This is a genomic window from Caloramator australicus RC3 (assembly GCF_000297115.1).
GTDB lineage: Bacteria > Bacillota > Clostridia > Clostridiales > Caloramatoraceae > Caloramator > Caloramator australicus.
Genome location: NZ_CAKP01000113.1, coordinates 57,672 through 105,981, shown reverse-complemented (window position 1 = coordinate 105,981; position 48,310 = coordinate 57,672). Strand labels below are relative to the sequence as shown.

Genomic DNA, 48,310 nt, shown 5'->3' with positions numbered 1-48,310 from the left:
AAGAGCATGGCGAGAAAACCCAGTAGGGCCGTATTTAGAGGGGACCTTATCTGGTAATGGAGATAAATCAAGATTTTCAAAGAGGGTTGTATAAAAATTGATAAGTTTTTGAGAAGTAAAAAATTCAATAATGTTAAAAATTTCTTGACGTTGATACATAGAGATTTCCTCCTTTTTGTTGTTAAATTGAATGTTGTTATATTAATATAATTCGACAAAAAAGGAGGAAATCCTATGAAATATATTTGTGAGTGATAAAAAAATTTAGCCATAGCAGGCTAGTAATTTCAAGGCTTTAAAATTATGCTCAAGGCTATTTATTATAGAAAAAAAATAATAAAAATATAATAATGTTTCTGCTTATATTAAGTGTATTAATACTTACAATATGTAGTGTTACGTACTTTTATTTAGATACAAGATTTACTTCATATTTATATAATAATTTATACGGTGGTGATTTAGTAAGGCTTGAATTAGCAAAACAGACGTTTAAATTAGCTAAAGATTCATTGTTTCTGGGTTTAGGCCCAGGACAGACTATAATTAATATAGGTGTTAATCCACACAATATATTTTTAGAAATAATGGCAGAATATGGAGTGTTTTTTTTAATGGGTGTTCTATTAATATATATTAAGATATTAATGATGTATAACAGCATAAATGAACCATTTATTTCTTCGCTAATACTATCATTTTCAATCTCTTTTTTATTTCTTACTGTTAGCTCTAGTAGTCTAACACGCATATATCCTGTATGGATAGTATTTGGATTATTGTTTTCTATTGGAAATATATATTCATTTAAAAAAAAGGTTAATAATCAAAAGAAAAAATGAAGCGCATATACGTTAGAATTATATTATTATTAAATTTTGATTGTTGAGTTTTATGCTATTTTATACATTTAGCCTATATTATAAAATAAAAGTGCCAATATGTTTTGATATAGCAAAGAAGTGAATTAATATATCTCTATAATTGAGACTGTATTATCATTTGAAAGGGTTAATTTTTCAATTTATATTTATAATGTTATTACAGATTCTAACAAAAAATTATAAAAAACAGAATTAAATAATACATTTATATTGTTAAAATATAAAAGGAGGGATAATTTGAAGATTTTTGTAATACCATCATGGTATCCATCAAATACTAAACCTAATAATGGTTCATTTTTCAGAGAACAGGCACAGACTCTTTTGGAGCTAGCAAATGATGTTGTTTTATTAAACGGTACCTTTCGTTCTAGGGAAGCTTATTTTTCTTCTGAGAATTTTAAACTAATAAAGTATTTTGATGAAGGATTGTTAACCTATCAGTTTGTAATACCAAATTTCATGTTAAGTAGGAACGCTTGGATGGGTATTTCTATGGCTAAATGGAGTATTAATAAAGTGTTTCATTCTGCAGTAGAAGATCACGGTTATCCGGATATTATACATGCACATTCTTTTTATCCAGCAGGATATGTTGCATGTTTATTAGGGAAAAAAACAAAATACCTGTTGTTGTTACTGAACATAGTAGTAGAGTTTTAACCAAATCTTTGTCAAAGCAACATATAAAATATTTATATAAAACTGTAGATATGTCAGATGCTTTTTTATGTGTTTCTCAAAAGTTGCTTGAAAGTGTCGAAGAATTAACAAAAATAAGTGGTAAAATACTAGTTTTTCCTAATATGGTCTCAGATAAGTTTATTTTATGCAATGATAAAAAGAAAAATGAAATATTTACATTTTTGTCTGTAGGAAATTTAGTTAAAAGCAAACGCCATGATATAGTAATTGATGCATTTTGTAAAGCGTTTACCATAAATGACAGAGTTCAATTGAGAATTATAGGTGATGGTGAAGAAAGAAAATTTCTGGAAAATAAAGTAATGAAATTAAATAGAGGCAATCAGGTTATTTTATTGGGTCATTTGTCACGTGAAGATGTATCAAAAGAGATGCAAAGATCAGATGCATTTGTCCTAGCAAGTGAATTTGAAACATTTGGTATTGTATATATAGAAGCAATGGCTTCTGGTAATCCTGTAATAACTTTTAAAAATGGTGGAAGTAATAATTTAATTAATAAGGAAAATGGTATCCTTTTAGAAGAGAATACTGTTGAGGCTTTCTCACATGCTATGAGATACATGTTTGAAAATAGGGAAAAATATAACAGTTATAACATTTCCTATAGTTGTATATCCAAATATGGTAAGAAAGCTTATAAAGAGAAATTATATGAGATATATAATGGTGTGATTTTAAAAAAGCAAGTAAGTGGTAATTAAAAGTAAAAGTATAATGAATGTTACTTATAGTGATAATACTCATATGTACATGTAACTTAACAAAAATGGTATTTTATAAAAATTTGTTAAAAATCCTAAAAATGTGTACTAAACGAATCTATAAATAACAATAAAATGGTTAACAGTTAATATTGTAATTGAGGAATTTGCACAATAAAAAATTTTAAATTAACTAAATGTGGATTACTTTAAAATATATAAAATTACTTTAATTATTGTGGATAATGTTTTTTAGTGTTTACAGCAATTGTTTCTGTAATTATTGTTATACAATTTAATAATGCCAAAGATTTAACCTTATGAAATCCAGATATAATAGCTTGGTGTAAATGCTGAACCATAGAATTCTTTAAGCTGTTTTATTAAAGGTATTGCTGCAATGCTATCATTTTTACTTGCAGGAGTAATAATTACATTGAGCGGAAGCTCGCTTTTGCAATCAGCAAGTATATGAGTCTTCCAGCCAAACCATTTAACATCATTGCCATCAGTATCCTTTTTTTTCAAATGAGGGGAAATACCATTGTTCTCAATTTTAGACTTAGGCTTTGGACTTTCGAAGGAATCCAATTTTGTAGAATCTATTGCTACTTCGGTTCCATCGATGATACTCAATTTCTTAGCTTTTAAAACTAAGTCTTTAAATTCCTCTTGCAAGTAATCAGATGAGGAAATTTTATCAAGAAACCTACTAAAGGTTGATTCAGAAGGTGCTTTTTTTAATATCTAAACCACAGGAATATCTTAAAACAGGATCTGAATTAAGTCTTTCTACGAGACTATGTGGATTTATGTCAATATAGTAGACACAAAAACACGAATTTTTTATGCTAATTTTTTAGCCCTATTCTAGCATTGCTGAGGGATAATATACCCTATGCTGCTATGGATCCTCTTTCTGTTATACCATGATTCTATATATTCAAATATTGCCAGCTTTGCAGCATTAAAATCATAGTAGGTTACTAGATTAACTTCTTCTTTTTTAGGGCAGCATGAAAAGACTCAATACAGGCGTTGTCATAGGGATTTCCCTTGCAACTGAATGAGCGAATGAATTTAATTTCTGATATATATTATGCAAATTTAGAGCTTGTATACTGTGATCCTAAATCACTGTGCACTGTGTAATATGACCTGTTCACCTGGTTTCTGACATTCATAAGCGTTTTTTACAGCTCTAATTGCTAAATCAGTATCCATAACCTTATCAAAGGCGTAGCCTATGATTTTTCTATTATGAAGGTCCATCACAGAAGCAAGGTAACACCATCCATCACGCAGAGTATGGATATATGTAATATCGGTAACCCATTTTTCGTTGATTATAGTTGTGGAAAAATCTCTTTTTAAGATGTTTTCCCTTTCTTCTAACTTGGTTTTAGATGAGTGGGGCTTATACTTCTTACAAACTATTGACTTTATCCCCAAATCATTCATGAACCTTTGAACTCTCTTTAAACTTATGAATTCTCCCTGATTTATTAGTATTTTATAGATCTTAGGAGCTCCATAACGTTTTTTATTATCATTATATATTTTAAGAATTTCTTCTTTTAATCTTTTATTCTCAATACTTCTTTTATTTTCAACATGCATAACTTCTTATGAAGATAAAAGATGTAAACATATTTATCACTTATATATACTTCAACATGAAGAAAGAGAAGAAATAGATTTTTAAATGATAATGGAGTTGCTACAGGTATTTATTATCCAGTTCCGCTTCATTTACAAAATGTATATAAATATTTAGAATATAAAGAAGGAGATTTATCTGTTTCAGAAAGATTGTCAAAAAGAACTTTTGCAATTCCTTTATATCCTGAAATTAAATTAGAACAACAAGAATGTTTTGCTTATTTGATAAGAAAATTTGACAACAAATAAACTAAAATTTAACTATATTATTTAATTTAATATATGGGAGGTTCTATTTATGTATTACAAAAATTCTTTATTAGAAAAAATTAAAAATAAAACAGCTATAATCGGTGTTGTTGGTTTAGGTTATGTTGGGCTGCCCCTTGCAGTTGAAAAGGCAAAGGCAGGTTACAAGGTAATAGGTTTTGATATTCAGCAAAAAAGATGCGATATGGTAAACGAAGGACACAACTACATAGGGGACGTTGTTGATGAGGAGCTTGCTGATCTTGTTAAAAAGGGAATGATCTATGCAACTACAGATTATTCAAAAATTGCAGAGGTTGACTGCGTTGCAATATGCGTTCCAACACCACTTGATAAGTATAAGCAGCCGGATATAACATATGTTGTAAATTCAACAGAGAGCATAGCAAAGTATCTTCATAAGGGAATGCTTGTAGTTTTAGAGTCAACAACATATCCAGGAACAACAGAGGAAGTTGTAAAGCCAATACTTGAAAAGACAGGATTAAAGTGTGGAGAGGACTTTTATCTTGCCTTCTCACCAGAGAGGGTTGACCCAGGTAACAAGTTCTTCAAGACAAAGAATACTCCAAAGGTAGTAGGTGGGGTTACTAAGGACTGCACAGAGATTGCAGCAACTTTATATAGAAACGTTTTAGAAGGAGAAATATTTACAGTATCATCACCAGCGGTTGCAGAGATGGAAAAGATACTTGAAAATACGTTTAGAAATATAAACGTAGCCCTTGTAAACGAAATGGCCATTCTTTGCGAAAGAATGGGAATAGACGTATGGGAAGTTATAGAAGCAGCAAAGACAAAGCCATACGGATTTATGGCATTCTATCCAGGACCAGGTCTTGGTGGTCACTGCATTCCAATAGACCCATTCTATTTAACATGGAAGGCAAGGGAATATGATTATCATACAAGACTAATTGAAATAGCAGGGGAAATAAACGACTACATGCCAGAGTTTGTTGTGGAAAAGGCATCACACATATTAAACGACTTTAAAAAGCCACTTAACGGTTCAAAGGTTTTACTTTTAGGTGCAGCGTATAAGAAGGATATAGATGATTTAAGAGAATCACCAGTATTAAAGGTTATTGAACATCTTGAAAAGAGAAATGCTAAAGTTTCATACAACGATCCATATATACCAGAGTTTACACACAACGGAAAGCATTATGTGTCAGTTGAACTTACAGAAGAAACTTTAAAGGATGCGGATATAGTAATAATAACAACAGACCATTCAAAGTATGATTATGATTTTATAGTAAAAAATGCAAAGGTTGTATTCGACACAAGAAATGCAACTAAAGAAGTTTTAGAAAACCGAGACAAGATAATAAAGTTATAAGGTGATAAAATGAATAAGAAATTGCTAAAAGGTTCGATAATTATAATTATTTTCACTATTCTAAGCAAACTTCTAGGGTTTCTTCGTGAAACCCTTCTTGCTTTTAGGTTTGGTGCATCTTATGATACGGATATATATACCTTTGCAATAGGGCTTGTTATGCTTATTTTTGGAAGCATTGGAAGTGGAATTGGAACAACTTTTATTCCAATTCTTACGGAGTTTATTGAAAAGAAAAGTAAAGAGGATAGGGTAAGGTTTGTTAACAATGTTATAAATATCGTTGGAATAATAGTAATTGGGTTTATTTTATTTGGAATCATTTTTTCAAAATATATTGTAATGCTATTTGCACCTGGGTTTAGAGGAGATTTGGTTGTTTTCAATAGGGCTGTTGCTGTATCAAAGATGATGTTTATTTCGATGATCTTTATTGCAATGCAAAGTATTTTTACAGGGATATTGCAGTCTCACAAGGAGTTTACAGCTCCTGCCTTTGTTGGAGTTTTGATGAATGTTGTTATAATTTCATATTTAGCCCTTTTGGCAGGTAAGTTTGGCATTTTGGGCTTAACTTTGGCAACTATATTGGCAAACTTTGTTCAGTTTGTATTTTTGGTTCCGAAGTTTAAAGGATTAGGATATAGGTATGAGTTTTATTTCAATTTTAAAGATGAAAACATATTAAGAATGGTTAAGCTTATGGTTCCTGTAATTATTGGAACATCGGTGTCTCAGGTTAATTTTTTAGTTGACAGAATGCTTGCAACAACTGTTGGAGAAGGTTCAATTGCAGTTTTGAATTTTGCAAATAAGCTTAATATGTTTGTTTATGGTATTTTTGCCGTTGCAATAACAACGGTTATATACCCAACCCTTTCTACATATTCTGCCCAAGAGAATTTAAAGGCATATAAGGATGCGCTAATTAAGGGGATAAACGTAATTTTACTTATTATGCTTCCTGCAACAATGTGGATGATGGTTTTAAGGCAGCCTATTGTTGATATTGTATTTAAAAGGGGAGCCTTTGATAATAATGCTGCCTATTTAACATCCCTTGCACTTCTATTCTATTCCCCAGGTATGATTTTTGTAGGCGTTAGGGATGTTATAGGAAGGGCCTTTTATTCCATTAAGGATACAAAAACTCCTATGATAAATGGTGTTGTAGGGGTTGTTTTGAATATAATTTTAAATATCGTTTTAGTTAAAATAATGGGGGTTTCAGGACTTGCCCTTGCAACATCGATTTCTGTAATTGTTGTTACATTGCTTTTAATAAGAAGTTTGAATAGGAAAATTGAGGATATAGGGATGAAAAAGCTTATAAGTTCCTTTAATAAGATGCTTTTATCTTCTCTTGTTATGGGGGCAGTTGTGTTTGTTTTAAATAAATTTTTGCAGCTTAAGTTTGGGACAGGCTTTAAGGGAGATGTGATTTCGGTATTTGGCTGTGCCTTTGTTGGGGCTTTGGTTTACTTTGGAATGATTCATATTTTTAAGCTTGAGGAATATGTGTATTTTGTAAATATTGTAAAGAAAAAGCTAAAAAAAGCTGCTTGATTTAATTATTGTTATTTAGGAGGACCAATATGCCAAATTTTCTTATTGATTGGGTTGATTTTTCGAAAGAACAAAGGAAAAGGGTTTTGGATGTTATCAATCTTTTAACTGAGCCTGGTGCTGTTGATGAACTTGGAGTTGGTGTTATTAGGGATGCCTTTTCAGATATATTTTTCCCAGGAACATCAACTATCCAAACAAGGGCTAAATATTTTTTGATTACAGGTTATATTTTAAAGGAAATAGAAAAATTAAATAGGATGACGCCTGAAAAATTTATTGAAAAACTTCATGATGAGGAGTTAAGTTTGATTGATGTTTTAAAAAGGAGTGGGGAAACAGGGGTTATAGGACAAGAGTCGGGAAAAAGGCTAAAAAGAAAGCCATCGGATATATATTGGAATGGTATTAAGACATATGGCATATTTACTGACAAAAAAATGTCTATATATGATTATGCTAAAGTTATATGCAGGTTAAATGAAAGGAAGGAAAAAACCAAGTCATTAGGGAAAAAGAAAAATGAAGATGATGAGGATGCAGATGATAAAGATGCTGAACTTACAGATGGCTATATTAAGTTTTGGAATTTGCCGTATTTTCCAGATAATTGGAGGGAAAATATTTTGATAAATTTAACTAAAGAGGAAGCAGAATTTTTAAAGGAAGCGATAATAAAAAGCTGCAGTGGAACTATGCTTGCCTATATATTAAAAAATGAAATAAAGGGAATTCTAGATATTAAAAGTTTCGATGAATTAGAGGGTATAATTAATTTGTTCCCGGATGATATAAAAAAAGACTTTTTTATGGCAAGAGATTTTGCAAATTTTATATATGGTGCCCATATTAGGTATAACGTAATCCTTTCAAATGGTGAGGATGAACGAGTTGATGATGAATGGGAAATATGGAAAGGAAATATTAAAAAATTTGCTGAAATAGATATAAATAGCGTTATTGCAAGGTGTAATGTTAAAAACAGAAGACTTGTTAATTTTCTTTATAATTTAAAAGATGCAATGCTTAATGAAGATATAGAAAAATTAGATAAGATTATAATTGAAAGGGAAAAGGATCTTAAAGGTCCAAAGAGGGCAAAACTTTTAAACAAGGAAAATTTTATTTATAAAGGATGGGTTGGCATTGATAAATTGCAGTATAGATTTCCAAATGCAAGGAGAATTATAGAAGATATATTTAATGGATTGGGTGGGGAAGATGTTTAAATTAACTTCAGATAGAATAGATTACAGCAGTATTTTATCAGCACCATTTGGGTATAGATTGGATTTTTGCGTAGGAACCACATATTCGCTGGAACTTGATGCTCTGATTGGGACTTCAATTAGCCTTGGATTATCAGAGGACATTGATGGTTATATAAAGGACAACCCAATTTATATGTTTGAGGCTCTTAGTAAAACAGCGGATAAAACAGCTGTTTTTTGTCAGGGGGGACAAATAAAGGCTCCTTTTAAAAGTAATACTTTATATATTTTGCTTGAAAAAATGGTTGCGGAAATAAATATGAAAAACAATAAATCCTTTCATCCTAAAACTTGGTTTATAAAATACACAAATGATAAAGATTCAATATATCGCTTTATTGTTTTAAGCAGAAATTTAACCTTTGACAATAGCTGGGATGTAGCAGTATGCCTTGAGGGAAGGATACAGGATAAAACGATAAAGGAAAAGAATAAGCCTATAAGGGATTTTTTATTAAGCCTAATTAATTTAGAAAATGGTGGTTTAAATATAAGCAAAAAAGAAAAATAAAAAGCTTAGCTGATGAGATTATGCAGGTTAACTTTGAAGTGGACAATAAACTTTTTAAGGATTTTTATTTTCATCCAATAGGAATAGAGGATTATTCGATTGAAGGTATAGATGCATTTAATAAAAGTTTTGATGAGATATTAGTTATATCACCTTTTTTAAGTGAAACGGTAATAAGGCAATTAAATGATTTGGCAAAAAGTAAAAATAATGTTTTGATTACACGAAAATCAGAACTTTCAAAACTAAAAATTAATTCTGCTTCTAATTTTGAAGTATATGCATTAAAGGATATTGTAATAGATGGAGAAAATGCTACAGTGGATTTAGAGAATAATAGGCAAGATATTCATTCGAAAATATATTTGATTGAAAAGGGAAATAAAAGTGAACTTATACTTGGTTCTCTTAATGCTTCTCACAGTGCATTTTATGGGAATATTGAGTTTGTTTTAAGATTAATTTCGAGCAAAAAAAATATAGATATAGCTAAGATAAAAAAAGAAATATTCGGCGAAAGTGAAAAAGAAAATCCCTTTGAAAGGGTTGAACTTGTTGATTTTAAAGAAAATGATTTTTCTTATAACAATCTTGAAAGGGTTATAAAAGAAATATGCAGATCGAAAGTAAGAGGTAAGGTTAAGGCTATAAAAGATAAATATTCTGTTGAAATAGAATTTGAAGGTGATTTTACTTTTGATAATTTAACAGTGACTATTTCACCCTTACTTAAAAATGTAGAAAAGATCATTTCAAAAAATATAGTTTTTGATAATTTAAATCTTCTTGAGCTTTCTGAGTTTTATTTAATTAAAGCTTTAGATGGTGAAGATGAAATAAGAAGGGTTATAAAAATATCATTAGAGGGTCTGCCTGAAAATAGAGAACGAGCTGTGGCCAATAATATAATAAGAGATAGGAATGTATTTGTTCAGTATGTAAACTTTTTATTAGGTGAAGACTATCTTTTATCGGCAGTAGAAAATGAAAACACATCTAATAGAGGATTTTCTCATAATAGCTCAGTTGCTTTGTCTGGGTTATATGAAAAGATGTTAAAGGCAGCGGTTTACTCTAAAGAAAAGTTTGAGGATATAAAACGATTAGTCGGGTTGATAACAGATAAAAATATAATACCAGAGGAATTTTACGAAATATTTAGTTTATTTGAGAAGGTGGTAAATAAATGAATTTGAGCTGCATTGAAGAAGAAGTTTTAAATAGCCTTAAGGATTTTCAAAGGGCTACAGTTGAGCATGTTTTTTCCCTCTTTATTAATGGACAAAATAGAGTTTTGGTTGCCGATGAGGTTGGCCTTGGTAAGACATTGATTGCAAAGGGAACTATTGCAAAACTTGCAAGGCATTATAAAGAAAAGTATAAAAAAGATATTTTTAAAGTAGTATATGTCTGCTCTAATTTAAATATAGCAAATCAAAATATAAGGAAATTGAAGGTTACAGATAATGATTATATAGATAATATATCTGATACAAGAATATCAATGCAGCATTTAAAGGTATTTGAGCAGGAAATAGAGCTTAAAAACAACGGAAACTATATTCAACTAATTCCAATAACGCCTTCAACATCATTTAATCTAATAAACGGTGGTTATGGCAATGCAGATGAGAGGGCTCTGATCTTTGTAATTCTTAAGGAAATGGGAATATTTAATGATTATTTAAAGGAATTAAATATTATCCTTACTGATACTGCAACATCAAGCTTTAATAACAAATTGTTAAAATACGAAGAAAGGGTAAAAAGGTGTAACGAAAAGACAAATGGTAAATATTTAAAAACGATCATTGAAAAAATTAAAAGCTATAGCAACTTTAAAGAAATATATGATGAAACAGTTAAAGTATGTTTAGATTTAAGAAATAATAAAATAGGTAAAAAAACAGTAATTTATAGGCTGATATCAAAATTAAGAATAATGTTTGCAAGTATTAGCCTTGATTTTTTAAATCCGGATTTAATAATAATGGATGAATTTCAGCGATTTAAATTTTTGATTAGTGAAGATAGTTCTACAGAAATCGGCCTTTTGGTCAGCAAATTTTTAAAGGGTAAAGAGGAAAAGGTGCTTCTTTTATCTGCAACTCCATATAAACTTTTTTCTACTATGGAGGAAATAAGCGAAATTAAACTTGATGAACATTATGTGGAATTTTTTGAAGTAATTAATTTTTTGTTTAATGATGAAATAAAACTTAAAGAATTTAAGGAAATTTGGAAGGATTATTCAATAAAGTTAAGGGAGTTAAATTTCGATTTTATATCCGTTATTGAGGCAAAAAATAACGCTGAAGATGCTCTATATAGGGCAGTCTGTAGAACAGAAAGAATATCTGCAATTGAAGAAGGGGACTTCGTTGATGATAGGGAAGCTAAAGAGACATTAAAAATCAGCGAAAAGGATATATTATCATATATAGAAGCTGAAAGTTTGATTAAGGAAATTGGTTTAAAATTTAGCGTTCCAGTTGATTATGTAAAATCATCGCCTTATATAATGTCCTTTATGAGGGAATATAAGCTTAAGGAATACATAGAAAAATATTTTAAAGATAATCCTCAGGATATACATCTTGCTGAAAAGAAATTATTGTGGATTGACGAGGATGCTGTAAGAAGATATGAAAAAATTGATATAACAAATTCTAGGCTTCAAAAACTTTTAGATGAAGCTTTTAAGAATAATTCACAGCTTCTTCTGTGGGTTCCACCTTCAAAGCCTTATTACGAATTTAAAGGATTCTTTAAAGGCAACGAAAATTTTTCAAAGATATTAGTTTTTTCATCATGGGAAATGGTCCCAAGAATGATAGCTTCATTAGTATCGTATGAATGTGAAAGAAGGACTATAGGGAAGCTTTTAGAAGTTTCTTCAAATAAGCAAAATGCAGATTATTTTGCGCCAAACAATAAAAGATTTCCTTATCCAAGATTGAGATTTAGCTTGCTTTTAGAAAGTCCCCAGGCTATGAGTTTATTCTGCCTTTTATATCCTTCTAAAACGCTAGCTAATCTATATGATCCAATAAAGTATCTTAACGAAAAAAAGACTTTGTCGGAAATTGAAAAGGATTTAAAAGAAAAAATAAATAAATTATTATCAAAACTAAAAATATACCAAGAAACCACCAGCAGAGAGGACGACAGATGGTATTATTTAACCCCACTGCTCTTAGATGATGGTGTTTATGTTGAAAATTGGTTTGATGCTTTAAATGGGGTAATAAAGGAGCTTGTGGATGATGAAAAAGGGGCAAAGGGATTTAAAGCCCATATTCAAAAATTAAAAGAATATTATGATTTAAAGTCTAAATTAAAATTAGGAAAAATGCCAAAGGATTTAGATGATGTGCTTGTTAATATGGCAATATCTTCACCAGCAGTTTGTTCATACAGGACATATGAAGGCAACAGTTTATATGCTACAAAATTTGCAAAGGCTGTTATGGACATGTTTAATAAACCAGAAGCTATAGCTGCAGTTGATTTATCCTTTAATGATGATGGCTTGAAAAAGGAAAAACAAAAAAATATTTTTGCAAGGTTATTAGAAAGAATAGGAGTTGAGAGTGAAGATAGGGCCTATTGGAAAAATGTTTTGCTTTACTGTAAACATGGTAACTTTCAAGCGCTATTGGATGAATATAAACATATGATAATTGACTTATACTCTATAAAAGATTCAAAAGATAAGATTAAAATCATAGGCGATACTATGATTGAAACAGTAAAAACTCATACTGCAAGTTATAAAGTTGATACCCTGAAAAGTTTTAAAGGAAGAATAAAAGGTGAAAAAACAGAGGATATTCAGATGCGCTCCCATTATGCAGTATCCTACCATAAAAGCGATGAGACCACTTCTGATACAAATAGAAAGGAAAGCATAAGAAAGGCATTTAATTCCCCATTTAGGCCCTTTGTTTTAGCAACTACATCTATTGGACAAGAGGGTTTGGACTTTCATTTATATTGCAGAAAAATAATGCATTGGAACCTTCCTTTAAATCCTATAGATTTAGAGCAGAGGGAGGGCAGGATAAATAGATATAAGTGCCTTGCGATAAGGCAGAATTTAGTTAAGAGGTATGGGGATAGAATTACTTTTAAAAATGATGTTTGGGATGAGATTTTTGATTATGCAACAAAAGAGCTTAAGAAGGATGAATCAGACTTAGTGCCATATTGGTGCATACCAGACAATCAAGAAATAAAGATTGAAAGATTTGTTCCTGCCTATCCGCTTAGTAAAGATGTTGAAAGGTATGAAAGGATAATTAAAATATTATCTCTTTATAGGTTAACTTTAGGACAGACAAGGCAAGAGGAGCTTTTAGAACACATTTTTGAAAAATATTGCGATGTAAAGGAATTAAAGAAGCTGTTTATAAATTTAAGTCCGTATTATAAGAATATTAAAAAATGAAATTTAAAGTAATAAATATATCAATACTTTAATAATAATGGTATAATATATATTAGAAGGTGGATTATGTATTAGAAAGGAGGATAACGATGGCGACATCATCTTTTAATAAAAACTTTATTCTAGACAGTGAAAAAGCTGTGGAATCCTTTACTAGGATAATATTAGAAAAACCACAACAACTTAAAATAGATAGAAGCTTAACATCACCTGAGAGACAAAAGGAAGGTGAAAACAAATTAAAACGAATGTTATCTCGCTAAAGAGTTTACTTGAATTAGCAGGTATAGAAAAAACGCAAGAGTTATTGACCAATTTTAAATGTAATATAGATTCAGATATTGAATTGTTTTTGAAGAATAGGGCTATAATGTTTGAAAAATTAGGCAAAAGTAGAACTTTTTTAATTTATAATGAAGATAAAGCAGAAATTGAATTTCAAATATTAGCATATTATACTTTGGCTTTACAAGTTTTAAAAGTAGATGAAAAGTTTTCAAATCGTAAAATAAAAGAATTTGATGGATTAAGTGCCAAAATACACGGAGAAAGGATCTTAGAATTTCCAGCAATATTAATAGGACAGCTAGGGAAAAATGATTTGTATAAAGATATTATTAAAGGCGATGAAATAATGAATTACTGTTTAAATACAATTTTAGATGGACAAATGTGCTTAGGTGGACGTCTGATAATGCTTGAGTGTAAAGATGTTCCATATTTAATTAAGTTCTATGAAAGTTATGGTTTTAGAAAAATTGAAAGAGATTATAAAGATAATGAATTATTGCAATTTGTAAAAATTCTAAATGAAAAGGACTTGGTTAATATTGAAAGTGCCGATTAACAAAGGCACTTTTTTAGTTGTAAAAATAAAAGTATTCGTATAAAATAGAAAATAATGCCGTTTTAAGGAGGGGTTTTTGATGGAATATATGGATATGTATAAAAAGTGGCTTGAGTTTGATGAGGATACGAGAAAAGAGCTTGAGGGACTTGATGAAAAGGAAATAATGGAAAGATTTTATAAAGAACTCGAATTTGGAACAGGAGGACTTAGGGGAATAATAGGTGCTGGGACTAATAGGATGAATGTTTACACTGTAAGAAAGGCAACACAGGGACTTGCAAATTATATAAAAAAGCAAGGAATTGAAAATCCTTCTGTTGCAATTGCATATGATTCAAGGCTTTATAGCGATAGATTTGCAAAGGAAGCTGCCCTTATATTAAATGCAAATGGAATAAAGACATATATGTATAAGGAATTAAGGCCAACGCCAATGCTCTCCTTTGCAGTTAGAAATTTAAAATCTACTGCAGGGATAGTTATAACCGCATCTCACAATCCAAAGCAGTATAATGGATACAAGGTTTATTGGTCAGATGGAGGGCAGGTTACAGAGGAACATGCAGAAGGTATCCTAAAGGAGATAACTTCAATTGATTATAGCGATATTAAGACTATGGAATTTGATAAGGCGGTTGATTTAGGCCTTTTTAACTACATAGATGATGAAGTGGAAAAGGATTATGTTGAGCTTGTAAAGGGACTTACTGTTAATTGGGATGTTGTTGAAAGGGTTAAAGATACTTTAAAGGTTATATATACACCACTTCACGGAACAGGAAACAAGCCTGTAAGAAGGGTTTTAGAAGAGATTGGGTATAAAAATGTTTATGTTGTAAAGGAGCAGGAAAATCCAGATCCAAACTTTTCAACGGTAAAGTATCCAAACCCAGAGGAGCATGAGGTTTTCACAAGGGCAATTGAAATGGCAAAGGAACTTGAGGCGGATTTGATTATAGGAACAGACCCAGATTGCGACAGAGTTGGGGTTGTTGTTAAAAACAAAGAGGGAGAGTATGTCGTTTTAACTGGAAACCAAACAGGTGCCCTTTTAACCCATTATATTTTAGAAAACCTTAAGGCAACAGGAAAGATGCCTGAAAATGGAGTGGTTATAAAAACAATTGTTACAACGGAAATGGCAAGAAAGATTGCAGAAAGCTTTGATGTTGAGATTATGGATGTTTTAACAGGGTTTAAATACATAGGGGAAAAGATTAAGGAATTTGAGGAAAAGAAGGATAGAAAATTTATATTTGGCTTTGAGGAGAGCTATGGATACCTTGCAGGGGATTTTGTAAGGGATAAGGATGGAGTTATAGCCTCAATGCTAATATGCGAGATGGCAGGATTCTACAAGCTAAAGGGAATGAGCCTTTATGAGGGATTAATGTCCTTATACGAAAAATATGGCTACTTTGTTGAGGATTTAAAATCGGTAACATTAGAAGGAATAGAAGGAAGTCAAAGGATTAAGGAAATAATGGAGATGCTAAGAATGGAGCCGCCAAGGGATATAGCAGGAATAAAGGTTAAGGAAGTTAAAGATTACCTAAAGGGAATCGGGGATTTACCAAAGTCAAACGTTGTTCAGATAATCCTTGAGGATGAGAGCATAATCACCGCAAGGCCATCAGGAACAGAGCCAAAGATTAAGTTCTATTTTGCGGTAAAGGGAAAGGATAATGCTGAAGCAAAGGATAAGGTAAAAAGGATTAAGGATGAGTTTTTAAAACATGTTAAATTATGATTAAGTGAATAAAATTATTTGAATATTGACTAAAGTTTTGTTATAATTTTAATTAAAAAGGAAGGGGGTAATATAATGAAAAGGGCAAAAAAGATAGCTGCATTTGTATTAACAGTTGCATTTCTAGTTGCATCATTTAATGTAGTTTCCTTTGCCGCAAAGGTTAAATATCCAAAGGTCAGCCTTGTAACTGAAGTTAAATCAAGCTACAATGTATTTGAATCTATCCCTGTTACTGTAAAAACAAATTATTCAGGAGATGTTCAATACAGAGCATACATAGTTGATGAAGCAACAAAGAAAATCTATGATATTTTCAGTGCAAACAAAGATGGATATTATAGAGCTGTTAAAGGTGATAAGGATTTTAATTTTAACGCAAAGATTGCAAAGCCAGGAAAGTATCATATAACTGTAATGGTTAAAAGAAATGGAGTAAAGGTTAATTATGATACTTATGTTAAAACAAAAACGTTCGTTGTAAAGGATGTTAAGTTTGCATTAAAGAGCATAAGCGTTAAATTAAATGGAAGCCAAGTTGTAAATGCGTCTTTAAGTGGAAACACATTTAGCTTTGATTTAACAGGAATGGAAGATAGCGATAGCTTAACTGATATTTTAATAGTTGCAAATAAAAATGCTGTTGTAAATATAGGTGGAAAAGTATTCCCATTAAGCGGAAATGTTTCAAGAAATATAACTCCAAAGATGCTTGGTGTTGACAAGAACCCACCAGAAGGAGTAACACTTGCATCAATGAGAGAAAAGGCTGACAGAAATGGATATTTAAAGGGAAGCATAAGCCTTGTTTCAGGAAAAGAAAAGTTAACTTATAACATTGTTGTAAAGGTTAAATAAGAGTCATCTTTTGATGACTCTTATATTTTAAGGAGGCAATATGAAAAGGATAGTTTATTTTCTGCTTTTAATATTTTTATTTTCTAATACTATTTATGCCAAAAGTAGCATAAGTTTAACTTTCTTGAAAAAGCCAAAGAGCGAGTATTATATCAATGAGCCTATATATATTTCTGTTAAACCAAATAAAATAACAGGGAATGTGGAATATAGGTTTGTTTTATATGATTTAACAACAAAAAAGAGCACAAGCTATTTTTCTAAAAGGGTAAGCTATAGGAATGCTTATAATTTTAAATTTAATATTAAAAATGAAGGAAAATATTACATAATTGTCTATGTTAAAAGGGCTGGGGCTAAAAATTATTTAGCCTCTCTAAAGAGCAGTGTTTTTACTGTTAAAAAGAAAGTTGAGCTAAAGTCGGTAGGCTTAAGTTTAGGAAACGGTGAGGAAAGAATAGGAGATTATAAAAATGATACATTTTATTTTGACCTGTCGGATTTATCTGATGGGGATTCGGTTGTAAGCTTTGATTTTGTGTTAAACGATGATGGATTTATAGTTTTTAACGATTCATATACCTTCGGTGCAAAGGCAAATGTTAAAAGAAGTATAAGGGTGCCAACGGATTTTGGATTTGAGGATGAAGGTGTTGAGGGAGTAACTTTAAAGACATTAAGAGATGCTGGTGAAGAAAGAAGTTTTAATTTTAGTGTTAAGAATAAATATGATTTAAGGGAATATAAAATCAATATAAGGTTTAAGTAATTTGAAGAAGGGGATAAAATGGCGAAGAAAATAGGATTTATTTTTGCTTTTATATTAATTTTTATAGGAATTTTATTTGGTCTTTCAACGGCAAAGTATAATCTTCCTGAGGCTAAAGCTTCAGATGAGCTTATTAAAGAGCTAAAGAGTAAGGCTATAAATGGTGGAGTAGTTTGTGTTGATAGTCAAAAGTTAAATGGAGCTATAAAATATTTAAATGTAGATGAGAAAAGCTTTAATGGAGCTTCAATCAAGGGGATTTGGATGGATATTTCAAAGGATGGTTTAATCGTTATTATACCAGTTAAGTATAAATCTTTAGAGGCCTATGTTTATGCAGACAATAAAATTTATGTAGAGGGCGACAAATTAATTCTTGAGCCTAAAAGTATAAAGATTGGGAAATTGCCCCTTCCTGTTTCATTGGTATTAAGAAAAGTCCCAAAGCTTGATGAGAATATAAGGATAAATGGAAATAGGGTTGAGATTGATAAAAAGATTATACCCTTTGATGTTGAAAAGTTAGAAATAAAGGATGGTGCGCTGGTCCTTTCTTTTAAGAAAAAGGTTTTGGAGCTTTTTGAAAAGAAGGATGTAGTGCTTGAAAAAAAGGATATAGTTGTTAAGAACAAGACTGTAACAAAAACTGTTAAAAGGTTTTCGAAGGAAGTTGAGGATTCTTTAAAGAGCGTTAGCCAAAGCCTAAACAGGGTATATGGAAATCTTAAGACGCCTGAAGAAAAGGCCATCGTTTCAACTATTCAGTCAACATTAAATAACTTATTGAAGGATCCCGATTATCCTTATAAAAAGTATGCTGAAAGCGTAAAGGCAAAGTATAAAAAGCTTCCGGATGAGTCAAAATCGAGAATAAAGTCAGCTTTGTTTTCTAATTTGGATCTTGGGGAAGTTATGAAGCTTGTATCTGTATTTGGAATGTAACCACTGCATTTTGCGGTGGTTTTTTGTTGTTTTATGGATAAAAATAGAATATAATGGATGTAAGGGGGTGAGGGGATGAAAAGGATTTTGTCTATTTTTTTGATAATTTCAATGCTTTTGTCCCCAATTAGTGCTTTTGCTAAATATCAGGAGGTCTATTTTCAGGATATTAAGATTGGGCTTGAGAGTATGGCAAGAAATGCTCTTTCTGTGTCTTTAAACGGAGATTATTTGGTAGATGGGGCTTTTTTTCCTTCTGGTTCTATTTTAAACCTATCTATTTCCAACGGATTAGTATCATTTAACGGAAAAACATATCAGGAGCTTTCTTTAGTTCCAGTAGGAGAGGGTTCTTGGATTCGGATAATCTCTGGAACAAAATCAGCAAAGTATCTTGGAAGGATGAGTTTTAAGGCTGTAAATAATTTAATTTTGCCAATCAATATTTTAAATATAGAGGATTATTTAAAGGGGGTTGTTCCAAGGGAGATGAGCGATTCATTCCCTTTAGAGGCCTTAAAAGCACAGGCGGTTGCTGCAAGGTGTTATGCACTTTCTAACATTGGAAAACATAGAATTGATGGGTATGATCTTTGTGATACTGTGCATTGTCAGGTTTATGGAGGATACGATGAAACAAAGGCAAACTCCATAAGGGCGGTAGAAGAAACAAAGGGAATAATTATGACCTACGGAGGAAGGATAATCTCGGCATATTTTTCGGCAAGCAACGGAGGTTGGACTGAGGCATCGGGAAATCCTTGGACAAGCCAATTGCCTTATTTGATTGCAAAGGAAGATACATTTGATACCTACATCTGGCCGGAAAATCCTGTGGTTTTAACTGTTATTGATATCGATTCAAGGTTAAAGGCAAAGAATATATTAGGCCCAAATGACAGATTTTTAAGAATAGATTTAAACTCGATTGTGAGAAACAATAGCGGAAGAATCGCAAGGATGGATGTTGTTTATTTAGACCAAAATGGATTAGAGGTCATAAAAACCTTAACAAAGGAGCAGCCAAGGACGGCATTTAGCTTTAGAAGTGCCCTTTATGATGTTACTTATGATGCAGCAACTGATACTTATACATTTATAGGAAAGGGCTATGGTCACGGCGTTGGAATGAGCCAAATCGGGGCAAGAAATAGAGCCCTTGCGGGGCAAAGGTTTGATGAAATTTTAAAGTTCTATTATGACGGTGCTCAGATTGAGTCTTTGAATTCTAAACTTATTTTACTTAACACGAATAAAGATAAATTTTTGATTGGGGAAGAAATAACGGCAAATCCTATTATTGAAAGTTCAAGCATAGACAATTTACTTTTTAAGTATGAGCTCTATAAGGGAGATACTCTTTTAATTGGGGGAGAATATTCTAAGAATATCGATTTTAAATATCAGCTTCAAGAAGAAGGGGAATACACATTAAAAGCATATATTAGAAATGTTTATTCATCTAAGGATTATGACGATTACAGGGAAGTTAAGTTTAATGTTTACAGGTCCATTAGCGGAGTAAACGTTATTTTAGACAAGAATACTGTTTATGAGAAAAAGCCTGTTAATATAAGCGTATTGACGGAGGGTGGAAGCGATAGGATAGCTTATAAGATAGAGGTTTATAAGGATGAGAACTTAGTTTATGGGCAGGATTTTAATTATGTAAATAGTATTGCCTTTGTTCCTCAGGAGATTGGGGAGTATGTTGTTAAGGCAGAGGTAAAGGATGAGCTGCAGCCTGAAAATGTGTTAAGTTATGAGTTAAAGTTTAATGTGGTTAAAGAGCCGGTATCAAGGGGAAGCTCCTTTAAATTAAAAAAGGGAATGAAGGATATAAGGATTAAAACTTTGCAAGGGGCATTGAATACACTTTTGTATAATATAGGAACACCAACGGGATATTTTGGGGATAAGACATACAATGCAGTTGTAGACTATCAAAAGAAAAAGGGACTAAAAGCGACTGGAATTGTAGATGAGAATTTATACAACATGATTTTAAAGGATGCAAAGACTTTTAATGCACTTAAGTTAACTTATAAGAGGGTATTGAGGTTAAATGTAAAGGGTGATGATGTAAAAAGGCTACAAAATGCGTTAAATAAGTTAGGTTATAATGTTCAAGTGAACGGGATTTTTGATGCTAAGACAGTATCTGTGGTTAAAAAGCTGCAGAAGGATAATAGAATGGTTATCGATGGGGTTGTAGGAAAGGCTGTGGTTAATAAGATCAATATCCTTCTTGCTGAAAAAATAAAGAGGGAAAAAGATGTTCCTAATGATAATAATGAAGGTGTTTCAAGAGGGAATTTATCTGAACAACAAGTTAACATTAGTAGAGTGCTAAAGAAGGGGATGGAAGGAAATGATGTTAAAGCCCTGCAAAGCGCCCTATTAAGATTAGGGTATCTGCAGCAGAGTGCAGTTACGGGATACTTTGGAAGTATTACCGAAACAGCTGTTAAAAGTTTTCAAAGGGATAAGGGGCTTTATGCAGATGGAATTGCAGGAAAAGCAACATTAGAAAAATTAGGATTTAAGTTTTAGGCAAGTAGGTTCTACTTGCCTTTTTGTGTAAATATATGTAAATTGCTATAAAAGCTGATTTGTGGTAAAATTTTAGTGGAGGTGCAGATGGTGGAGGAAAAGGTTTTAAAGCTTCTTGAGAATCTAACAGAAGGTGTCAATGGTTTAAGGGAGGATTTAAGGGAGACTAATAGAAAGTTAGACAGACTTGAGGAAAGAATGGATAAATTAGAATCTAGAATGGATAAATTAGAGAGTGAAGTGGGACTTATTAAAGAACAGGTAAAGGAAAACACAGAGATTTTAAGGGCTGTTGAACATGCAAGTGAAGTTCACAAGGCTGAGATAGATAAGCTTACATACGATGTTGCTGAAATGGCAGCTGATGTAAAGGCAATAAGAAAGGATTTTAGTTTAGTTGAGGAGATTACTGCAAAGAATTGGTATGAAATTATACAGATAAAGAAGAATATAAAAATGTAACGCCGCCTAAGTTTAGGGCGGTTTTTTAAAATCTTAAATCTTAAGTGCCTGGCACCTAAATTTAATAAAAAATTTAAAATTTAAGAAGGGTAAGAGGGGCAAAAACATTTTACTATTATTTGCAAATGGAGTATAATTATAAATGATTGTGTTAAAATTTTTCTAAAGATTGGGGAATATGATATGAAACGCAGGATAAAGGTGGCACTTTTAGTTTTAAGCGACATAATTTTTATAAACGCTGCGATTTTTTTAGGATACTTTTTTAGATTTTCCTGGAGGATACCTCCGGCATATCTTGAAAGATACAAAGAATCCTTTATTCCAATTTCAATATTGATGGTTATATCCTTTTACATATTTAAGCTGTATACAAGCATATGGAGATATGCAAGTATAGAGGAGCTCTTGTCGGTTATCGTTGCGGTATCGGTAGGAAGTGCTGTTTCTTTTATATATGGTGTTGTGATGAGAAATAGGCTTCCCCTTAGCGTTTATTTTGTTATGTGGGCCTTTACGATAATGGCAAGTGGAGGCCTTAGATTCCTAAGAAGGGTTATAATGCACTTTGAGGGGATGCAGGCCCTTTCAGGCAAAAAAGGAAAGAGAATTTTAATATTTGGCGCTGGGGATGCAGGGGCTATCGTTGCAAAGGAGATGAAAAAGCATCCGGAGCTTGGATACATTCCGGTTGCCTTTGTGGATGATGATAAGTCTAAAAAGGGAAAATACATTCAAGGAATTCCTATAGTTGGCGATAGAAATGACCTTGGGGATGTAGTAGAGGAGATGGCAATAGATGAGATTTTAATTGCCATTCCTTCGGCCGATAAGGAGGAGAGGGCAGAGATTATAAGGCTATGCAGCCAGACGGGATGCAAGCTAAAGACTTTGCCGGGGATATATGAGCTAATCGGCGGTAAGGTTACCATAAGCCAGATAAGAGACGTTGAAATAGAGGACCTTTTAGGAAGGGAGCCGGTGGAGCTCAATATCGACGAGATTGCCGACTATTTAAAGGATAAAGTTGTTTTGGTAACCGGCGGAGGAGGCTCAATTGGGTCAGAGCTATGTAGGCAGATTGCAAGGTTTAATCCTAAGAAACTTCTTATATTGGACATTTACGAAAACGGAGCCTACAACCTTTCGATGGAATTAAAATCTCAATATAAGGACCTTGACCAGGAGGTTATAATAGCTTCAATAAGGGAAAGGGAAAGATTAAGGGAGATATTTAAAAAATACAGGCCAAACGTTGTTTTCCATGCAGCAGCCCATAAGCACGTTCCTTTAATGGAGGCTAATCCTAAGGAGGCTATAAAAAACAATATATTAGGAACACTAAATGTAGTAAGGTGTGCTGATGAATTTGGCGTTGAAAAGTTTGTTTTAATCTCGACGGATAAGGCGGTTAATCCAACAAATATAATGGGGGCAACCAAAAGATTTGCCGAGATGATAATACAAGCCTATGATAAGGTAAGTAAAACCGAATACGTTGCTGTAAGATTTGGAAATGTGTTAGGCAGCAGCGGAAGTGTAATCCCTCTTTTTAAGGAGCAGATTAAAAAGGGAGGTCCGGTTACGGTAACCCATCCCGAGATAAACAGATACTTTATGACCATACCTGAGGCTGCACAGCTTGTAATTCAAGCAGGCGCAATGGCAGAGGGTGGAGAGATTTTTGTCCTTGATATGGGAAAACCTGTTAAAATTGTGGATCTTGCAAGGCAGTTAATAAGGCTCTCGGGATTCGAGCCGGATAAGGATATAAAGATTGAATTTACCGGGTTAAGACCTGGAGAAAAGCTCTATGAGGAGCTTTTGATGAATGAAGAGGGGCTTAAAAAGACAAAGCATAAGAAGATTTTTATCGGAAAGCCTGGGGAGTTTGATGTTGATAAGATCAATTCTATGATAGAGAGCCTTATTGATGCTTTAGATGATGAAGATGAAAAGATATTTAAACTTATGGAGGAATTTGTTCCAACATATAAAAGAAAGCAAGATTAAGCTTGGGAGGTTTAATTATGAACATTCAGCTTTTGGATCTTTTGGCACAGTATGAGACTATCAAAGATGAGATTAAAGAGGCTGTAATATCAACTATAGAGTCAGGACACTATATCTTAGGATCGCAGGTTAAAAAGCTTGAAGAGGATATTGCAAAATACTGCGGCGTAAAACATGGTATTGGTGTTGCTAATGGAACAGATGCCCTTTTATTAACACTTAAGGCCTTTGGGATAGGAGAAGGAGACGAGGTTATAACATCACCCTTTACCTTTTTTGCATCGGCAGAGACGATATCCCAGGCAGGGGCAAAGCCAGTCTTTGTTGATATAGACCCTGATACATACTGCATTGATGTAGATAGGATTGAGGAAAAAATCACTGAGAGGACAAAGGCCATAATCCCTGTCCACATCTTTGGCCAGATGGTGGATATGGATAGGATAATGGAGATTGCTAAAAAGCATAATCTTATAGTTATAGAGGATGCTTGCCAGGCAATTGGTGCTGAGTATAAGGGAAAAAAGGCGGGTTCAATAGGCCATGCAGCTTGTTTTTCCTTCTTCCCAACTAAAAATTTAGGCGGATACGGCGATGGAGGAATGGTTGTTACAAATGATGATGCTGTTGCTGAAAGGATTAGAATGCTAAGGTTCCACGGAAGCAAGGTAAAATATTATCATGAGATCTTAGGATATAACAGCAGACTCGATGAGCTTCAGGCGGCCATTTTAAATGTTAAGTTTAAGTATTTAGATGAATGGAACAGAAAAAGGGCAGAAAAGGCAGAAATTTATAACGAGCTTTTAAAGGACACAAGCTGTAAACTACCAGTTGCAAGGGATTATAATAAACATATATATCATTTATATATAATTCAACATGAAAAGAGGGATGAGCTAATAAAATACCTTAAGGACAATGGGGTAGCAACAGGAATATACTACCCGGTTCCACTGCATCTACAAAACGTATACAAGGACCTTGGATACAAGGAAGGGGACCTTCCAAATGCAGAATATGCAAGCAAAAGGACCTTTGCAATTCCACTATATCCAGAACTTACTTTAGAGCAGCAAAAATATGTTGCAGAAAAAATTAAGGAGTTCGAAAACTTAAAATAAGGTGCCAGGCACCAAAAGTTAAGTTGTAATGAGGATAATTTTAAGATAAAATTTAATTGTTAATGTTTTAACTATAAAAACGATACTTCAATGGAACTATATGGAAATGTCAAAATGTCAAAAAGTCAAGTGCCAGGCACTTAAGAAAAAGGAGGAAAATGTATGTCAACTAAAGAAATGCTCTTAGAAAAGATACAAAATAAAACAGCGGTAATTGGGGTTGTGGGCCTTGGTTATGTTGGGCTTCCCCTTGCAGTTGAAAAGGCAAAGGCAGGCTATAAGGTAATAGGCTTTGACATTCAGCAAAAAAGATGCGATATGGTAAACGAAGGACACAACTACATAGGGGACGTTGTTGATGAGGAACTTGCTGATCTTGTTAAAAAGGGAATGATCTATGCAACTACAGATTATTCAAGAATTGCAGAGGTTGACTGCGTTGCGATATGCGTTCCAACACCACTTGATAAGTATAAGCAGCCGGATATAACATATGTTGTTAATTCAACAGAGAGCATAGCAAAGTATCTTCATAAGGGAATGCTTGTAGTTTTAGAGTCAACAACATATCCAGGAACAACAGAGGAAGTTGTAAAGCCAATACTTGAAAAGACAGGATTAAAGTGCGGAGAGGATTTTTATCTTGCCTTCTCACCAGAGAGGGTTGACCCAGGTAACAAGTTCTTCAAGACAAAGAATACTCCAAAGGTAGTAGGTGGGGTTACTAAGGACTGCACAGAGATTGCAGCAACTTTATATAGAAACGTTTTAGAAGGAGAAATATTTACAGTATCATCACCAGCGGTAGCAGAGATGGAAAAGATACTTGAAAATACGTTTAGAAATATAAACGTAGCCCTTGTAAACGAAATGGCCATCCTTTGCGAAAGAATGGGAATAGACGTATGGGAAGTTATAGAAGCAGCAAAGACAAAGCCATATGGATTTATGGCATTCTATCCAGGGCCAGGTCTTGGTGGCCACTGCATTCCAATAGACCCATTCTATTTAACATGGAAGGCAAGGGAATATGATTATCATACAAGACTAATTGAAATAGCAGGGGAAATAAACGACTACATGCCAGAGTTTGTTGTGGAAAAGGCATCACATATATTAAACGACTTTAAAAAGCCACTTAATGGTTCAAAGGTTTTACTTTTAGGTGCAGCGTATAAGAAGGATATAGATGATTTAAGAGAATCACCAACTTTAAAGGTAATTGAACATCTTGAAAAGAGAAATGCTAAAGTTTCATACAACGATCCATATATACCAGAGTTTACACACAACGGAAAGCATTATGTGTCAGTTGAACTTACAGAAGAAACTTTAAAGGATGCGGATATAGTAATAATAACAACAGACCATTCAAAGTATGATTATGATTTTATAGTAAAAAATGCAAAGGTTGTATTCGACACAAGAAATGCAACTAAAGAAGTTTTAGAAAACCGAGACAAGATAATCAAGCTTTAATCCTTTAGGCACTTTTGCTTTTGCAAAAGTGCCTTTGTAAAAGGGACGGTTCATTACTTTTATAAACTTTAGGGGAAATAAAAGTATGGACTTAAAAATTCGAGACGATAATCAGGTTTAAATAAAAAATAAGTCCCAATAATAGAAAAAAGGGATAATGAGATTATTGGTTTTAAAAGCAAGTTACATTAAAATAGTGTGAAATAATTTTGCTAAGATGGCTAAAAATTTTATATGGAAAAATTTGAAAATGTCAAAAAGTCAAAAAGTCAAGAGGCAGGCACTCAAGGAGGTAATTTTATGAAGTTAAAGTTTGCGATAATTGGATGTGGAAGAATTTCATATAAGCATGTTGAGGCGATTGTAAATAATCATGATGAGGCAGAGCTTGTTGCAACCTGCGATGTTGATATAGAAAAGGCAAGGGCAAAGGCAAATGAATATATCAATAAAATAGAAGGTGCAAAGGTAAATGTTTACGCTGATTATAAAGAGATGATTGAAAAGGAAGATATAGATGTTGTAACTATTGCTACAGAAAGCGGATATCACCCAGAAATTGCAATTTACTGTATGGAAAAGGGAAAGCACGTTATAGTTGAAAAACCAATGGCCCTTTCAACAAAGGATGCAGATAAGATGATTGAAACTGCAAAGAGAAAAGGCGTTAAACTCTGCGTATGCCACCAAAACAGATTTAATAAGCCAATCCAAATGCTAAGAAGGGCCCTTGAGGAAGGAAGATTTGGAAAGCTAATCAACGGAATGGCAAGCATTAGATGGAATAGAAATATGAACTACTACAAGCAGGCACCCTGGAGGGGAACTTGGGAGCTCGATGGTGGAACATTGATGAATCAGTGCATACATGACATCGACCTTCTTCAATGGATGATGGGAGGAGAGATCGATTCCGTTTATGCCCAAACAGGGAACTTTATAAGGGATATCGAAGCGGAAGATTTTGGCGCTATTATAATTAGATTCAAAAACGGTGCAATTGGAATTGTGGAAGGAAGCGCTTGTGTATATCCAAAGAATTTAGAGGAGACATTAAGCATATTTGGTGAAAATGGCTCAGTTGTTATTGGAGGCCTTGCAGTAAATAGGATTGAAACTTGGAGATTTGCAGATGGTAAGGATTCAGAGGAAGAAATACTTAAGATGCAGGAAGGGGATCCTGATACAGTTTACGGATACGGGCACACACCTTTATTTAAGGACATGATAGATGCTATAAAGAGTAATAGGGAGCCACTTGTTAACGGCGAAGAAGGTAGAAAGGGAATGGAAATAATACTTGCAGCGTATAAGTCACAAAAAACAGGAATGCCTGTAAAATTCCCAATTGGAGATTTTTCAACCCTTGATATGAAGGATGCGGATATTAAAATTAAATAAATATCTATACGAAATTGATACTATAAAATAAGTTTAATTTATGTAAAACATATATGCATTTAATTAGTAGGGCATAAGGTAACGAAGGTGGGATGGATGAAGCGATTTTTTGAAAGAGTATATGCAGATTTTTTAAAAGAACCTAGATTTAAGGAATATGAGGATATAATTAGATTAGCTATTGAAAAGGGATACATCGTAACTTCTGTTATTGATTATTATAGAAATTATATGAATAAAGATGAAAAGGTATTAATTTTAAGACATGATATCGATGTTGACAAAAAAGGTGCAAGGATTTTCTTTGAAATAGAAAAAAGGTATAATGTTAAAGCATCATATTATTTTAGATTAAGCACTATTGATTATTCTTTAATGGACGACATAGTTAAATATAGCAGCGAAGTTGGATATCACTACGAAGAGCTTGCAACATATTGTAAAAGAATAAAATAAAAAGTAAACTTAGCATAATTGAAAAGGATTTGGAAAATATTTATGACGAATTTGTAAGTAACTTGAATACGTATTTTAAAGGCTATGACATAAAATCCATAGCAAGTCATGGAGATTTTTATAATAAGCATATAGGAGTTCCAAATCATTATTTGTTTGAAAAATATAGCTATGAAGACTTAGGAATAACAGTGGAAACATATAAAAAAGAGCTATTAGAAAGTTTGGATGCCTATGTTTCAGATGCAAGGTTAAAGCCCTTTTGGAGGGATGGATATTCAGTGGTTGATGCTATCAAAGAAAATAAGAAAAAGATACTGTTTTTAAGTCATCCTGCTAATTGGAATGGATTTACATTTGAAAATTTTAAAGAAAATATTAAAAGATTGTATGAAAGTTTTTATATGATTTAGCATTAGTAATGCTCAATTATTACTAAGGAGGATTTGTATGAATTATATTTCGGAGAGCGCAAAGCTTGGGGAAAATGTATCTGTTGGAAGGTTTAGCGTTATTGAAGATGATGTAGTTATAGGAAACAATTGCATAATCGGCAACAACGTTGTTATTCATAAAGGAACTGTTATCGGGGATAATGTAAGGATCGATGATAATACTGTTATAGGTAAAAAGCCAATGAGGGCGGTAAACAGCATATTTAAAGATGAAAAGGAGCTTCCGCCTGCAAAAATTTCAAGCGGATGTTTAATCGGTGCAGGGGTTGTTATTTACTGCGGCTGTGAAATAGGAGAAAACACATTGGTTGCAGACCTTGCAACAATTAGGGAAAATGTAACGATTGGTAGTAAAACGATTATAGGACGCGGCGTTGCAGTTGAAAATTTCTGCAAGGTTGGCTCCAACTGTAAACTTGAGACAAATGCCTATATTACAGCCTATTCAGAGCTTGAGGACTACGTATTTGTTGCACCAGGCGTTGTAACCTCTAACGATAATTTTGCAGCAAGGTCAAAGGAAAGATTTAAACATTTTAAGGGAGTTACAATAAAAAAAGGTGGAAGAATCGGTGCACAGGCAACTATATTGCCCGGGAAAACCATTTATGAGGATGGATTTGTGGCAGCAGGTGCAGTTGTTACAAAGGATGTAGAATCTGGAAAGATCGTTGCAGGAAATCCAGCAAAATACTTCAAGGATGTTCCAGAGGATCAGCTTTTAAAGAATCAATTTTAAGGAGGATTATATGAAAATACTAACGGTAATCGGAGCAAGGCCCCAGTTTATAAAGGCTGCTCCAGTATCAAGGGAGATTAGAAAACATTTTAAGGAAATAATAGTCCATACAGGACAACATTATGATGAAAATATGTCGAATATATTTTTTGAAGAGCTTAATATCCCAAAACCGGACTATAACCTTAATGTTGGATCGGGAAAACATGGAGAGCAGACGGGGAATATGCTAATAAAAATAGAAGAAGTAATTTTAAAAGAAAAACCTGATGCTGTATTAGTTTACGGCGATACAAATTCAACTTTGGCAGGTGCCCTTGCAGCAAGTAAGCTTCTTATCCCTGTTATTCACGTTGAAGCAGGATTAAGAAGCTTTAACAAGGCAATGCCAGAGGAGCAAAATAGGGTTTTAACAGATCACATTTCGGATTTATTGTTTTGCCCAACGGAAACAGCAGTAAAGAATTTAAAAAGTGAAGGAATTGAAAAGGGAGTTTACAACGTTGGGGATGTAATGTTCGACAGCATCCTTTATAACATTGAAATTGCAAAGAAAAAATCTAACATTTTAGAAAGATTAGGGCTTAAGGAAAAGGAATATATCCTTGTTACAATCCACAGGGCTGAAAATACAAATTATAAAGAAAAACTTATAAATATATTCAATGCCTTAAAGGATTCTAATGAAAAAATAGTTCTTCCCCTTCACCCAAGAACAAGAAAATTTATAAATGATTATGGCATAGAAGTTGGACAAAATATAGAGATTATAGAGCCCGTTGGTTACCTTGACATGATTATGCTTGAATTGTCTGCTAAAAAGATATTAACCGATAGCGGCGGAGTCCAAAAGGAAAGCTATTTCTTAGACGTTCCATGTATTACCATGAGGGAGGAGACCGAGTGGATTGAAACGGTTGAAGATGGATGGAATGTCCTTGTTGGAAGCGATTATGAGGCCATTTTAAATGCTATTAGATTCTTTATGCCAAAGGGTGAAAAACACGATTATTTTGGTAATGGGCATTCAAGCGAAAGAATTGTGGAAATCATAAACAGGACATTGCAAAAATAAATGCTGGACTGAGGTGTTGGTTTAATGAAAAGAATCTGGATAATGAACCACTACGCTGTTCCACCAACAATTGGCGGCGGGACAAGGCACTTTGATTTTGCAGAGGAACTTGTAAAAAGGGGATATGACGTTACAGTTATCGCCTCCAGCTTTGATTTAAAAACAAGAACTGAAAGGTTGAATGAAGGGGAAAAATATAGAATAGAAAATATTAATGGAGTTAAATTCCTTTGGATAAGAACTTTTCCATATAAAACAAACGATTATAAAAGATTTATCAATATGATTTCCTTTGCAATAAATTCATATAAACTTTTGAAAAAATTTGAAGGGCCGGATGTAATCATAGCATCATCCGTCCATCCCTTTACATGTATTGCAGGATACTACCTAGCAAGAAAATTTAATGCAAGGTATATAGCAGAGATTAGGGACCTTTGGCCGGAAACTTTAATCGACATGGGGGCTATGAGAAAGAATAGCCTTCCTGCAAAGGTATTTTATGCAATTGAAAAGTTTATTTATGATAGAGCAGAAAAGATAATAGTCCTTTTGCCCGGCGCAGGAGATTATATAAAATCTGTTGGAAACTATAAAGATAAGATAGTTTATATTCCAAATGGAGTATTAGTAAAAAGGTTTGATGATGTGTTAAATAAGGATATGAGTCAGGATGTTAAGAATATTTTAAAGGAGCATGAGGGTAAAATAAAGGCGGTTTACCTTGGAGCTATGGGACCTGCAAACGCCCTTCATGTAATCCTTGAGGCTGCAAATATAATTAAAGAGAAGGGGATAAACAATATAGATATCCTGCTAATTGGCGATGGCCCTGAGAAGGAAAGGCTAATTAAACTCAAAGAAGATATGCAGCTTGATAATGTTTATATATACGATCCAATCAAAAAGGTTGATGTTCCGCATATTCTTAAAAATATAGATATATGCTTATTTAACCTTAAAGACCTTGATGTTTTTAAATATGGAATTAGCCCTAACAAGATGTTCGATTATCTTTGCAGTGGAAATCCTATTTTATTCTCCTGCAGGGCAACAAACGATTTAGTTAAAGAATCCGGTGCAGGAATTTCAATAAACCCTGAATCGCCGGTTGAATTTGCAAATGCACTTGTTACACTTTCAAGAATGACAGAGGACGAAAGAAGGGCCCTTGGTGAAAAGGGAAGAAGATACGTCGAGGAAAACCACGATATATCAAAACTTGTTGATAGACTTGAGAGTTTGTTTTAAGGATGTGAGAGGATGAAGAAGTTACAGCTTTTTATAAAAAGGCTATTTGACTTTCTTTTAAGTCTAATCCTTCTTATTGTTTTATCCCCTCTGTTTTTAATAATCGCAATTCTTATTAAACTTGATTCAGAGGGAGAGGTATTCTTTAAGCAGGAAAGAGCAGGACTTAACGGAAAGCCATTTATGATATATAAATTTAGAACAATGGTTAAAAACGCTGAAAAGATTGGTGATGGCTATTATACAGGTGAAAATGACCCAAGAATTACAAGGATAGGAAGATTTTTAAGAAAAACAAGCCTTGATGAGCTTCCACAGCTTATAAACATTTTGAAGGGCGAGATGAGCATAATAGGTCCAAGGCCAACCCTTATGTATCAAGTTGAAAAATACGACGATTTTCAAAGAAAAAGGCTTTTAATGAAGCCTGGAGTTACAGGCCTTGCACAGGTTTACGGAAGAAACTCCCTATCCTGGCCTGAAAGGATAAAGTATGATGTTTATTATGTGGAAAACTGGAACCTTTGGATGGATATAAAGATTTTCTTTAAAACCTTTTTAGTGGTTTTAAAGGGTGAAGGTGTTTACGCTGAAAAGGAAAAGTTTATAATAAAAGATAAGGATGAGCTGTAGGTGATGGTATGGATGTTATAATAGTAGGTGCAGGAGGCCATGCAAGGGTTATCCTTGATATTCTCCTTGCGATGAAAAATATTAACAATATAAACATATTAGGCTTTATTGATGATAACAAAGAGGGAGAAATATTGGGCTATAAAATTTTAGGAAAGCTTGATGATATTAAAGCCCTAAAGGAGATTTATCCTAATTTAAAGGCTGTTCCTGCAATTGGCGATAATAAAATTAGAAAAAATATAGTTCAAAAACTCGATTCTTTTGGAGTAGAGCTTTTTACTGCAGTTCATCCAAGCGCTGTTATAGGAGGAAATGTTAAAATAGGCGAAGGAACTGTTGTAATGCCCATGGCGGTTATAAACAACAGTGCTAAAATTGGAAGGGCTGCCATTATAAATTCATCGGCAGTTGTTGAACACGATAACGTAATAGGGGATTTTGCCCATATATCCCCTGGAGCTCACCTTGCTGGCACGGTAAGGGTGGGGGATTTTACCCATGTAGGAACTGGCGCTAATGTTATTCCTGGGGTAAAGATTGGCAAAAACGTTACTATTGGAGCTGGGGCGACGGTTATTAAGGACATTGAAGACAATGCCGTTGCTGTTGGCGTGCCAGCTAAAGTTATAAAGTTTAAGGAGGATTTAGAATGAAAGTTCCATTGGCAAAACCGGATATCACCCAAAGGGAAATAGATGCCGTTGTGGAGGTTATGAAATCCGGCATTTTAAGCATAGGACCTAAAATAGAGGAATTTGAAAAAAAAGTTGCTGAATATGTGGGCGTAAAATATGCTGTTGCAGTAAACAGCGGAACAAGTGCCCTAAACCTTATCGTAAAGGCCCTTGGAATAGGAAAGGACGATGAGGTTATAACAACTCCCTTTAGCTTTGTTGCCTCTGTAAACTGCTTTTTAATGGAGGGGGCAAAGCCTGTATTTGTTGACATAGACCCTAAAACATTAAACATGAACATAGATGAAGTTGAAAAGCATATTACTCCAAAAACAAAGGCGATACTTGCAGTTGACGTTTTTGGTCAGCCTATAAATATGAAAAGACTAAGAGAAATTGCAGATAAACATAACCTTCATCTTATCGAGGATAGCTGCGAAGCACTAGGCTCAGTTTATGATGGCGTAAAGGCAGGAAAGCTTGCTGATGCAGCAGCCTTTGCCTTTTATCCAAACAAGCAGATTACAACCGGCGAAGGTGGAATAATTGTAACTGATAATAAAGAAATAGCAGAGCTTGCCCAAAGCTTAAGAAGTCAAGGCAGAGCCATAACCGGCTTTTGGCTTCATCACGAAAGATTAGGATATAACTATAGGATGAGCGAGCTAAATGCTGCATTAGGTTCTATTCAGATGGATAGGCTTGATGAAATAATTCAAAAGAGGCTAAAAGTAGCTAAAAGATATGATGAAATTTTAGGCAAAATCGAGGGCGTTGAAGTTCCATATATAGATCCAAAGGTTGATGTCATGAGCTACTTTGTTTATGTTGTTAAACTTTCTAAGGATGTTGACAGGGACAAGGTAATGGCATATCTTAAGGAAAATGGAGTAGGCTGTAGACCATACTTTACGCCAATTCATGTTCAGCCTTATATGGTTGAGATGTTTGGATACAAAGAAGAAGATTTTCCGGTAACTTCAGATGCAGGAAGAAGATGCGTTGCACTTCCATTCTACAATGATTTATCCGATGAAGAGGCAAATTATGTTGCAGAAAAACTTGAGGAAGCTGTTAAACTATTCAAAAGATAATGGAGGTTGTGATGGGAAGAGTTAATCTTGCAAAGGCTGCAGGGGTGGTAATTTTTATTACCATCCTTAGCAAAGTTTTTGGCTTTTTTAGGACCATCCTTATTGCAAGTAGTTTCGGAACTACTATTGAGAGCGATGCATATGTGGTGTCCCTTACGATTCCCCTTATTATTTATTCAGTAATAGGGGCTGCTGTAAACACTACGTTTATTCCCCTTTTGAGCAGAAACTTAACTCAAAAGGGAAAGGATGAGATGATAAGATTTGCAAATAACGTAATGAACATATTGTTTTTATTTTCAGTTGCCTTTTTCCTTTTAGGCTTTGTTTTATCGCCTCAGATAGTTAGAATTATTGCCCATGGATTTTACGGCGAAAAATATAATCTTACAATAAAGCTAACAAGAATAAGTATGTTCAATATATTAGCCCTTAGTATGACGGCGGCCTTTATGTCAATTCTTCAGACGCTTAATGAATTTAAAGCTCCTGCAATGGTGGGAATTGCCCTTGACCTTCCTATTATAATTTATTTAATCTTAGGAGCAAAGTTTGGAATAGTAGGGCTTTCAATTGCAACGCTTTTAGGATACACATTGCAATTTGTAATTCAAATTCCTTATCTTATAAAACATGGATATAAGTATAGCTTTAATATAGATTTTAAGGACCCGCAGGTTAAGGAAATGCTTTATTTGATTATGCCAATACTTATTGGGACAACGGTTAATCAAATAAACTCAATTGTTGATAAAACCATGGCATCCAGCCTTCCAACAGGCAATATTTCCGCCTACAATTTTGCAATAAACGTAAACAGTATGCTATATGGAGTATTTGTTGCATCTATTGTTATGGTAATATATCCTGCAATATCAAGGGAAGGTGCCAACAGGGCCTATGATAATATGAAAATTTTTATCCACAAGGGAATTGTAAGCATTCTTCTTATAATGGTTCCTGCTGCGGTAGGCCTATTTGTTCTTAAGGTTGATATTTTGACTTTATTTTTCAAAAGGGGTATGTTCAACGACAATTCCTTAAAGCTTACCGTCTATGCCCTTTCCTTTTTACTTTTAGGCCTTCCCTTTTATGGGGTAAGGGATGTATTTAATAGGGCATTTTATGGAATAAACGATACAAAAACTCCAATGCTAAATGGAATAGTTGGAGTGCTTTTAAATATAACTTTAAATTTAATTTTAGTGAGATTCCTTGGAATAGGTGGACTTGCTTTTGCAACATCCATCTCTGCTATAACAACAAGTATTCTACTTGGAATTGCTTTAAGCAAAAGAATTGGTGGAGTTGGAGGAAAGAGGATTTTTAAATCCTTTTCTAAAATAACTCTAGCAGCCATTATAATGGGCCTTTGTGTTTTGGCAGTGGATTCCCTTTTAAAGCTTTATCTTAAGGGATTTATTGGAATGGTTATAAATCTAATTCTATCTGTAATAACAGGAATTTTAGTTTATTTTATTGCCCTTAAAATATTAAAATTAGAAGAGCTTGATGATGCTTTAAAATTGGTTTTAAGAAAAAAATAGTTTGGTGGTGCAGTATGAGGATTTGCATGTTAACGTCCAGCCATAATGTATTTGATAATAGGATTTATTATAAGGAGATTTTGTCCCTTAAAAAGGTTTACGATGAAATATATTTGGTTGCCCCTGGGGATAAGGATTTTGTTACTGAGGATGGAATTATTGTAAGATGTTTTAAAAAAAGAAGGGCTTGGTATGACAGAATAAGGCCTATGAGGGATATGTATAAGATAGCTGCAGAGATAAATGCTGATGTTTACCATGCCCATGAGCCGGATTCCTTTCAAGTGGCGGTTAAACTTAAGAGAAATTTAAATAAAAAGATAATATATGATTCCCACGAATATTATCCTGAAGCCTTTGCTGAACACTTTAAAGGCCTTTATGATGTTGCAAAGAAATTCATTTATATATATGAGAAAAATCTTGCTAAAAGGGCGGATTATATCGTAACTGTTAACGACATTTTAGTTGATAAGTTCAAAAAATGGAATAAAAACGTTGAGCTTATTACAAACTATCCTGTTTTAGAGGGGGAACCAAAAAAGACTTTTAGCGAAAAGCCTATATTCGTCTATGCTGGAGGGCTCTCTGAGGATAGGGGTATTTTAAAGACTTTGGAGGCAATAAAGATAATTAAAGGCGATGCAAAATTCGTTTTTATTGGAAACTTTAGAGACAAAGAAACTGAAGATAAGATAATGAATTTTGCAAAGGAAAATTTAAAGGATAAAGATATAGAGTGGACTGGAAGGATAGGCCATAAGGAGGTTTTAGAATATTTAAATAGGGCCTTTGCTGGGTTTGTCCTTTTGCAGCCAAAGAATTGGAGGTATGTAAATTCTGAACCTATTAAGCTATTTGAATACATGATGTCTAAAACTGCGGTTATTGCAAGCGACTTTCCTATGATGAGAAATATAGTCGAAGGAGAAAACTGCGGCCTTTTGGTGGATCCTACTGATCCTGAAAAGGTTGCAGAGGCTATAGATTACCTTATTGAAAACAAGGAATCGGCTTATAAAATGGGTGAGAATGGATTTAGGGCAGTTTTTGAAAGGTATAATTGGGATGTTAATGAGAAAAAGCTTTTAAATATTTATAAGAAGTTAGAAGGTGATAAAATTGTTTAAGGAAAGGATAGATAACCTTTTTAAGAGTAGGATATTTAATGCCTTACTAATAATTTATGCCTTAATTTTTATAGTCAACGCTTCAATTACTATCATGTATCCAGAAAGGTTCCGTGCAAAGGCAAATTATGAAAATAAGATTGCAAAAAATGATGTTGCTGCTGATGACGGGTTAAACCCCATTATTTTTAAGGACAAAAATCTTGAAAGGACGATAAGATCCTACATCGGTAAAGGTGAAGGAGAAGTTTATGTTAAGGATGTTGCTGGGATTACGGAGCTGGATTTGAGGTTTCAGGGAATAGAATCCGTTGAGGATTTTAAATATTTTACTAGCTTAAAGAAATTAAATATTTCAAACAATAAAATTACGAATTTTAGGGGTTTTGAAAATTTAAAGGCTCTTGAGGAAATGAAGGCTTTTAACAACAATGTTCAAGATGTATCTGCCCTTGCTAATGTTAAATCATTAAAGTATTTGGATCTTGCCAACAATCAGATAAAAGATGCAAAGCCTTTAACTAATCTTATAAATTTAGAGGTTTTAAATCTATCTGCAAACAGAATAGAAAAAATAGATGGTTTTGAGAATCTTAAGAATTTAAAGGAGCTGGATTTGTCCCAAAACAGGATAAAGGATTTTACTCCAATAAGGGGGCTTAATATTAAACTTTTGTTTGACTGGGGGAACATATGATGTTTGAAAGGTTGATGGAGAGGAAAAGATTTATAATAAGCCTTGGAATATATTTTGTTCTTTTGTGCTATAGCTATTATTTTTACTTTTATATTTTTCAGGATTATACATACCAAGTAGGGTATGCACTTAATCTTAACTTTTTTAAGCTTATAGAAGCTATAATCTTTACGATATTACTTGGTCTTGTGTATTTTTATTATGATATTAATAAAAGCATATATTTAACCTACAGCTTTATTTTATACAATTTATTATTTGTTCCCTTATCGGTATTTTATTGGATGTCTGATAATGCAAGGCCTTATTTTTACATGGTTGTTATTTCTTTTTTAATTCTTGAGGGGATATTCCTATTTTACAGGGGATTTGCAAAAAGGGAAAGAAGATATCGTTCTAATGACCTTTATGTTTATCTTTTGGCTTTAACTTTATTTTTGTTTTTCGCAATAAATATTTATGCTTATATTAAGTATGGACATTCTTTATATTATCTTTTAAATTTAGAGAAGGTTTATGATATTAGATTTAAGGCAAGGGCTGTGATTCCAACCTACTTAAAATATATTCTTCAATGGTCAGCGCTTGTTGTTATTCCAACAAGCATCGCATATTTTGCAAAGATAAGAAGGTATTACCTTATTGTTATTCCTTTAATAGTTCAGGCATTAATCTTTACCATAAACGGTTCTAAGTTTTATCTTTTTTCACTGATTATAAACCTTTTTGTATTTTTAATTTATTCAGAAAAACTTATGTATTACATGCTTCCGGCATTGAATCTTTTTATAACTTCAGTTTTGCTTTTAAAGAATAATTTCATAATGTCGGTTGGTATAAGACGAGCCTTTTTCGTTCCGCAATCCTTAAGTTTTGTTTATTATGACTTTTTTACAAAGCATCCAAAACTTTATTTATCCAGCAGCATTTTAAAAAGATTTATTAAAAATATCTACAAAATCGACAGCCCATTTATTATAGGAAGATATGTATATCATGAACCTCAAATGTCTGCAAATGTAAACTATATTGCAAATGCCTATTCCCATATAGGGTTTGTTGGGATAATAATATTTACAATCCTTTTAGCATTAGTTTTACTTGGCTTTGAATATTTTAGCGAAAACAATAGAAATAGAAAATATATAGTTTTGATTTCCTTTAGTTCCTTTTTAGCTCTTGTTAATTCGTCACTTTTAACTACTTTAAAAACCCATGGGCTATTGATCGCACTTTTTATGAGCATTCTATTTTTGAAAAGCTTTAGGGAATAGAAGGTGTTAAGTATGTTTAAGCGGCTTTTTAATATATCTATATATGTATTTGTTATTTTAGTTCCAATTTTACCTTTAAAGATTAAATTAGGATTTTTGCCCCTTTCTGCGGATTTTATAATAGCATCTATTTTGATTTTCTTTGGTCTTTGCTACCTTTTATTTGAAGGTGGATTAAAGGAACTTTATAATTTAAAGGACAAGGGGCTTAGAAAATTAAACTTATTTATTGGTTTATTTGTTTTTTTAAATATAATTTCCTTTTTTATAGCTCCAAATAAAGGTGCTGCAATTAGTGAAAGCTTAAGATTTTTTGAGTATGTTTTTCTATTTTATTTTATAGTTCTTTTAGCTGATAAAAGGACTATAAAAAGGGCATTTATGTTGTTTTTTGCCTCGATGGTTGTAGCAGCCCTTTATGGGGTTATCCAGTTCATATTTGGATTATCACCTTATACGGTAAACAGGAATATTAGGCTAAATTCTACCTTTGTAAATCCAAACTATTGGGGAGCGGCAGTAAATATTGTTATATTTTACCCGATAGTTGACATGATAAAGGAAAGGAAAATAAAGATTTATAATGTTTTATTCTTAGCTTTATTCATATTTAACCTTCTGTTTAGCTTAAATAGAAGTTCTTGGCTTGCGTTTTTATTAGGTTTATTTGTAATACTTTTGATTGAAAACAAAAAATTTATAGCAATATTGCCTGCATTTATACTTCCGTTAATTGCCCACCCATTTACAAGAAAAAGGTTTATAACCCTTTTATCTATAGAAAAAATTACAAAGGATGCAAGGTTTAAACTATGGAAAACGGCCTATTTAATGTTTAAGGAGCACTTTGTTTTAGGCGTTGGCCATGGCAATTATAGGTATTTTTATGATGATTATATAAAAAGGTTTCCCGAGCTCTTTGTAAGGAAGGACCTTTGGAGTCCCCACAATTCTTTTTTAAAGATGTTTGCTGAGATGGGGATTTTTGGCGGGCTTAATTTTATGTTCATATATATAATGCTTTTTTATTTGGTTATTGTGGTTTATAATAAAACAAGGGAGTATAAGGTTATTGCCCTGAGTCTTATAGGCTTTTGGGTATCGTATCTTTTCCAAAACAATTTCAACAATCTGATGTTTATACCACAGTTAAATGTTTTTGCATGGCTTTTAACGGCTCTTTTATATAAGGCCTATGTTTTAGAAGCTGAGGAGGAATTTTAATGGATAATATAAAGGAAAGCTTAAGAAATGTTGCAGTTTTTGGACAAGGGTTTGTGGGACTTCCCCTTTCATTAAGTTTTGCAATGAGGGGATGCAATGTTTATGGAGTTGATGTTGTAGAAAACCTTGTTAAGGATATAAATAAAGGAATTACCCATCATAAGGAGGCCTTTGAGGGAAGGACTATTCAGGAGATCTTAAAGGAGCAGCTTGAAGAGAAAAGATACAGGGCAACGACCGATGGGGTTTTGGCTTTAAAGGAGTGCAATAACATCGTTGTTACCGTTGGGATACCGATAATAAACGGGCAGCACGATTTAACAGACCTTGTGGAATGCACAAGGCTTATAGGTAAAAATTTAAAAAGGGAAGATTTAGTGGTTATACGAAGCACTGTAATTCCGGGGACGACAGAGGAGATTTTACTTCCTATCCTTGAAGAAGAATCAGGAATGAAGGCAGGGATAGATTTTTATCTTGCCTATTCATCGGAAAGGATTGCGGAGGGTAAAGCCTTTGAAGAATTTGCATATATGCCAACGGTTGTTGCAGGTGTTAACGAAGAAAGTGCCAAAAGGGCAAAGGAGCTTTTAGAGATAGTTTGCAAGACGGATGTTTTAATTGCAAGCTCTATTAAAGTTGTTGAAACTGCAAAGGTTTTTGAAAATGTTCAAAGGGATGTAAATATTGCCATGGTGCAGGAGTTTGCAAGGTTTACAGAGGCCCTTGGAATCAATATATTTGAGGTTATAAAGGTTGCCAATACCCATAAAAGGGTAAATCTTTTAGTTCCAGGCCCAGGTGTTGGAGGATACTGCATTCCTAATGCATATCACTATTTAGAACCGAAGGCTAAGGAGCTTGGAGTTAACTTAGATATTTTGAAACTTTCAAGGGAGAAGAATGCAAAGCTTCCTGAGATAATGGTAAATATCATGGAAAAGCTTTTAAGGGGTGCTGGAAAGACAATAGAGGGGGCCAAAATAGGAGTCTTAGGTATTGCTATGAAGGATTATTCTAACGATGATAGAATAAGCCCTCCAATTGAGATAATTAAAATATTAAGAAAAAAGGGAGCGAAGGTCCTAGCCTATGATCCTGCTGTTGTTACGGAGTATCCCTTTAAGGTAAATAGCCTTGAGGAAGCTATAAAGGATGCAGAGGGCATAATGGTCCTTGCAAAACAGAAGGAGTTTGAGGATATAAAGATTGACGATATCATAGGAAGCCTTCAAAAGGGAGCTGTAATTTTTGATACAAAGAATTTGTTTGAGGGATTTAAAGATGTATTAAGAGATGCGGGGATTATATATAAAACTATTTAAGGACGGCTTGGGCCGTCCTTAAAATTTATTTGCTTAGTTGTTTTATATATGGTATAAATAATTTGTAGAATACTCATCTGATGAGGAGAGGTTTTATGAAGGTTTTACATATTATAAGCGGTGGTGAAGTTGGGGGCTCTAAACGGCATCTTTTAAGCCTTGCCGCAAATGCTAAATCCTTTAAAAATATAATAATCTGTCTTATGGATGGTGCCCTTTATAGGGAAGGACTAGAAATGGGACTTGACATTCGCCTTATCGAACAAAGGGGCAGGTTTGACCTTAGTATCCTTGATGAGATTAAAAAGGTTGCAGTTAAGGAAGAGGTTGATTTAATAAATTGTCACGGTGGAAGGGCAAACTTTTTAGGGATGTTTCTAAAAAAGATTATTAAAAAGCCCTTTGTAACTACTATTCACAGTGACTACCTTATGGACTATGAGGGAAATCCCTTTAAGACTCTCATATTTTCAAGGATTAATGCCTATGCCCTAAAGAGCTTTGATTACTATATTGCAGTTTCCAAGGATTTTAAGAAGATGTTAGTAGAAAGAGGATATGAAGAAGAAAAAATATTTGTAGTATATAACGGAATTGACTTTGACGAGGTCTATAATTTTGACTATGATGAAATAATAGAAAAATACGACCTTCCAAGGAACAAAAAGTTTGTAACTATGGTTGCAAGGCTTCATCCAATTAAGGGCCATAAGTTTTTCTTTGATGCGGCAAAAAAGGTTTTAAAGGAATGTCCTGATGCTATGTTTTTAATAGTAGGAGATGGACCAATTAGAGATCAGCTTGAGCGATATGTTGAAGAATATGATATTGCTGATAGTGTGGTATTTTTAGGTTTTCAAAGACCTGATGAGTTTTTATACATATCTAGGTTTACCTGCTTAACATCAAGGAGTGAAAGTTTTCCACTTAGCATATTAGAGTCGGCAAAATATAAAAAAACGGTTGTGTCTACTATGGTAGGAGGAATTTCTGACCTTGTTGAGGATGGAAACAACGGTTATTTAGTGGAATATGGGGATGTTGAGGATCTAACAGAAAAAATGTTAAATCTTTTAAGGGATGATTTAAAATGCATAGAATTTGGTAAAAGGCTTCATGATAAAGCAAGACAATTTTATTCCATTGAAAGATTTGTCGAAGGATATAAAGAAATATATGAGAAGATAATGGAGGATTAATATGGTAAAGGAAAGGTATCTTGGTGTCGATGTTTGTCCTCTTAATATGGGACAAGTTCTTTTGGAAGTCGATAGAATAATAATGGAAAGAAAACCCTCCTTTATTGTTGCTATAAATCCTGAAAAGATAATGAAGGCGCAGGAGGATGAAAGCTTAAAAAATCTATTAAACAGCGCAACAATTCAAATTGCCGATGGCGTTGGAGTTGTTATTGCTTCGATTTTAAACGGAGGAAGGATAAGATCAAGGGTTACAGGAATCGACCTTATGATAAATATTTGCAAAAGAGCAGCTGAAAGAGGATATAGGGTTTACATATTAGGTGCAAAACCAGGAGTTGCCGATGAGGCTGTTAAGGTTTTAAAGGAAAGGTTTCACGGCCTTAATGTTGTTGGAGTTAGGGACGGATATTTTAAGGATGAAGAGGAAGTTATTGAGGATATTAAGAGAAAAAATCCTGATATTTTATTTGTTGCAATGGGAAGTCCAAAGCAGGAGTATTGGATAACTAAGCATATGGAAAGACTACAAGTTCCCCTACTTATGGGAATTGGAGGTAGCCTTGATGTTATTTCAGGCAATATTAAAAGGGCTCCAAAGATTATGAGAAAATTAGGTCTTGAATGGCTTTATAGACTCATAAAGGAGCCATGGAGATATAGAAGGATGTCTGTTTTGCCTGTGTTTTTATGTAAGGTTTTAAGGGAGAGGTTTAAAAGATGAAGAGGGTTTGGATTTTAGTTTTATTTTTTTCCTTTTTTCCTTTAATGTTAATGCAGAGGAAGGCAAAAAAATTTATTATAAAGATAAAATTGCCGTTTTAACCTATCATAATGTAAGTCCTAAGCCTTTGACAAATCTTACAATAACTCCTGAGAGGTTTGAGAAGGATATTTTAACTTTAAAAAGGAGGGGCTTTAATTTTGTATCTTTACAGGATACCATTGCCTGCCTTGAGGGAAGAAAAAGGCCGCCTGTAAATGCAATTTTAATAACTTTTGATGATGGATTAAAGGGATTTTATAGATATGCCTTTCCAATTTTAAAAAAGTATAACATTCCTTCTGTAAATTTCATTGTAACCTCAAGGATAACAACTAAGGGTAAAAAGGATAGTTTTTCCATGAATGAAGAGGAGATTAGAGAGGTTTATTTAAGTGGTCTTATAGAAATAGATTCCCATACCCATGAGAGCCACGACTATATTTATATAAATGAATCCCTAAAGCAGGGAGGGAAGCTTGCCCATAGAGGATATGATCCTAATGCTAAAAGGTTTGAAAGGGAAAGGGATTATGAGGAAAGGATTTACTATGATCTTGTAAAATCAAGGGAGGTTATTAAAAACCTTTTAGGCAAGGACTCAAAGGTTTTATGCTTTCCCTTTGGACAGTATAACGAAAAGGTTTTAGAAATTGCAAAAGGGGTAGGCTTTGAATACTTCGTTACCACCGAAAGGGGTTTTAACAAATTCAACTCAAAGAGCAAAAAAATATACCGCTATCCAGCAGGATATGGGAATATAAGGATAGAGGATGTTATTGGAGAAATAATTGAAAAGAAAAAGTAGTTTAATGTATTAGCACCCTGTAAGATTCCGATAAATTTATTTGGCATCTTATGGGGTGAATTTTTAAAAAAACTATTGCATAAATATAAAAATAATTGTATAATTATTAAAAAACAAAGAGGAGGAGTTTACATGGGAAGATAATACTTGCTTATTCAGGAGGGCTCGACACTTCGATAATTATTCCTTGGCTAAAGGAGAACTACGATACAGAGATCGTAGCTGTGTGTATTGACGTTGGACAGGGAGATAACATGGAAAAGATCAAGGAAAAGGCATTAAAATCCGGAGCATCAAAGGTTTATATTGAAGATGTTAAGGAGGAATTCGTAAAGGAGTATCTTTTTAAAGCTATTAAATCAAGAGCTCTTTATGAGGGAAAATACCTTCTTGGAACAGCCTTTGCAAGACCTTTAATGGCCAAAAAGCTTGTTGAAATTGCCCATAAGGAAGGAGCAGAGTATATCTGCCACGGCTGCACAGGAAAGGGCAACGATCAGGTAAGATTTGAGCTTGGCATTGCTGCCCTTGATCCAACTATAAAAATAATAGCCCCATGGAGGATTTGGGATATCAAATCAAGGGAGGATGCTATAGACTACGCTAATTTGAAGGGAATAGAAGTTCCTGTTACTAAGGAAAAGATTTATTCCGTTGATAAAAATTTATGGCATGTAAGTCACGAAGGTGGGGATTTAGAGGACCCTAAGAATGAACATAAAATTGAAATGTATGCTATCGTAACTCCACCTGAGAAGGCAAAGGATGAAGCAAGTTACGTTGATATTGAATTTGAAAAGGGCGTTCCTAAAAAGGTTAATGGGAAAGAATTAAACCCTGTTGAATTAATTGAGGTTTTAAATAAAATAGGCGGAGAAAATGGAATTGGAGTTATAGATATCATTGAAAATAGATTGGTGGGTATGAAATCCAGGGGAGTTTATGAAACTCCTGCAGGAAGTATACTTTACGAGGCCCACAGATATCTTGAATATTTAACATTAGATAAGGAGACCCTTCATTTCAAAGAAATAATTTCGCATAAATATACAAAAATTGTCTATAATGGTTTATGGTTTACAACTTTAAGGGAGGCTATCGATGAATTTATTGAAAAAACTCAGGAAAATGTAACTGGAAAAGTAAAACTTAAACTTTATAAGGGCAACATTATTCCTGCCGGGGTGGAGAGTAAATTTGCCCTTTACGATAAGGATATTTCATCCTTTGGATATAGTGAAGTTTATAGTCATAAGGATGCAGAAGGCTTTATTAATTTGTATGGGCTTCCAATAAAGATTAAGGCAATGATGAAGATGGGGATGATAAAATGAAAAAGTTATGGGGAGGACGATTTGAAAAGGTGGAAAATCCCTTAATGAAAAAGTTTAATTCCTCATTTGAGATCGATAAAAGATTGATCTTCGATGATATAGAAGGAAGCATAGCCCATACAAAGATGCTGACAAAGGTAGGAATATTAAGGGAAGAAGAAGGAAGTAAGATAATAAATGGCCTTGAAGAGATTTTAGAGGATATTAAATCAGGAAAGCTTGAACTTATAGGTGATTTTGAAGATGTCCACAGTTTTGTGGAGTTTCACTTAATCCAAAGGATAGGGATTTTAGGTAAAAAGCTTCACACGGCAAGGTCAAGAAACGATCAGGTTGTTACCGATTTAAAATTATTTTTAAAAAGGGAATGCAGCATTATAATAGAAAAAATAAAGTTTCTTCAACAAACTATTAAGAAAAAGGCTGATGAAAATCCATATATTATGGCAGGCTTTACCCATCTTCAGCCTGCCCAAGTTATAACTTTTAGGCACTATCTAATGGCTTACTTTAACATGCTTGAAAGGGACAAAAGAAGAATCCAAAATGCAATAGATATTATGGATGAATGTCCGCTAGGCTCCTGTGCCCTTGCTGGAACAACCTATGATATAGATAGGGAATTTACAGCTAAAGTTTTAGGATTTAAAAAACCAGTTGAAAACTTTTTAGATGGGGTTTCGGACAGGGATTTTGTCCTTGAAATTTTGTCGGATCTTTCCATTATAATGATGCACCTTAGCAGAATTTCTGAGGATTTTATAATATACTCTTCATGCCAGTTTAAATTTATAACTTTAGATGATGAATTTTCAACTGGAAGCAGCATAATGCCCCAAAAGAAAAATCCTGATTCTTTAGAGCTTATAAGGGGAAAAACAGGAAGGGTCTATGGCAACTTGATGGCTTTATTAACTACTTTAAAGGGGCTTCCGCTTGCCTATAATAAGGATATGCAGGAGGATAAGGAAGCTATATTTGATTCTTTAGACACGGTTAAAAATTGCCTCGATATTTTAGAGGGAGTTATTAGAACCTTGAAGGTAAATGAAGAGAAAATTTTAAAGGCAATAGAGGATGGATACTTAAATGCAACAGAGGTGGCGGATTATCTTGTGAATAAAGGGGTTCCCTTTAGAGATGCCCATAGGATCGTTGGGAAAATAGTTCTGTTTTGTGAGGAAAAAGGAAAAAACATAAATGAGCTTAGTTTAGAAGAATTTAAAGGCTTTTCAAGTTTGTTTGAAGAGGATATTTACGATTTTATTGATTATTACAAAATCTTAAATAGGGGAATAAAGAAAATAATGCTCTAGATATAAAGTAAAAATATTTTAATAATTCTAAATATTGAAAATGTTTTGAATAAATTATATACTTTAATTGGACAAATTGCACAAAGGAGGATGTCAAATGAAAAAATTTTTATCTCTACTTGTAGTTTTTGCTTTGGTTATTTCCTTATTTAGCGGCTGTGCTAAAAAGGAGGCAGGGGACGTTATTAAGGTAGGTTGGATTGGACCTTTAAGTGGCGACCAGGCTGTATGGGGACAGTGTGAATCAAATGCAGTAAAGATGTTTTTCGAGGAGTTAAACAACAATGGAGGCTTATTAGGCAAGAAAGTAGAAGTTGTGGCTTATGATACAAGAGGTGATGGAACGGAGGCAGTTAACGCTGTAAGAAGATTGACATCCCAAGACAAGGTTATCGCAATAATAGGACCTAATTCAAGTGGACAGGCAATACCAATTTCTTCCATCTTAGAAGAAATGAAGGTTCCTGATATTGCAACAGTTGCAACAAATCCAAAGGTTACTGTTGTGGATGGAAAGGTAAAGCCATTTAATTTTAGAATTTGCTTTATAGACCCATATCAAGGTGCTGTTGCAGCAGGTTATGCGATAGATGTTTTAGGATTTAAAAAGGCAGCTATTCTTTATGATATTGGCGATGATTATTCCCAAGGGTTAACTCAATACTTCGAAGAAACATTTACTAAAAAGGGTGGACAAGTTGTTGCAAAGGAAGGATTCAAAACTGGGGATGTTGATTTTAGACCTCAGCTTACAAAGATAAAGGCAGCAAATCCAGATATTATATTTATGCCATATTATTATAAGGAAGTTGCCCTTTCAGCAAAGCAGGCAAGGGAACTTGGAATCACTGCGACTTTGATGGGTGGTGATGGATGGCCATCAGAACAGCTAATGACAATGGCCGGTGATGCTGTTGAAGGCTCATATATTATCAATCATTTGGATTTTGACGATCCTGAGGTTCAACCATTTAGAAATAAATATAAACAAAAGTTTGGCAAGGATTCAGAAATAAATGGGTATCTTGCAACCGATGCCTGCACGCTTTTAGTTGAAGCAATAAAGAAGGCAAATAGCTTTGAAGGAGAAAAGATTAAAGAAGCTCTAGAAGGTATTGAAATTAAAGGAATAACAGGAAATATCAAAATAGGAAAGGATACTCATAATCCTGAAAACAAGGAAGCTGCAATAATTAAAATAGAAAATGGAAAATATAAGTTTGTTGAAAAATATGCAGTTAAATAAGGTGGGATTTTCCCACCTTAATTGAATGTAAAGGGGGAAAAAAGATGTCTGGATTTATTCAGCAGATTATAAATGGCCTTTCAATTGGAAGCGTTTATGCCCTAATGGCTGTGGGCTATTCGCTGGTTTATAGTATAATGAATTTTTCTAACTTTGCCCATGGTGGAATTATTATGTTTGGCGCTTATTTTGGATTTTTCTTTATGACCCTTTATAAATTTCCATTTTCCGTCGCCTTTATTGCTTCAGGAATATGTGCTGCCCTAATGGCGATACTGGTTGAAAGGGTTGCATATAAACCCCTTAGGGATAGAAGGGCTCCATTTTTGTATTTTATAATTTCTGCAATGGGAGTTTCGATTTTCCTTGAAAATATAATAATTGCAACTATAGGGCCAACCTTTAGAACCTATCCTGAGGTTTTCTCAGCTCAGCCTATTAAAATTGGGAATTTGGCTATCGGAAGAATAGATTTGACGATGTTTATAATTTCAGCTG

43 protein-coding genes and 2 pseudogenes (1 of these 45 running past the window's edge) are annotated in these 48,310 nt (G+C 33.4%); 43 read left to right on the top strand and 2 right to left on the bottom strand.

Going from position 1 to position 48,310, the window contains the following annotated elements:
- Window positions 1–350: 350 nt before the first annotated feature.
- The 3 genes from CAAU_RS15635 (at window position 351) to CAAU_RS11235 (ending at window position 2,293) form a co-directional block, all read left to right on the top strand.
- On the top strand, window positions 351–842 hold the full coding sequence (locus tag CAAU_RS15635; protein ID WP_008909565.1) for an O-antigen ligase family protein: 492 nt from the start codon (window positions 351–353) through the stop codon (window positions 840–842).
- A gap of 279 nt (window positions 843–1,121) precedes the next feature.
- On the top strand, window positions 1,122–1,547 hold the full coding sequence (locus CAAU_RS11240) for a glycosyltransferase family protein (RefSeq protein WP_008909564.1): 426 nt from the start codon (window positions 1,122–1,124) through the stop codon (window positions 1,545–1,547).
- Window positions 1,484–2,293: a glycosyltransferase gene (locus tag CAAU_RS11235; RefSeq protein ID WP_040306556.1), complete on the top strand. Its 810-nt coding sequence runs from the start codon at window positions 1,484–1,486 to the stop codon at window positions 2,291–2,293. The genes CAAU_RS11240 and CAAU_RS11235 overlap by 64 nt, the downstream gene beginning before the upstream one ends.
- Window positions 2,294–2,611: 318 nt before the next feature.
- Here CAAU_RS11235 and CAAU_RS11230 read toward each other — a convergent pair whose 3' ends face one another.
- Together CAAU_RS11230 and CAAU_RS15260 are read right to left on the bottom strand one after the other, a co-directional pair.
- Window positions 2,612–2,929: a transposase gene (locus tag CAAU_RS11230; RefSeq protein ID WP_040306555.1), complete on the bottom strand. Its 318-nt coding sequence runs from the start codon at window positions 2,927–2,929 to the stop codon at window positions 2,612–2,614.
- A gap of 234 nt (window positions 2,930–3,163) precedes the next feature.
- Window positions 3,164–3,904 (bottom strand): annotated as a pseudogene (locus CAAU_RS15260) (IS3 family transposase); the annotation flags it as partial.
- Window positions 3,905–3,944: 40 nt separating this feature from the next.
- Between CAAU_RS15260 and CAAU_RS14365 the strand changes: the two are divergent.
- The 40 genes and pseudogenes from CAAU_RS14365 to CAAU_RS11040 form a co-directional block, all read left to right on the top strand.
- Window positions 3,945–4,204 (top strand): annotated as a pseudogene (locus CAAU_RS14365) (DegT/DnrJ/EryC1/StrS family aminotransferase); the annotation flags it as partial.
- A 49-nt stretch (window positions 4,205–4,253) separates the two neighbouring features.
- Window positions 4,254–5,570 (top strand): nucleotide sugar dehydrogenase, encoded by a 1,317-nt coding sequence (locus tag CAAU_RS11220; RefSeq protein WP_008909560.1) that lies wholly within the window; start codon window positions 4,254–4,256, stop codon window positions 5,568–5,570.
- A gap of 9 nt (window positions 5,571–5,579) precedes the next feature.
- Window positions 5,580–7,136, top strand: a complete 1,557-nt coding sequence (murJ, locus tag CAAU_RS11215; RefSeq protein WP_008909559.1) for a murein biosynthesis integral membrane protein MurJ — start codon at window positions 5,580–5,582, stop codon at window positions 7,134–7,136.
- A gap of 29 nt (window positions 7,137–7,165) precedes the next feature.
- A complete protein-coding gene (locus tag CAAU_RS11210; RefSeq protein ID WP_008909558.1) occupies window positions 7,166–8,365 on the top strand; it encodes a DUF6361 family protein in 1,200 nt (399 codons plus the stop codon).
- Entirely contained in the window at window positions 8,358–8,918 is a 561-nt protein-coding gene (locus CAAU_RS14005) for a hypothetical protein (RefSeq protein ID WP_008909557.1), read from the top strand. The genes CAAU_RS11210 and CAAU_RS14005 overlap by 8 nt, the downstream gene beginning before the upstream one ends.
- Window positions 8,919–8,938: 20 nt before the next feature.
- Window positions 8,939–10,108, top strand: a complete 1,170-nt coding sequence (locus tag CAAU_RS11205) for a phospholipase D family protein (RefSeq protein ID WP_008909556.1) — start codon at window positions 8,939–8,941, stop codon at window positions 10,106–10,108.
- Complete coding sequence (locus CAAU_RS11200; RefSeq protein WP_008909555.1) at window positions 10,105–13,368, top strand: DEAD/DEAH box helicase; 3,264 nt, start codon at window positions 10,105–10,107, stop codon at window positions 13,366–13,368. The genes CAAU_RS11205 and CAAU_RS11200 overlap by 4 nt, the downstream gene beginning before the upstream one ends.
- An 89-nt stretch (window positions 13,369–13,457) precedes the next feature.
- The gene (locus CAAU_RS14935; RefSeq protein ID WP_008909554.1) at window positions 13,458–13,631 is read left to right on the top strand and encodes a hypothetical protein; all 174 of its coding nucleotides are present in this window, start codon (window positions 13,458–13,460) and stop codon (window positions 13,629–13,631) included.
- A 107-nt stretch (window positions 13,632–13,738) separates the two neighbouring features.
- Window positions 13,739–14,215, top strand: coding sequence for a hypothetical protein (locus CAAU_RS11195; RefSeq protein WP_008909553.1), 477 nt, complete (start codon window positions 13,739–13,741; stop codon window positions 14,213–14,215).
- A gap of 79 nt (window positions 14,216–14,294) precedes the next feature.
- Window positions 14,295–15,968: a phospho-sugar mutase gene (locus tag CAAU_RS11190; RefSeq protein ID WP_008909552.1), complete on the top strand. Its 1,674-nt coding sequence runs from the start codon at window positions 14,295–14,297 to the stop codon at window positions 15,966–15,968.
- A 75-nt stretch (window positions 15,969–16,043) separates the two neighbouring features.
- Window positions 16,044–16,826, top strand: a complete 783-nt coding sequence (locus CAAU_RS11185) for a hypothetical protein (RefSeq protein ID WP_008909551.1) — start codon at window positions 16,044–16,046, stop codon at window positions 16,824–16,826.
- Window positions 16,827–16,866: 40 nt separating this feature from the next.
- Window positions 16,867–17,595: a hypothetical protein gene (locus CAAU_RS11180; RefSeq protein ID WP_008909550.1), complete on the top strand. Its 729-nt coding sequence runs from the start codon at window positions 16,867–16,869 to the stop codon at window positions 17,593–17,595.
- Between the two features lie 18 nt (window positions 17,596–17,613).
- Window positions 17,614–18,537, top strand: a complete 924-nt coding sequence (locus CAAU_RS11175; protein ID WP_008909549.1) for a hypothetical protein — start codon at window positions 17,614–17,616, stop codon at window positions 18,535–18,537.
- Between the two features lie 75 nt (window positions 18,538–18,612).
- Window positions 18,613–21,090, top strand: a complete 2,478-nt coding sequence (locus tag CAAU_RS14000) for a SpoIID/LytB domain-containing protein (protein ID WP_008909548.1) — start codon at window positions 18,613–18,615, stop codon at window positions 21,088–21,090.
- A 90-nt stretch (window positions 21,091–21,180) separates the two neighbouring features.
- The gene (locus tag CAAU_RS11165; protein ID WP_051004417.1) at window positions 21,181–21,552 is read left to right on the top strand and encodes a hypothetical protein; all 372 of its coding nucleotides are present in this window, start codon (window positions 21,181–21,183) and stop codon (window positions 21,550–21,552) included.
- Window positions 21,553–21,735: 183 nt separating this feature from the next.
- Window positions 21,736–23,565 carry a polysaccharide biosynthesis protein gene (locus CAAU_RS11160; protein ID WP_008909546.1) on the top strand — a complete coding sequence of 610 codons (1,830 nt, stop codon included), beginning with the start codon at window positions 21,736–21,738 and terminating at the stop codon, window positions 23,563–23,565.
- Between the two features lie 17 nt (window positions 23,566–23,582).
- Window positions 23,583–24,689 carry a DegT/DnrJ/EryC1/StrS family aminotransferase gene (locus CAAU_RS11155; RefSeq protein WP_008909545.1) on the top strand — a complete coding sequence of 369 codons (1,107 nt, stop codon included), beginning with the start codon at window positions 23,583–23,585 and terminating at the stop codon, window positions 24,687–24,689.
- A gap of 162 nt (window positions 24,690–24,851) precedes the next feature.
- Window positions 24,852–26,168, top strand: a complete 1,317-nt coding sequence (locus CAAU_RS11150) for a nucleotide sugar dehydrogenase (protein ID WP_008909544.1) — start codon at window positions 24,852–24,854, stop codon at window positions 26,166–26,168.
- Between the two features lie 300 nt (window positions 26,169–26,468).
- The gene (locus CAAU_RS11145) at window positions 26,469–27,569 is read left to right on the top strand and encodes a Gfo/Idh/MocA family protein (protein ID WP_040306553.1); all 1,101 of its coding nucleotides are present in this window, start codon (window positions 26,469–26,471) and stop codon (window positions 27,567–27,569) included.
- Window positions 27,570–27,665: 96 nt separating this feature from the next.
- Entirely contained in the window at window positions 27,666–28,025 is a 360-nt protein-coding gene (locus CAAU_RS11140; RefSeq protein ID WP_008909542.1) for a hypothetical protein, read from the top strand.
- A gap of 29 nt (window positions 28,026–28,054) precedes the next feature.
- The gene (locus CAAU_RS11135) at window positions 28,055–28,438 is read left to right on the top strand and encodes a hypothetical protein (protein ID WP_008909541.1); all 384 of its coding nucleotides are present in this window, start codon (window positions 28,055–28,057) and stop codon (window positions 28,436–28,438) included.
- 37 nt (window positions 28,439–28,475) lie between these two features.
- On the top strand, window positions 28,476–29,219 hold the full coding sequence (locus tag CAAU_RS11130; protein WP_008909540.1) for an acyltransferase: 744 nt from the start codon (window positions 28,476–28,478) through the stop codon (window positions 29,217–29,219).
- A 10-nt stretch (window positions 29,220–29,229) separates the two neighbouring features.
- Window positions 29,230–30,294 (top strand): non-hydrolyzing UDP-N-acetylglucosamine 2-epimerase, encoded by a 1,065-nt coding sequence (wecB, locus tag CAAU_RS11125; protein WP_008909539.1) that lies wholly within the window; start codon window positions 29,230–29,232, stop codon window positions 30,292–30,294.
- A gap of 24 nt (window positions 30,295–30,318) precedes the next feature.
- On the top strand, window positions 30,319–31,545 hold the full coding sequence (locus CAAU_RS11120) for a glycosyltransferase family 4 protein (protein WP_008909538.1): 1,227 nt from the start codon (window positions 30,319–30,321) through the stop codon (window positions 31,543–31,545).
- Between the two features lie 12 nt (window positions 31,546–31,557).
- Window positions 31,558–32,178 carry a sugar transferase gene (locus CAAU_RS11115; RefSeq protein ID WP_008909537.1) on the top strand — a complete coding sequence of 207 codons (621 nt, stop codon included), beginning with the start codon at window positions 31,558–31,560 and terminating at the stop codon, window positions 32,176–32,178.
- Window positions 32,179–32,186: 8 nt separating this feature from the next.
- Window positions 32,187–32,834, top strand: a complete 648-nt coding sequence (locus CAAU_RS11110) for an acetyltransferase (RefSeq protein WP_008909536.1) — start codon at window positions 32,187–32,189, stop codon at window positions 32,832–32,834.
- Window positions 32,831–33,949: a DegT/DnrJ/EryC1/StrS family aminotransferase gene (locus CAAU_RS11105; protein ID WP_008909535.1), complete on the top strand. Its 1,119-nt coding sequence runs from the start codon at window positions 32,831–32,833 to the stop codon at window positions 33,947–33,949. The genes CAAU_RS11110 and CAAU_RS11105 overlap by 4 nt, the downstream gene beginning before the upstream one ends.
- A gap of 11 nt (window positions 33,950–33,960) precedes the next feature.
- Window positions 33,961–35,496: a murein biosynthesis integral membrane protein MurJ gene (gene murJ / locus CAAU_RS11100; protein ID WP_008909534.1), complete on the top strand. Its 1,536-nt coding sequence runs from the start codon at window positions 33,961–33,963 to the stop codon at window positions 35,494–35,496.
- A gap of 14 nt (window positions 35,497–35,510) precedes the next feature.
- Window positions 35,511–36,626, top strand: coding sequence for a glycosyltransferase family 4 protein (locus CAAU_RS11095; RefSeq protein ID WP_156792085.1), 1,116 nt, complete (start codon window positions 35,511–35,513; stop codon window positions 36,624–36,626).
- Window positions 36,619–37,323, top strand: coding sequence for a leucine-rich repeat domain-containing protein (locus tag CAAU_RS11090; protein WP_008909532.1), 705 nt, complete (start codon window positions 36,619–36,621; stop codon window positions 37,321–37,323). Before CAAU_RS11095 ends, CAAU_RS11090 begins: the two co-directional genes overlap by 8 nt.
- The gene (locus CAAU_RS11085; RefSeq protein WP_008909531.1) at window positions 37,323–38,597 is read left to right on the top strand and encodes a hypothetical protein; all 1,275 of its coding nucleotides are present in this window, start codon (window positions 37,323–37,325) and stop codon (window positions 38,595–38,597) included. Before CAAU_RS11090 ends, CAAU_RS11085 begins: the two co-directional genes overlap by 1 nt.
- A gap of 12 nt (window positions 38,598–38,609) precedes the next feature.
- Complete coding sequence (locus CAAU_RS11080) at window positions 38,610–39,821, top strand: O-antigen ligase family protein (protein WP_008909530.1); 1,212 nt, start codon at window positions 38,610–38,612, stop codon at window positions 39,819–39,821.
- Entirely contained in the window at window positions 39,821–41,146 is a 1,326-nt protein-coding gene (locus CAAU_RS11075) for a nucleotide sugar dehydrogenase (RefSeq protein WP_008909529.1), read from the top strand. Before CAAU_RS11080 ends, CAAU_RS11075 begins: the two co-directional genes overlap by 1 nt.
- A 95-nt stretch (window positions 41,147–41,241) precedes the next feature.
- Window positions 41,242–42,345, top strand: a complete 1,104-nt coding sequence (locus CAAU_RS11070) for a glycosyltransferase family 4 protein (RefSeq protein ID WP_008909528.1) — start codon at window positions 41,242–41,244, stop codon at window positions 42,343–42,345.
- Between the two features lies 1 nt (window position 42,346).
- Complete coding sequence (locus CAAU_RS11065; RefSeq protein ID WP_008909527.1) at window positions 42,347–43,069, top strand: WecB/TagA/CpsF family glycosyltransferase; 723 nt, start codon at window positions 42,347–42,349, stop codon at window positions 43,067–43,069.
- Between the two features lie 7 nt (window positions 43,070–43,076).
- On the top strand, window positions 43,077–43,916 hold the full coding sequence (locus CAAU_RS11060; RefSeq protein WP_008909526.1) for a polysaccharide deacetylase family protein: 840 nt from the start codon (window positions 43,077–43,079) through the stop codon (window positions 43,914–43,916).
- Window positions 43,917–44,056: 140 nt separating this feature from the next.
- Window positions 44,057–45,250, top strand: coding sequence for an argininosuccinate synthase (locus tag CAAU_RS11055; RefSeq protein WP_040306551.1), 1,194 nt, complete (start codon window positions 44,057–44,059; stop codon window positions 45,248–45,250).
- Window positions 45,247–46,566 (top strand): argininosuccinate lyase, encoded by a 1,320-nt coding sequence (gene argH / locus CAAU_RS11050; protein WP_008909524.1) that lies wholly within the window; start codon window positions 45,247–45,249, stop codon window positions 46,564–46,566. The genes CAAU_RS11055 and argH overlap by 4 nt, the downstream gene beginning before the upstream one ends.
- A gap of 97 nt (window positions 46,567–46,663) precedes the next feature.
- Window positions 46,664–47,812 (top strand): ABC transporter substrate-binding protein, encoded by a 1,149-nt coding sequence (locus CAAU_RS11045; protein WP_008909523.1) that lies wholly within the window; start codon window positions 46,664–46,666, stop codon window positions 47,810–47,812.
- A gap of 44 nt (window positions 47,813–47,856) precedes the next feature.
- On the top strand, window positions 47,857–48,310 hold the 5' portion of the coding sequence (locus CAAU_RS11040) for a branched-chain amino acid ABC transporter permease (RefSeq protein ID WP_008909522.1). It continues 425 nt past the right edge of the window; 454 of the gene's 879 nt are visible here — the first part of the coding sequence; it begins with the start codon at window positions 47,857–47,859; its stop codon lies beyond the right edge, outside the window.

Bases quoted from the DNA above. Each gene is read 5' to 3' on its own strand.
- CAAU_RS15635 (WP_008909565.1), top strand. From the start codon at position 351: ATGTTTCTGCTTATATTAAGTGTATTAATACTTACAATATGTAGTGTT.
- CAAU_RS11235 (WP_040306556.1), top strand. From the start codon at position 1,484: ATGTTTATTAGGGAAAAAAACAAAATACCTGTTGTTGTTACTGAACAT.
- CAAU_RS11220 (WP_008909560.1), top strand. From the start codon at position 4,254: ATGTATTACAAAAATTCTTTATTAGAAAAAATTAAAAATAAAACAGCT.
- murJ (WP_008909559.1), top strand. From the start codon at position 5,580: ATGAATAAGAAATTGCTAAAAGGTTCGATAATTATAATTATTTTCACT.
- CAAU_RS11210 (WP_008909558.1), top strand. From the start codon at position 7,166: ATGCCAAATTTTCTTATTGATTGGGTTGATTTTTCGAAAGAACAAAGG.
- CAAU_RS14005 (WP_008909557.1), top strand. From the start codon at position 8,358: ATGTTTAAATTAACTTCAGATAGAATAGATTACAGCAGTATTTTATCA.
- CAAU_RS11205 (WP_008909556.1), top strand. From the start codon at position 8,939: ATGCAGGTTAACTTTGAAGTGGACAATAAACTTTTTAAGGATTTTTAT.
- CAAU_RS11200 (WP_008909555.1), top strand. From the start codon at position 10,105: ATGAATTTGAGCTGCATTGAAGAAGAAGTTTTAAATAGCCTTAAGGAT.
- CAAU_RS14935 (WP_008909554.1), top strand. From the start codon at position 13,458: ATGGCGACATCATCTTTTAATAAAAACTTTATTCTAGACAGTGAAAAA.
- CAAU_RS11195 (WP_008909553.1), top strand. From the start codon at position 13,739: ATGTTTGAAAAATTAGGCAAAAGTAGAACTTTTTTAATTTATAATGAA.
- CAAU_RS11190 (WP_008909552.1), top strand. From the start codon at position 14,295: ATGGAATATATGGATATGTATAAAAAGTGGCTTGAGTTTGATGAGGAT.
- CAAU_RS11185 (WP_008909551.1), top strand. From the start codon at position 16,044: ATGAAAAGGGCAAAAAAGATAGCTGCATTTGTATTAACAGTTGCATTT.
- CAAU_RS11180 (WP_008909550.1), top strand. From the start codon at position 16,867: ATGAAAAGGATAGTTTATTTTCTGCTTTTAATATTTTTATTTTCTAAT.
- CAAU_RS11175 (WP_008909549.1), top strand. From the start codon at position 17,614: ATGGCGAAGAAAATAGGATTTATTTTTGCTTTTATATTAATTTTTATA.
- CAAU_RS14000 (WP_008909548.1), top strand. From the start codon at position 18,613: ATGAAAAGGATTTTGTCTATTTTTTTGATAATTTCAATGCTTTTGTCC.
- CAAU_RS11160 (WP_008909546.1), top strand. From the start codon at position 21,736: ATGAAACGCAGGATAAAGGTGGCACTTTTAGTTTTAAGCGACATAATT.
- CAAU_RS11155 (WP_008909545.1), top strand. From the start codon at position 23,583: ATGAACATTCAGCTTTTGGATCTTTTGGCACAGTATGAGACTATCAAA.
- CAAU_RS11150 (WP_008909544.1), top strand. From the start codon at position 24,852: ATGTCAACTAAAGAAATGCTCTTAGAAAAGATACAAAATAAAACAGCG.
- CAAU_RS11145 (WP_040306553.1), top strand. From the start codon at position 26,469: ATGAAGTTAAAGTTTGCGATAATTGGATGTGGAAGAATTTCATATAAG.
- CAAU_RS11140 (WP_008909542.1), top strand. From the start codon at position 27,666: ATGAAGCGATTTTTTGAAAGAGTATATGCAGATTTTTTAAAAGAACCT.
- CAAU_RS11130 (WP_008909540.1), top strand. From the start codon at position 28,476: ATGAATTATATTTCGGAGAGCGCAAAGCTTGGGGAAAATGTATCTGTT.
- wecB (WP_008909539.1), top strand. From the start codon at position 29,230: ATGAAAATACTAACGGTAATCGGAGCAAGGCCCCAGTTTATAAAGGCT.
- CAAU_RS11120 (WP_008909538.1), top strand. From the start codon at position 30,319: ATGAAAAGAATCTGGATAATGAACCACTACGCTGTTCCACCAACAATT.
- CAAU_RS11115 (WP_008909537.1), top strand. From the start codon at position 31,558: ATGAAGAAGTTACAGCTTTTTATAAAAAGGCTATTTGACTTTCTTTTA.
- CAAU_RS11110 (WP_008909536.1), top strand. From the start codon at position 32,187: ATGGATGTTATAATAGTAGGTGCAGGAGGCCATGCAAGGGTTATCCTT.
- CAAU_RS11105 (WP_008909535.1), top strand. From the start codon at position 32,831: ATGAAAGTTCCATTGGCAAAACCGGATATCACCCAAAGGGAAATAGAT.
- murJ (WP_008909534.1), top strand. From the start codon at position 33,961: ATGGGAAGAGTTAATCTTGCAAAGGCTGCAGGGGTGGTAATTTTTATT.
- CAAU_RS11095 (WP_156792085.1), top strand. From the start codon at position 35,511: ATGAGGATTTGCATGTTAACGTCCAGCCATAATGTATTTGATAATAGG.
- CAAU_RS11085 (WP_008909531.1), top strand. From the start codon at position 37,323: ATGTTTGAAAGGTTGATGGAGAGGAAAAGATTTATAATAAGCCTTGGA.
- CAAU_RS11080 (WP_008909530.1), top strand. From the start codon at position 38,610: ATGTTTAAGCGGCTTTTTAATATATCTATATATGTATTTGTTATTTTA.
- CAAU_RS11075 (WP_008909529.1), top strand. From the start codon at position 39,821: ATGGATAATATAAAGGAAAGCTTAAGAAATGTTGCAGTTTTTGGACAA.
- CAAU_RS11070 (WP_008909528.1), top strand. From the start codon at position 41,242: ATGAAGGTTTTACATATTATAAGCGGTGGTGAAGTTGGGGGCTCTAAA.
- CAAU_RS11065 (WP_008909527.1), top strand. From the start codon at position 42,347: ATGGTAAAGGAAAGGTATCTTGGTGTCGATGTTTGTCCTCTTAATATG.
- argH (WP_008909524.1), top strand. From the start codon at position 45,247: ATGAAAAAGTTATGGGGAGGACGATTTGAAAAGGTGGAAAATCCCTTA.
- CAAU_RS11045 (WP_008909523.1), top strand. From the start codon at position 46,664: ATGAAAAAATTTTTATCTCTACTTGTAGTTTTTGCTTTGGTTATTTCC.